This window comes from Streptomyces sp. NPDC051133 (assembly GCF_040682635.1).
Classification (GTDB): domain Bacteria; phylum Actinomycetota; class Actinomycetes; order Streptomycetales; family Streptomycetaceae; genus Streptomyces.
The window spans coordinates 114,499-172,169 of the sequence record NZ_JBFBBK010000013.1 but is presented as its reverse complement, the minus strand read 5'-3'; the positions used below and the strand labels follow the sequence as shown (position 1 = coordinate 172,169).

51 protein-coding genes and 1 pseudogene (2 of these 52 only partly in view) are annotated in these 57,671 nt (G+C 71.0%); 42 read left to right on the top strand and 10 right to left on the bottom strand.

Annotated features, from left to right (window positions below):
* The 3 genes from AB0N17_RS16205 to AB0N17_RS16195 all read left to right on the top strand — a co-directional run.
* On the top strand, positions 1 to 277 hold the final stretch of the coding sequence (locus AB0N17_RS16205) for a hypothetical protein (protein ID WP_366011954.1). It extends 971 nt beyond the left edge of the window; the window shows 277 of its 1,248 coding nt (coding positions 972-1,248); its start codon lies beyond the left edge, outside the window; it ends in the stop codon at positions 275 to 277.
* A gap of 120 nt (positions 278 to 397) precedes the next feature.
* Entirely contained in the window at positions 398 to 2,374 is a 1,977-nt protein-coding gene (gene thrS, locus AB0N17_RS16200) for a threonine--tRNA ligase (RefSeq protein ID WP_366011953.1), read from the top strand.
* A gap of 73 nt (positions 2,375 to 2,447) precedes the next feature.
* Positions 2,448 to 3,005, top strand: coding sequence for an HIT domain-containing protein (locus AB0N17_RS16195; RefSeq protein ID WP_366011952.1), 558 nt, complete (start codon positions 2,448 to 2,450; stop codon positions 3,003 to 3,005).
* Between the two features lie 36 nt (positions 3,006 to 3,041).
* Here the strand turns inward: AB0N17_RS16195 and AB0N17_RS16190 are convergent, their stop codons facing one another.
* Together AB0N17_RS16190 and AB0N17_RS16185 are read right to left on the bottom strand one after the other, a co-directional pair.
* Entirely contained in the window at positions 3,042 to 4,688 is a 1,647-nt protein-coding gene (locus AB0N17_RS16190) for a hypothetical protein (protein WP_366011951.1), read from the bottom strand.
* A 297-nt stretch (positions 4,689 to 4,985) separates the two neighbouring features.
* Positions 4,986 to 7,187 carry an elongation factor G-like protein EF-G2 gene (locus tag AB0N17_RS16185; protein ID WP_366011950.1) on the bottom strand — a complete coding sequence of 734 codons (2,202 nt, stop codon included), beginning with the start codon at positions 7,185 to 7,187 and terminating at the stop codon, positions 4,986 to 4,988.
* Between the two features lie 239 nt (positions 7,188 to 7,426).
* On the opposite strand from AB0N17_RS16185, the pseudogene pgsA reads away from it, so the two are divergent.
* The 15 genes and pseudogenes from pgsA to AB0N17_RS16110 all read left to right on the top strand — a co-directional run bounded on the left by pgsA (position 7,427) and on the right by AB0N17_RS16110 (position 23,537).
* Positions 7,427 to 8,147, top strand: a pseudogene (pgsA, locus tag AB0N17_RS16180) (phosphatidylinositol phosphate synthase).
* Positions 8,144 to 9,052, top strand: coding sequence for a phosphatidylinositol mannoside acyltransferase (locus AB0N17_RS16175; protein ID WP_366011949.1), 909 nt, complete (start codon positions 8,144 to 8,146; stop codon positions 9,050 to 9,052). The pseudogene pgsA and the gene AB0N17_RS16175 overlap by 4 nt, the downstream one beginning before the upstream one ends.
* Complete coding sequence (locus AB0N17_RS16170; RefSeq protein WP_366011948.1) at positions 9,049 to 10,212, top strand: glycosyltransferase family 4 protein; 1,164 nt, start codon at positions 9,049 to 9,051, stop codon at positions 10,210 to 10,212. The genes AB0N17_RS16175 and AB0N17_RS16170 overlap by 4 nt, the downstream gene beginning before the upstream one ends.
* Before the next feature lie 800 nt (positions 10,213 to 11,012).
* Positions 11,013 to 11,555, top strand: a complete 543-nt coding sequence (locus tag AB0N17_RS16165) for a hypothetical protein (RefSeq protein ID WP_366011947.1) — start codon at positions 11,013 to 11,015, stop codon at positions 11,553 to 11,555.
* Between the two features lie 113 nt (positions 11,556 to 11,668).
* The gene (pdxS, locus tag AB0N17_RS16160) at positions 11,669 to 12,574 is read left to right on the top strand and encodes a pyridoxal 5'-phosphate synthase lyase subunit PdxS (protein ID WP_201840303.1); all 906 of its coding nucleotides are present in this window, start codon (positions 11,669 to 11,671) and stop codon (positions 12,572 to 12,574) included.
* Positions 12,575 to 12,617: 43 nt separating this feature from the next.
* Positions 12,618 to 13,223, top strand: a complete 606-nt coding sequence (gene pdxT, locus AB0N17_RS16155) for a pyridoxal 5'-phosphate synthase glutaminase subunit PdxT (protein WP_366011946.1) — start codon at positions 12,618 to 12,620, stop codon at positions 13,221 to 13,223.
* 49 nt (positions 13,224 to 13,272) lie between these two features.
* On the top strand, positions 13,273 to 14,025 hold the full coding sequence (locus tag AB0N17_RS16150) for a YebC/PmpR family DNA-binding transcriptional regulator (protein ID WP_366011945.1): 753 nt from the start codon (positions 13,273 to 13,275) through the stop codon (positions 14,023 to 14,025).
* A gap of 163 nt (positions 14,026 to 14,188) precedes the next feature.
* Entirely contained in the window at positions 14,189 to 14,728 is a 540-nt protein-coding gene (ruvC, locus tag AB0N17_RS16145) for a crossover junction endodeoxyribonuclease RuvC (protein ID WP_366011944.1), read from the top strand.
* Positions 14,725 to 15,330, top strand: a complete 606-nt coding sequence (gene ruvA, locus AB0N17_RS16140; protein ID WP_366011943.1) for a Holliday junction branch migration protein RuvA — start codon at positions 14,725 to 14,727, stop codon at positions 15,328 to 15,330. The genes ruvC and ruvA overlap by 4 nt, the downstream gene beginning before the upstream one ends.
* Before the next feature lie 26 nt (positions 15,331 to 15,356).
* On the top strand, positions 15,357 to 16,427 hold the full coding sequence (gene ruvB / locus AB0N17_RS16135; RefSeq protein WP_366011942.1) for a Holliday junction branch migration DNA helicase RuvB: 1,071 nt from the start codon (positions 15,357 to 15,359) through the stop codon (positions 16,425 to 16,427).
* A gap of 199 nt (positions 16,428 to 16,626) precedes the next feature.
* Entirely contained in the window at positions 16,627 to 17,151 is a 525-nt protein-coding gene (yajC, locus tag AB0N17_RS16130) for a preprotein translocase subunit YajC (RefSeq protein ID WP_366011941.1), read from the top strand.
* Between the two features lie 142 nt (positions 17,152 to 17,293).
* The gene (gene secD, locus AB0N17_RS16125; protein ID WP_366011940.1) at positions 17,294 to 19,081 is read left to right on the top strand and encodes a protein translocase subunit SecD; all 1,788 of its coding nucleotides are present in this window, start codon (positions 17,294 to 17,296) and stop codon (positions 19,079 to 19,081) included.
* A gap of 3 nt (positions 19,082 to 19,084) precedes the next feature.
* Positions 19,085 to 20,191 (top strand): protein translocase subunit SecF, encoded by a 1,107-nt coding sequence (gene secF, locus AB0N17_RS16120; RefSeq protein ID WP_366011939.1) that lies wholly within the window; start codon positions 19,085 to 19,087, stop codon positions 20,189 to 20,191.
* A complete protein-coding gene (locus tag AB0N17_RS16115) occupies positions 20,188 to 20,727 on the top strand; it encodes an adenine phosphoribosyltransferase (protein ID WP_366011938.1) in 540 nt (179 codons plus the stop codon). The genes secF and AB0N17_RS16115 overlap by 4 nt, the downstream gene beginning before the upstream one ends.
* A 278-nt stretch (positions 20,728 to 21,005) precedes the next feature.
* Positions 21,006 to 23,537 carry a bifunctional (p)ppGpp synthetase/guanosine-3',5'-bis(diphosphate) 3'-pyrophosphohydrolase gene (locus AB0N17_RS16110; protein ID WP_366011937.1) on the top strand — a complete coding sequence of 844 codons (2,532 nt, stop codon included), beginning with the start codon at positions 21,006 to 21,008 and terminating at the stop codon, positions 23,535 to 23,537.
* 89 nt (positions 23,538 to 23,626) lie between these two features.
* On the opposite strand, the gene AB0N17_RS16105 is transcribed toward AB0N17_RS16110, so the two are convergent.
* Positions 23,627 to 24,856: a DUF349 domain-containing protein gene (locus tag AB0N17_RS16105; protein WP_366011936.1), complete on the bottom strand. Its 1,230-nt coding sequence runs from the start codon at positions 24,854 to 24,856 to the stop codon at positions 23,627 to 23,629.
* Positions 24,857 to 25,008: 152 nt separating this feature from the next.
* Positions 25,009 to 25,839: a peptidylprolyl isomerase gene (locus AB0N17_RS16100; RefSeq protein WP_366011935.1), complete on the bottom strand. Its 831-nt coding sequence runs from the start codon at positions 25,837 to 25,839 to the stop codon at positions 25,009 to 25,011.
* Between the two features lie 169 nt (positions 25,840 to 26,008).
* Here AB0N17_RS16100 and AB0N17_RS16095 point away from each other — a divergent pair, with 169 nt between their 5' ends.
* Both AB0N17_RS16095 and hisS read left to right on the top strand, forming a co-directional pair.
* On the top strand, positions 26,009 to 26,728 hold the full coding sequence (locus AB0N17_RS16095) for an MBL fold metallo-hydrolase (protein WP_366011934.1): 720 nt from the start codon (positions 26,009 to 26,011) through the stop codon (positions 26,726 to 26,728).
* A gap of 11 nt (positions 26,729 to 26,739) precedes the next feature.
* A complete protein-coding gene (gene hisS, locus AB0N17_RS16090) occupies positions 26,740 to 28,002 on the top strand; it encodes a histidine--tRNA ligase (RefSeq protein WP_366011933.1) in 1,263 nt (420 codons plus the stop codon).
* A gap of 262 nt (positions 28,003 to 28,264) precedes the next feature.
* On the opposite strand, the gene AB0N17_RS16085 is transcribed toward hisS, so the two are convergent.
* The 4 genes from AB0N17_RS16085 to AB0N17_RS16070 are packed head-to-tail and all read right to left on the bottom strand — an operon-like array spanning position 28,265 to position 31,834.
* Positions 28,265 to 28,894, bottom strand: coding sequence for a response regulator transcription factor (locus tag AB0N17_RS16085; protein WP_366011932.1), 630 nt, complete (start codon positions 28,892 to 28,894; stop codon positions 28,265 to 28,267).
* Entirely contained in the window at positions 28,891 to 30,129 is a 1,239-nt protein-coding gene (locus AB0N17_RS16080; RefSeq protein WP_366011931.1) for a sensor histidine kinase, read from the bottom strand. Before AB0N17_RS16080 ends, AB0N17_RS16085 begins: the two co-directional genes overlap by 4 nt.
* Positions 30,126 to 30,971, bottom strand: a complete 846-nt coding sequence (locus tag AB0N17_RS16075; RefSeq protein WP_366011930.1) for an ABC transporter permease — start codon at positions 30,969 to 30,971, stop codon at positions 30,126 to 30,128. Before AB0N17_RS16075 ends, AB0N17_RS16080 begins: the two co-directional genes overlap by 4 nt.
* Positions 30,968 to 31,834, bottom strand: coding sequence for an ABC transporter ATP-binding protein (locus tag AB0N17_RS16070; protein ID WP_366011929.1), 867 nt, complete (start codon positions 31,832 to 31,834; stop codon positions 30,968 to 30,970). The genes AB0N17_RS16075 and AB0N17_RS16070 overlap by 4 nt, the downstream gene beginning before the upstream one ends.
* A gap of 145 nt (positions 31,835 to 31,979) precedes the next feature.
* Between AB0N17_RS16070 and AB0N17_RS16065 the strand changes: the two genes are divergently transcribed.
* From AB0N17_RS16065 to rpsD, 3 genes are all read left to right on the top strand, one after another.
* Positions 31,980 to 32,636 (top strand): vitamin K epoxide reductase family protein, encoded by a 657-nt coding sequence (locus tag AB0N17_RS16065; RefSeq protein ID WP_366011928.1) that lies wholly within the window; start codon positions 31,980 to 31,982, stop codon positions 32,634 to 32,636.
* A gap of 47 nt (positions 32,637 to 32,683) precedes the next feature.
* Positions 32,684 to 34,039: a replication-associated recombination protein A gene (locus AB0N17_RS16060; RefSeq protein ID WP_366011927.1), complete on the top strand. Its 1,356-nt coding sequence runs from the start codon at positions 32,684 to 32,686 to the stop codon at positions 34,037 to 34,039.
* Between the two features lie 304 nt (positions 34,040 to 34,343).
* Positions 34,344 to 34,958 (top strand): 30S ribosomal protein S4, encoded by a 615-nt coding sequence (gene rpsD, locus AB0N17_RS16055; protein ID WP_031161776.1) that lies wholly within the window; start codon positions 34,344 to 34,346, stop codon positions 34,956 to 34,958.
* A 21-nt stretch (positions 34,959 to 34,979) separates the two neighbouring features.
* On the opposite strand, the gene AB0N17_RS16050 is transcribed toward rpsD, so the two are convergent.
* Complete coding sequence (locus AB0N17_RS16050) at positions 34,980 to 37,130, bottom strand: regulator (protein ID WP_366011926.1); 2,151 nt, start codon at positions 37,128 to 37,130, stop codon at positions 34,980 to 34,982.
* A 156-nt stretch (positions 37,131 to 37,286) separates the two neighbouring features.
* Between AB0N17_RS16050 and AB0N17_RS16045 the strand changes: the two genes are divergently transcribed.
* From AB0N17_RS16045 to nusB, 13 genes are all read left to right on the top strand, one after another.
* On the top strand, positions 37,287 to 37,721 hold the full coding sequence (locus tag AB0N17_RS16045; RefSeq protein ID WP_366011925.1) for a DUF948 domain-containing protein: 435 nt from the start codon (positions 37,287 to 37,289) through the stop codon (positions 37,719 to 37,721).
* A 16-nt stretch (positions 37,722 to 37,737) separates the two neighbouring features.
* On the top strand, positions 37,738 to 38,085 hold the full coding sequence (locus AB0N17_RS16040) for a hypothetical protein (protein ID WP_366011924.1): 348 nt from the start codon (positions 37,738 to 37,740) through the stop codon (positions 38,083 to 38,085).
* Complete coding sequence (gene alaS / locus AB0N17_RS16035) at positions 38,085 to 40,757, top strand: alanine--tRNA ligase (RefSeq protein ID WP_366011923.1); 2,673 nt, start codon at positions 38,085 to 38,087, stop codon at positions 40,755 to 40,757. Before AB0N17_RS16040 ends, alaS begins: the two co-directional genes overlap by 1 nt.
* Positions 40,758 to 40,794: 37 nt before the next feature.
* Positions 40,795 to 41,259, top strand: coding sequence for a Holliday junction resolvase RuvX (gene ruvX, locus AB0N17_RS16030; protein WP_366011922.1), 465 nt, complete (start codon positions 40,795 to 40,797; stop codon positions 41,257 to 41,259).
* 122 nt (positions 41,260 to 41,381) lie between these two features.
* Entirely contained in the window at positions 41,382 to 43,064 is a 1,683-nt protein-coding gene (gene mltG, locus AB0N17_RS16025; RefSeq protein ID WP_366011921.1) for an endolytic transglycosylase MltG, read from the top strand.
* Positions 43,045 to 43,884 carry a shikimate dehydrogenase gene (locus AB0N17_RS16020; RefSeq protein WP_366011920.1) on the top strand — a complete coding sequence of 280 codons (840 nt, stop codon included), beginning with the start codon at positions 43,045 to 43,047 and terminating at the stop codon, positions 43,882 to 43,884. Before mltG ends, AB0N17_RS16020 begins: the two co-directional genes overlap by 20 nt.
* A 198-nt stretch (positions 43,885 to 44,082) precedes the next feature.
* Positions 44,083 to 45,267: a chorismate synthase gene (gene aroC, locus AB0N17_RS16015; protein ID WP_366011919.1), complete on the top strand. Its 1,185-nt coding sequence runs from the start codon at positions 44,083 to 44,085 to the stop codon at positions 45,265 to 45,267.
* A 32-nt stretch (positions 45,268 to 45,299) separates the two neighbouring features.
* Positions 45,300 to 45,782: a shikimate kinase gene (locus tag AB0N17_RS16010; protein WP_366011972.1), complete on the top strand. Its 483-nt coding sequence runs from the start codon at positions 45,300 to 45,302 to the stop codon at positions 45,780 to 45,782.
* Positions 45,779 to 46,870, top strand: a complete 1,092-nt coding sequence (aroB, locus tag AB0N17_RS16005) for a 3-dehydroquinate synthase (protein WP_366011918.1) — start codon at positions 45,779 to 45,781, stop codon at positions 46,868 to 46,870. Before AB0N17_RS16010 ends, aroB begins: the two co-directional genes overlap by 4 nt.
* Before the next feature lie 203 nt (positions 46,871 to 47,073).
* Complete coding sequence (locus AB0N17_RS16000; RefSeq protein ID WP_366011917.1) at positions 47,074 to 47,934, top strand: Pro-rich N-terminal domain-containing protein; 861 nt, start codon at positions 47,074 to 47,076, stop codon at positions 47,932 to 47,934.
* 76 nt (positions 47,935 to 48,010) lie between these two features.
* A complete protein-coding gene (locus AB0N17_RS15995) occupies positions 48,011 to 49,117 on the top strand; it encodes an aminopeptidase P family protein (RefSeq protein WP_366011916.1) in 1,107 nt (368 codons plus the stop codon).
* A gap of 56 nt (positions 49,118 to 49,173) precedes the next feature.
* Complete coding sequence (gene efp, locus AB0N17_RS15990) at positions 49,174 to 49,740, top strand: elongation factor P (RefSeq protein WP_366011915.1); 567 nt, start codon at positions 49,174 to 49,176, stop codon at positions 49,738 to 49,740.
* A gap of 2 nt (positions 49,741 to 49,742) precedes the next feature.
* Positions 49,743 to 50,177 (top strand): transcription antitermination factor NusB, encoded by a 435-nt coding sequence (gene nusB / locus AB0N17_RS15985; protein ID WP_366011914.1) that lies wholly within the window; start codon positions 49,743 to 49,745, stop codon positions 50,175 to 50,177.
* A 153-nt stretch (positions 50,178 to 50,330) separates the two neighbouring features.
* On the opposite strand, the gene bldD is transcribed toward nusB, so the two are convergent.
* Positions 50,331 to 50,834 (bottom strand): transcriptional regulator BldD, encoded by a 504-nt coding sequence (gene bldD / locus AB0N17_RS15980; protein ID WP_014671524.1) that lies wholly within the window; start codon positions 50,832 to 50,834, stop codon positions 50,331 to 50,333.
* A gap of 252 nt (positions 50,835 to 51,086) precedes the next feature.
* Here bldD and pyrR point away from each other — a divergent pair, with 252 nt between their 5' ends.
* The 6 genes from pyrR to carB all read left to right on the top strand — a co-directional run.
* Positions 51,087 to 51,665 carry a bifunctional pyr operon transcriptional regulator/uracil phosphoribosyltransferase PyrR gene (pyrR, locus tag AB0N17_RS15975; RefSeq protein WP_366011913.1) on the top strand — a complete coding sequence of 193 codons (579 nt, stop codon included), beginning with the start codon at positions 51,087 to 51,089 and terminating at the stop codon, positions 51,663 to 51,665.
* 90 nt (positions 51,666 to 51,755) lie between these two features.
* Complete coding sequence (locus tag AB0N17_RS15970) at positions 51,756 to 52,733, top strand: aspartate carbamoyltransferase catalytic subunit (protein ID WP_366011912.1); 978 nt, start codon at positions 51,756 to 51,758, stop codon at positions 52,731 to 52,733.
* Positions 52,734 to 52,737: 4 nt separating this feature from the next.
* Complete coding sequence (locus tag AB0N17_RS15965; RefSeq protein WP_366011911.1) at positions 52,738 to 54,024, top strand: dihydroorotase; 1,287 nt, start codon at positions 52,738 to 52,740, stop codon at positions 54,022 to 54,024.
* Positions 54,021 to 54,581: a hypothetical protein gene (locus tag AB0N17_RS15960; RefSeq protein WP_366011910.1), complete on the top strand. Its 561-nt coding sequence runs from the start codon at positions 54,021 to 54,023 to the stop codon at positions 54,579 to 54,581. Before AB0N17_RS15965 ends, AB0N17_RS15960 begins: the two co-directional genes overlap by 4 nt.
* The gene (gene carA, locus AB0N17_RS15955) at positions 54,578 to 55,720 is read left to right on the top strand and encodes a glutamine-hydrolyzing carbamoyl-phosphate synthase small subunit (protein ID WP_366011909.1); all 1,143 of its coding nucleotides are present in this window, start codon (positions 54,578 to 54,580) and stop codon (positions 55,718 to 55,720) included. Before AB0N17_RS15960 ends, carA begins: the two co-directional genes overlap by 4 nt.
* On the top strand, positions 55,713 to 57,671 hold the 5' portion of the coding sequence (gene carB / locus AB0N17_RS15950) for a carbamoyl-phosphate synthase large subunit (protein ID WP_366011908.1). The gene runs 1,350 nt beyond the window's last position; only the first 1,959 of its 3,309 coding nucleotides appear in the window; its start codon is at positions 55,713 to 55,715; its stop codon lies beyond the right edge, outside the window. The genes carA and carB overlap by 8 nt, the downstream gene beginning before the upstream one ends.

Below are 57,671 nucleotides of genomic sequence, written 5' to 3'. Positions count from 1 at the left end.
CGCGGGCGCCGAGGTCCCGCACGTCCGCGTCACCCTGGACGAGGAGGACTACCGCATCGCCGGCCACGCCCACCTCGTCGGCCTCCCGGTGCGGGTGCACGGCCGACTGGAGCGCCGCGGCGGCTTCCGCAGGCTGACCGGCGCCTCCGGGGTCGTACCCGTGCAGGTGGACGAGGCGGAGCGGGACCGGCTGATGAAGGCGCTCCAGGAGAACCTCGACTTCTTCGAGGAGGCGTGCGGAGAGGGGGAGCCGGGAGCCTACGGGGACACGGACTGAGGTGTAGGGGTACGCGGACCGAGGGTGACCGTTTCGCGGTCGGCGCCGTCGGGTCGGTACGATCGCCTGTGCGCGCGCTCCTGGTATGGCGCCGCACCCACCTTCAGTCAGGAGAGACCGGTGTCAGACGTCCGTGTGATCATCCAACGCGATTCCGAGCGGGACGAACGCGTGGTGACGACGGGCACTACGGCCGCCGACCTCTTCGCGGGCGAGCGCTCGATCATCGCCGCGCGGGTGGGCGGGGAGCTGAAGGACCTCGCGTACGAGCTTGCCGACGGTGACGAGGTCGAGGGCGTCGAGATCGCCTCCGAGGACGGCCTGAACATCCTGCGCCACTCCACCGCGCACGTCATGGCGCAGGCCGTGCAGGAGCTGTTCCCCGAGGCCAAGCTGGGCATCGGCCCGCCCGTCAAGGACGGCTTCTACTACGACTTCGACGTCGAGAAGCCGTTCACGCCCGAGGATCTCAAGGCCATCGAGAAGAAGATGCAGGAGATCCAGAAGCGCGGGCAGAAGTTCGCCCGCCGTGTCGTCACCGACGACGCCGCCCGCGAGGAGCTGGCGGACGAGCCGTACAAGCTGGAGCTGATCGGCCTCAAGGGCTCCGCGTCGCACGACGACGGCGCGGACGTCGAGGTCGGCGCCGGCGAGCTGACGATCTACGACAACCTGGACGCCAAGACCGGCGAGCTGTGCTGGAAGGACCTCTGCCGCGGCCCCCACCTGCCCTCCACCCGCCTCATCCCGGCGTTCAAGCTGATGCGCAACGCGGCCGCCTACTGGCGCGGCAGCGAGAAGAACCCCATGCTCCAGCGCATCTACGGCACCGCCTGGCCCTCCAAGGACGAGCTGAAGGCCTACCTGGACTTCCTCGCCGAGGCCGAGAAGCGCGACCACCGCAAGCTGGGCAACGAGCTCGACCTGTTCTCCATCCCGGAGCAGATCGGCTCCGGCCTCGCCGTCTTCCACCCCAAGGGCGGCATCGTCCGACGGGTCATGGAGGACTACTCGCGCCGCCGCCACGAGGAAGAGGGCTACGAGTTCGTCTACACCCCGCACGCGACGAAGGGGAAGCTCTTCGAGACGTCCGGGCACCTGGACTGGTACGCCGAGGGCATGTACCCGCCCATGCAGCTCGACGAGGGCGTGGACTACTACCTCAAGCCCATGAACTGCCCGATGCACAACCTGATCTTCGACGCGCGCGGCCGCTCCTACCGTGAACTGCCGCTGCGCCTCTTCGAGTTCGGGACCGTGTACCGGTACGAGAAGTCGGGCGTCGTGCACGGCCTCACCCGTGCCCGCGGCTTCACGCAGGACGACGCGCACATCTACTGCACCCGTGAGCAGATGTCCGAGGAGCTGGACAAGACGCTCACCTTCGTCCTCGGCCTGCTGCGCGACTACGGCCTGACCGACTTCTACCTGGAGCTGTCCACCAAGGACCCGGAGAAGTTCGTCGGCTCCGACGAGGTCTGGGAGGAGGCGACCGAGACCCTGCGCCAGGTCGCCGAGAAGCAGGGCCTGCCCCTCGTGCCCGACCCGGGCGGCGCCGCCTTCTACGGCCCGAAGATCTCCGTCCAGGCCAAGGACGCGATCGGCCGCACCTGGCAGATGTCGACCATCCAGCTCGACTTCAACCTGCCCGAGCGGTTCAACCTGGAGTACACCGGCCCCGACGGCTCCAAGCAGCGCCCGGTGATGATCCACCGAGCCCTCTTCGGCTCGATCGAGCGGTTCTTCGCGGTGCTCCTGGAGCACTACGCGGGCGCCTTCCCGGCGTGGCTGGCCCCGGTCCAGGCGCTCGGCATCCCGATCGGCGACGCGCACGTCGAGTACCTGGAGAAGTTCGCGGCCGCGGCCAAGAAGAAGGGCCTGCGCGTCGACGTGGACTCCTCCTCGGACCGCATGCAGAAGAAGATCCGCAACGCCCAGAAGCAGAAGGTGCCCTTCATGGTCATCGCGGGCGACGAGGACATGTCCAACAACTCGGTGTCCTTCCGCTACCGCGACGGCTCGCAGGAGAACGGCATCCCGTTCGACGAGGCCATCGCGAAGATCGCGGAGGTCGTCGAGGCGCGGACCCAGGTCTGAGCGACCGCTGTGGCGGGGCCCCGGCGATTTCCTCTCGCCGGGGGCCCCGCCCTGTCCGGGGGCACCAAGCCATATGCTGCCTAGCATGACGAGTGAGCCGGAGCAGCAGATCGGAGTGGGGATCCAGGACGCGTTCCAGCGTCTGTGGACGCCCCACCGGATGGCCTACATCCAGGGTGAGAACAAGCCGAGCGGCCCCGGTGCCGACGACGGCTGTCCCTTCTGCTCGATCCCGGCCAAGTCCGACGAGGACGGGCTGATCGTCCGGCGCGGCGAGCACGTGTACGCCGTCCTCAACCTCTACCCGTACAACGGCGGCCACCTGATGACCGTGCCCTACCGGCACGTGGCCGACTACACCGAGCTGACCGGGCCGGAGACCGCCGAGCTGGCGGAGCTGACCAAGCAGGCGATGACCGCCCTGCGCACCGCCTCGGGCGCGCACGGCTTCAACATCGGCATGAACCAGGGCTCGGTCGCGGGCGCCGGCATCGCCGCGCACCTGCACCAGCACATCGTCCCGCGCTGGGGCGGCGACACGAACTTCATGCCGGTGGTGGGCCACACCAAGATCCTGCCGCAGCTCCTGGGTGACACCAGGAAGATGCTGGCGGAGGTGTGGCCCGCGTAACGGCGCCGTGGGGCGTCCCCTGGCCGGGGGTGCCCCTCACGCGTCGTACAGGTCGGCCTTCTTCGGCATCGGATCCTGCACCTGCCCGCTCAGGAACGACGAGCGGGCGCCGAACTTCTCCGTGTCCACGCCGTTCTCCTGCAGGACCTTGATCGCGGACGCGTGCACCACCCGCAGCACCGGCGTGGCCGCGCGCAGCGCGTCGTCGGCCATGAAGCGGTGCCGCCAGGGCTGGTCCGCCCAGGCGTGCCGCAGGCCGAACGGCTCGGGCAGGACGAGCGAACCGCCGAGCCAGTTGAGCAGCGGGGGGTACCAGCTCAGCGGGGCGCGGGCGGCGAGCCGTACCACCTCGTCGGTCGTGACCAGCGGCAGCATGACCTTGCGGGTCTCCCACGGCTTGAGGGACCTGGAGACCTCCTTGCTCGGTGGCTCCGGCTTGGTGGTGAACAGCGAGTTCACCGGACCCAGCGCATGCCCGGTCACCTCGATGCGCAGCGTCTGGTGCAGCACCGTCACCGTGATCAGCATGGTGATGATCAACTGCCCGTCCCACAGCGTCCACTGCACGCCCAGGTAGTGCCGGTCGCCGCTGCCGAACTGCTGCTTGTTGCAGATCTCCTGTATCGCGTGCGGCTTGACCTGGAAGGCCTCCACATCGGTGCCCTCGGGCCGGGACACCGCGGCGGCCTTCTCACCGATCGGGGTGACGATCCAGTGCCGTATCGACGGCTTGGGGAAGCCGCCCGTGTTCAGCGGGCCGCGCTCCAGCAGCGCGAGCTGGTCGTGGATCGCGCGTATGACGTCCCAGCTGCGGAAGGGGTGGATCTCCCGGGACGGGTCGGCGGGCAGCAGGTCCTCGGCGAGCTGCCAGGACCCCCAGCGGGTGCCCATGCCGAGTATGCCCTTGGGGCCGGCGTAGAAGACCGAGTTCGACTGCTGCTCGGCGGTCAGCCGGGCCAGCGACTGGCGCAGCTCCTCCGCCGCGGTCTGGCCGGGGCCGCGCGGCACGGCCTCGGGGACCTTGGCGCCGACGCTGGTGCCCGAGAGCAGGCCGTCCCAGCGGGCCCGCAGGTCCTTGGCGGTGCGCTCGCAGATCTGCTTGGCCAGGAACCAGCCCAGCACGGGCAGGAGGACGCACGCGCGTGCGTACCACGCCCAGAAGCCGGTGAACGGCATCTTGATCAGGAACAGCGCGGCGAGCAGGCCCACACCGAGGAGCAGCGCGGTGGCCAGCGTGCCGGCCCGCTTGTCGTCGCGCCCGGCGACGAACGTGCGCAGCTGGAAGACGAGCAGCCAGCCGATCAGACCGGGCAGGAACAGCACACCGCACAGGACCGTGACGGTCGTCAGGCGGTTGTCGCGCTCCCGGCGGATGTTGTTGGCCGCCAGGCAGTGCTCGACGACGAACTGGGGCTCGGAGCCGAAGGACTGGATGAGCGGCTTGCGACCGGGGGCGAGCATGCGGCCGACCACGGCCCGCGAGAACGCCTCACCGAGATTGGGCCTGAGCAGCTTGATCCGGCCGAGCTTGACGGTCGACTCGTGCCACTCGTTGTCCGCCTTCTTGATCTCCTCCATCGGGTTGTCCCGGTAGGCCGCAGAGGCCAGCGCGGAGGTCGCCGCCTGACCCTCGTCGCCCGAGACGGGCACCTGGGGTCCGTCCCACTCCGTTCCAAACGACATTCCCGCCCCCATCGCCGCCGGTGTCGCTCCTGCGGACTTCCCGACTTCCGTGCTCCGCACACCTGTTGCCAGGTCCGCGTTGTGATCAGCGTATCCGCCGCCACTGACACCCCGTGGGCGGACGGCCGAAGTCGCCCGCCCACGCGCCGGGTCGTGCGCCGGTCGACGAACCGGCGGACCGGTCCGCCGCCCCCGGCGCACGACATGACCGACCAGCCGTGGTGACCGACCAGCCGTGGTGACTGACCAGCCGTGGTGACTGACCAGCCGTGGTGACCGACCAGCCGTGGTGACCGACTAGTCGTGGTCGCCCGCCTGTTCGCGGATCCGTTCGGCGATCTGCGGCGGCATCGGCTCGTGCCGGGCGTAGCTCCGGTCGAAGCGGGCCGTGCCGTGCGACAGCGAGCGCAGGTCGACCGCGTACCGGCCGATCTCGAACTCGGGCACCTCGGCCCGGATCAGGGTCCGTCCGGAGCCCACCTGTTCGGTGCCGAGCAACCGGCCGCGCCGGCTCGACAGGTCGCTCATCACGGCGCCCACGTAGTCGTCACCGACCAGCACCGTCACCTCGGCCACCGGCTCCAGCAGGTGGATCCTGGTCTCGGCCGCCGCCTCGCGCAGCGCGAGCGCGCCCGCGGTCTGGAAGGCGGCGTCGGAGGAGTCCACCGAGTGCGCCTTGCCGTCGAGCAGCGTCACCCGCACGTCCACCAGCGGATACCCGGCGGCCACGCCCTTGGCGGCCTGCGCCCGCACGCCCTTCTCGACCGAGGGGATGAACTGGCGCGGTACGGCGCCGCCGACCACCTTGTCCACGAACTCGATGCCCGAGCCGCCCGGCAGCGGCTCCACCTCGATCTCGCAGATGGCGTACTGGCCGTGCCCACCGGACTGCTTCACGTGCCGGCCGCGCCCGGCGGCCTTGTGCGCGAACGTCTCCCGCAGGGAGACCTTGTGCGGGACGACGTCGACCTGGACGCCGTAGCGGCTGCGCAACCGTTCCAGGGCGACGTCCGCGTGCGCCTCGCCCAGGCACCACAGGACCACCTGGTGGGTGTCCTGGTTCTGCTCCAGGCGCATCGTCGGGTCCTCGGCGACCAGCCGGGACAGGCCCTGGGAGAGCTTGTCCTCGTCGGCCTTGCTGTGCGCCTGGATGGCGAGCGGCAGCAGCGGGTCGGGCATCTGCCAGGGCTCCATCAGGAGCGGGTCGTCCTTCGCCGAGAGCGTGTCACCGGTCTCGGCGCGGCCGAGCTTGGCCACGCAGACCAGATCGCCGGCGACGGCGTGCGTCACCGGCCGCTGCTGCTTGCCGAAGGGCATCGACAGGGCGCCGACCTTCTCGTCGACGTCGTGATCCTCGTGCCCCCGGTCGGTCAGACCGTGTCCGGAGACGTGCACCGTCCGGTCGGGGCGCAGCGTGCCGGAGAAGACGCGGACCAGGGAGATGCGCCCGACGTACGGGTCGGAGGCCGTCTTGACGACCTCGGCGACCAGCGGGCCGTCCGTGTCGCACGGCTTCAGCTCGCGCGGCTTGCCGTCGATCGTGGTGACCCCGGGCAGCGGGTGCTCGAACGGCGTCGGGAACCCGCCCGTGACCAGCTCCAGCAGCTCCACGGTGCCCAGCCCCTGCCGGGCGCCGTCGGCGGCGGGTGCGGCGGCCAGGACGGGGAAGAAACTGCCCCGGGCCACGGCCCGCTCCAGGTCCTGGATCAGCGTCTTGACGTCGACCTGCTCGCCGCCCAGATAGCGGTCCATGAGGGTCTCGTCCTCGCTCTCGGCGATGATCCCCTCGATGAGCCGGTTGCGGGCGTCCTCGATGTCCGGCAGTTGGTCCTCGCCGGGCTCGGACTCCTTGCGCTCCCCGGTCGAGTAGTCGAACAGCTTCTGCGACAGCAGCCCGATCAGACCGGTCACGGGCGCGTGCCCGTCCGGGCCCTCGGGGCCGCGCAGCGGCAGATACAGAGGCAACACAGCGTCGGGGTCGTCGCCGCCGAAGGCCTCCGCGCAGGTCCGGGTCATCTCCTCGAAGTTCGCGCGCGCGGCCTCCAGGTGCGTGATCACGATCGCGCGGGGCATGCCGACGGCCGCGCACTCCTCCCACACCATGCGGGTCGAGCCGTCCACCCCGTCGGAGGCCGAGACGACGAAGAGGGCCGCGTCCGCCGCCCGCAGACCGGCCCTGAGCTCCCCGACGAAGTCGGCGTATCCCGGGGTGTCGAGGATATTGATCTTGATGTCGTCCCATTCGACCGGCACCAGCGAGAGCTGCACCGAGCGCTGCTGCCGGTGCTCGATGTCGTCGTAGTCCGAGACGGTGCCGCCGTCCTCCACGCGGCCCGCCCGGTTCACCGCCCCCGCGGTCAGCGCGAGGGCCTCCACCAGAGTCGTCTTGCCCGAACCGGAGTGGCCGACCAGCACCACGTTCCGTACGGACGCGGGCCGGTCGGCCTCCAGAGCCCTGCCGGCGGCCCCAGGGTGGTGTGTCTGTGCCTTGTCGCCCATGATCCTGCCTCCCGTGCACGGTGAGGTCACTGTGGGCGCGGACACGCGGGACCCGCGTGACTGGCGGCTCCGGCGACGCCCGCGGTTATTCGAGCTTTCCACTCCCGTCACGCTGCGTCCATACGAACGACGGCCGCACGCCCCGATCGCGTCACGCACGCCCGCCGCGCGGGGGCGCGCACAGGTTCGCGCGCCGGCTGCGGGTGCCCGCCCGTCACGCACACGCGTGCGTGGCTACGATGGGCCAGCCGGTGGCCACCAGGGGCCGCGGCGACACCGACCCTCGGGAAGGCCATGCTGAACAAGTACGCGCGTGCATTCTTCACGCGTGTCCTCACACCGTTCGCCGCGTTTCTCATCCGCCGGGGCGTGAGCCCCGACACGGTCACGCTCATCGGCACGGCCGGTGTGGTCGCGGGAGCGCTGGTCTTCTACCCCCGGGGCGAGTTCTTCTGGGGCACGGTCGTGATCACCCTGTTCGTCTTCTCCGATCTGGTCGACGGCAACATGGCCCGCCAGCTGGGCCGCTCCAGCCGCTGGGGCGCCTTCCTGGACTCCACCCTCGACCGGGTCGCCGACGGCGCCATCTTCGGCGGCTTCGCGCTCTGGTACGCGGGCAACGGGAACGACAACGTCCTGTGCGCCGTCTCGATCTTCTGCCTCGCCAGCGGCCAGGTGGTGTCGTACACCAAGGCGCGCGGCGAGTCGATCGGGCTGCCGGTCGCCGTCAACGGGCTCGTCGAACGCGCCGAGCGGCTGGTGATCTCGCTGGTCGCGGCCGGTTTCGCGGGCCTGCACAAGTTCGGCGTGCCCGGCATCCAGTGGCTGCTGCCGATCGCCCTGTGGATCGTCGCCGTGGGCAGCCTCGTCACCCTGGTCCAGCGCGTCGTCACCGTGCGCCGCGAGTCCGCCGAGGCGGAGGCGGCGGGACGGCAGGGCGCCGGCGAGGTGGCGCAGTGAGCACCGCCGACCGGCTCACCGACGCGCTGTACGGGCTCGGCTGGGGCACCGTCAAGAAGCTCCCGGAACCCGTCGCGGTCCGGCTCGGCCGCACCATCGCCGACCTGACCTGGAAACAGCGCGGCAAGGGTGTCCAGCGCCTCGAGGCCAACTACGCGCGCGTGGTGCCCGGCGCCACGCCCGAGCGCCTCACCGAGTTGTCGCGCGCGGGCATGCGCTCGTACCTGCGCTACTGGATGGAGTCCTTCCGGCTGCCGGCCTGGAGCCGCGAGCGCGTCAGGACGGGCTTCGACCCCAAGGACATCCATTTCCTGACCGACGGGCTGGCCTCCGGCAAGGGCGTGATACTCGCCCTGCCGCACATGGCCAACTACGACCTGGCGGGCGCCTGGGTCACCACCAAACTGGAGACGCCGTTCACGACGGTCGCCGAGCGCCTGAAGCCCGAGACGCTGTACGACCGTTTCGTCGCCTACCGCGAGGGCCTCGGCATGGAGGTCCTGCCGCACAGCGGCGGCTCCGCCTTCGGCACCCTGGCCCGGCGGCTGCGCGACGGCGGCCTGGTATGTCTGGTCGCCGACCGGGACCTGTCCGCCTCCGGCGTCGAGGTCGACTTCTTCGGCGAGAAGACCCGGATGCCCGCGGGCCCCGCGCTGCTCGCCCAGCAGACGGGCGCGCTGCTGCTGCCCGTCACCCTCTGGTACGACGACTCGCCCGTCATGCAGGGCCAGGTGCATCCCGCGATCGAGGTGCCCGCGTCAGGTACCCGGCCCGAGAAGACGTCTGTCATGACACAGGCGCTGGCCGACGCCTTCGCCACCGGGATCGCCGACCATCCGGAGGACTGGCACATGCTCCAGCGGCTGTGGCTCGCCGACCTCGACCCCGCGAAGGGACCCTCGTGAGAATCGGGATCGTCTGCCCGTACTCCTGGGACGTGCCCGGCGGCGTCCAGTTCCACATCCGCGACCTCGCCGAGTACTTCATCCGGCTCGGCCACGAGGTCTCCGTGCTCGCCCCGGCCGACGACGACACCCCGCTGCCGCCGTACGTGGTCTCGGCCGGCCGCGCGGTGCCGGTGCCGTACAACGGCTCGGTGGCCCGCCTGAACTTCGGCTTCCTGTCGGCCGCTCGGGTACGGCGCTGGCTGCACGAGGGCGCCTTCGACGTGGTCCACATCCACGAGCCGACCTCGCCCTCGCTGGGCCTGCTGACCTGCTGGGCGGCCTCCGGTCCGATCGTGGCCACCTTCCACACCTCCAACCCGCGCTCGCGCGCCATGATCGCCGCGTACGCGATCCTCCAGGCGGCCCTGGAGAAGATCAGCGCGCGGATCGCGGTCAGCGAGTACGCCCGCCGCACGCTGGTCGAGCACCTGGGCGGGGACGCCGTGGTCATCCCCAACGGCGTCGACGTGGAGTTCTTCGCCAAGGCCGACCCGAACCCGGAGTGGCAGGGCGACACCATCGGCTTCATCGGCCGGATCGACGAGCCGCGCAAGGGCCTGCCCGTCCTCATGAAGGCCCTCCCGAAGATCCTGGCCGCCCGCCCGCGCACGCGCCTGCTGGTCGCGGGCCGCGGTGACGAGGAGGCTGCCGTCGAGGACCTGCCGAAGGAGCTACGCGCGCGCGTGGAGTTCCTCGGCATGATCAGCGACCAGGACAAGGCCCGCTTCCTGCGCAGCGTCGACCTGTACGTCGCGCCCAACACCGGCGGCGAGAGCTTCGGCATCATCCTGGTCGAGGCGATGTCGGCCGGCGCCCCCGTCCTCGCCTCCGACCTGGACGCCTTCGTGCAGGTGCTGGACCAGGGTGAGGCGGGTGAGGTCTTCGCCAACGAGAACGCGGACGCCCTCGCCGAGGCGGCCGTACGGCTGCTGGCGGACCCGGCCCGCCTGGCCGAGCTGCGCGAGCGCGGGAGCGCCCACGTGCGGCGGTTCGACTGGTCGACGGTGGGCGCGGACATCCTGTCCGTCTACGAGACGGTCACGGCGGGCGCGGCGGCGGTCGCGGCGGACGACCGCACGACGGGCCTCCGCGCCCGCTTCGGCCTGGCCCGCGACTGACCCGGGTCCGGGCCGGACCGCGCGGATGCCGGCAGGAGAGGCTATGTCGGCGCGGGGCTGCTGCTGGGGCGCCGGAGGCAGGGGCAGCGCCGGCGGCGTCCGGACCCCTGCTGCGGCGCCTGTGCGGGGAGGAGCCGGCTGCATCGCAGGGCCGTGACTGACACGGTCAGGGGCTCGGTCGGCGCGGGGCGGCGGCGGGCTGCCGGGGGGCGACGTGAGGCCGGCGGGCGGTGAGACGGGCGGTGCGCGGGCTCGTGTGAGGTCTGCGGGCGGGCCGTGGCGGGAGGGGGCTGCTGCGGCGAGGTGCTGCTGATGGGGCGCCGGAGACAGGGGCAGTGTCGGGGGCGTCCGGGCCTCCTGTGAGGAGGGGGCTCCGTCGGCGCGGGCCGCCGGGGGGCGACGTGAGGCCGGCGGGCGGTGAGACGGGCGGTGCGCGGGCTCGTGTGAGGTCTGCGGGCGGGCCGTGGCGGGAGGGGGCCGCTGATGGGGCGCCGGAAGCGGGCAGCGTCCGGTGTGTCCTTCGGCGCCTGTTGCCGGGCGGGCCGCAGGGCCGTGACTGGCACGGGGCACACCGCGCGGATGCCGGAAGGCGGGGCTCGGTCGGCGCGGGGTTTCTGGTGGGTCACCGGAGGGCCAGCGTCCGGGGCGCTCCTGCGGCGCCTGTTGCGCGGGAGGCCGTTGCGGCGCGGGGCCGTTGCCGAAGTGGCGCGCCCGGGGCTGGAGAAGGGCTGATCCGGCGTCGGGCCGGAGGCCCGGGATCGGCCGGAAGGGGGCTCGGCGGCAGCCGATAGCCTTCGGCCGTGACCGTAACCCTCATCTGGATCCTCGTCGCACTCGTCGCGATCGGCGTCTACCTGAGCTGGACGGCCGGGCGTCTGGACCGGCTGCACGTGCGGATGGACGCCGCCCGGGCCGCGCTCGACGCCCAGCTGCTGCGCCGGGCCTCCGTGGCGCAGGAGCTCGCCACGTCGGGCGTGCTGGACCCCGCCGCCTCGATCGTGCTGTACGAGGCCGCGCACGCGGCCCGGCAGGCCGAGGAGGAGCACCGGGAGGTCGCGGAGAGCGAGCTGAGCCAGGCCCTGCGCGCGGTGTTCGAGGATCCCGCCCAGGTGGAGGCCGTCAGAGAGGCCCCAGGGGGCGAGGAGGCGGCCCGTGAGCTGGCCGAGGCCGTCCGCAGGGTGCCGATGGCCCGCCGCTTCCACAACGACGCCGTGGGCGCCGCCCGCAGGCTCCGGGAGCACCGCAAGGTCCGCTGGTTCCGGCTGGCCGGCCACGCCCCCTTCCCGCTGGCCTTCGAGATGGACGACGAGCCGCCCACGGCCCTGGTGGAGAGGGCCGCCTGAACCTCAGGTGACCGAAAAGGATCCACCGGCTTGCCATTGGCCCTTGCTGTGGCCTGGTCCATTCGCGTTTCCTCGACGGTGCACAAACTCTCTTTCACTCAGTGAGGTCACCCGTGTCCACCATCGAGAACCAGGCTCCCGAGACCGGCACCGCCCGTGTGAAGCGCGGCATGGCCGAGCAGCTCAAGGGCGGCGTGATCATGGACGTCGTCACGCCGGAGCAGGCGAAGATCGCCGAGGACGCGGGCGCCGTCGCCGTCATGGCCCTCGAGCGGGTCCCGGCCGACATCCGCAAGGACGGCGGCGTGGCCCGTATGTCAGACCCGGACATGATCGAGGGCATCATCGACGCCGTCTCGATCCCGGTCATGGCCAAGTCCCGCATCGGCCACTTCGTCGAGGCCCAGGTCCTGCAGTCCCTCGGCGTGGACTACATCGACGAGTCCGAGGTCCTCACCCCCGCGGACGAGGTCAACCACTCCGACAAGTGGTCCTTCACCACCCCCTTCGTGTGTGGTGCCACCAACCTGGGCGAGGCCCTGCGCCGCATCGCCGAGGGCGCCGCGATGATCCGCTCCAAGGGCGAGGCCGGCACCGGCAACGTCGTGGAGGCCGTCCGCCACCTGCGCCAGATCAAGAACGAGATCGCCAAGCTGCGCGGCTTCGACAACCACGAGCTGTACGCCGCCGCCAAGGAGCTGCGCGCCCCGTACGAGCTGGTCAAGGAGGTCGCCGAGCTGGGCAAGCTCCCGGTGGTCCTCTTCTCCGCCGGTGGCGTCGCCACCCCGGCCGACGCGGCCCTGATGCGTCAGCTCGGCGCCGAGGGCGTGTTCGTCGGCTCCGGCATCTTCAAGTCCGGCGACCCGGCCAAGCGCGCCGCCGCCATCGTGAAGGCCACCACCTTCTACGACGACCCGAAGATCATCGCGGACGCGTCCCGCAACCTCGGCGAGGCCATGGTCGGCATCAACTGCGACACCCTCCCCGAGACCGAGCGCTACGCCAACCGCGGCTGGTAAGCACACGGGTACGGATCTTCACGGACCTCAGGTACTGAATCCCATGAACACTCCTGTCATAGGCGTCCTGGCCCTCCAGGGCGACGTACGGGAGCACCTCATCGCCCTGGCCGCGGCGGACGCCGTGGCCAGGCCGGTGCGGCGCCCCGAGGAACTCGCCGAGGTCGACGGCCTCGTCCTGCCCGGCGGCGAGTCCACCACCATCTCCAAGCTGGCCGTCCTGTTCGGCGTGATGGAGCCCCTCCGCGCGCGCGTGCGGGCCGGCCTGCCCGTCTACGGCACCTGCGCGGGCATGATCATGCTCGCCGACAAGATCCTCGACCCGCGCTCGGGTCAAGAGACGATCGGCGGCATCGACATGATCGTGCGCCGTAACGCCTTCGGCCGCCAGAACGAGTCGTTCGAGGCCGCGGTCGACGTGACGGGCGTACCGGGCGATCCTGTGGAGGGCGTCTTCATCCGCGCCCCCTGGGTGGAGTCCGTGGGCGCCGGGGCCGAGGTGCTCGCCGAGCACGACGGCCACATCGTCGCGGTCCGCCAGGGCAACGCGCTCGCCACGTCGTTCCACCCGGAACTGACCGGCGACCACCGCGTGCACTCCCTCTTCGTGGACATGGTGCGCGCCAACCGGACACCGGAGTCCTTGTAGGATCTCTGGAGTTCGTTGCAGAGATGGGTTACGCGAAGGAGACAGGCAGATGTCCGGCCACTCTAAATGGGCCACGACGAAGCACAAGAAGGCCGTGATCGACGCCAAGCGCGGCAAGCTCTTCGCGAAGCTGATCAAGAACATCGAGGTCGCTGCGCGCATGGGCGGTGTCGACCTCGACGGCAACCCGACGCTCTACGACGCTGTCCAGAAGGCCAAGAAGCAGTCGGTCCCGAACAAGAACATCGACTCCGCCATCAAGCGCGGTGGCGGTCTCGAGGCCGGTGGCGCCGACTACGAGACGATCATGTACGAGGGTTACGGCCCGAACGGTGTCGCCGTGCTCATCGAGTGCCTCACCGACAACCGCAACCGCGCCGCCTCCGACGTCCGCGTCGCCATGACCCGCAACGGCGGCAACATGGCCGACCCCGGCTCCGTGTCGTACATGTTCAGCCGCAAGGGCGTCGTCATCGTCCCCAAGGGCGAGCTGACCGAGGACGACGTCCTCGGCGCCGTCCTGGACGCCGGCGCCGAGGAGGTCAACGACCTCGGCGAGACCTTCGAGGTCATCAGCGAGGCCACCGACCTGGTGGCGGTCCGCACCGCGCTCCAGGCGGCAGGCGTCGACTACGACTCCGCCGAGTCCAGCTTCGTGCCGTCCGTCCAGGTCGAACTGGACGAGGAGGGCGCCAAGAAGATCTTCAAGCTGATCGACGCGCTCGAGGACAGCGACGACGTGCAGAACGTCTTCGCCAACTTCGACGTGAGCGACGAGATCATGGAGAAGGTCGACGCGTAACGCGCACGGCTGGCTGGCCGGGCCGACGGGACAACCCCGTCGGCCCGTCGCGTTGTCGGGCGCCGGTACGGGGCGCCGGTTCGGGGCGCCGGTACGAGGCGTTGTCAGTGGCACCCGATAGCCTGCGGAAACAGGCGAGCGAGCCGTCGATGGGAGGGGCACGGTGCGGGTACTGGGGGTGGACCCGGGTCTGACCCGGTGTGGTGTCGGTGTCGTCGAGGGGGTCGCGGGGCGCCCGCTGACCATGCTCGGCGTGGGGGTCGTCCGCACACCCGTGGACGCCGACCTCAGCCACCGCCTGCTCGCCGTCGAGCAGGGACTGGAGGAGTGGCTGGACGAGCACCGGCCCGAGTTCGTCGCCGTCGAGCGCGTCTTCAGCCAGCACAACGTGCGCACGGTGATGGGCACCGCCCAGGCCAGCGCCGTCGCGATGCTGTGTGCCGCCCGGCGCGGGATCCCCGTCGCGCTGCACACCCCCAGCGAGGTCAAGGCCGCCGTCACCGGCAGCGGCCGGGCCGACAAGGCCCAGGTCGGGGCCATGGTCACCCGGCTGCTCCGGCTCGCGGCACCGCCCAAGCCGGCCGACGCCGCCGACGCCCTCGCGCTCGCCATCTGCCACATCTGGCGCGCTCCCGCCCAGAACCGGCTCCAGCAGGCCGTCGCCCGGCAGGCGGGCCACGCAACGAAAGGACGAACGGCATGATCGCCTTCGTCAGCGGCACGGTCGCCGCGCTCGCCCCGGACGCCGCGGTCGTCGAGGTCGGCGGCGTCGGCATGGCCGTCCAGTGCACGCCGAACACCCTGTCGACGCTCCGCCTGGGCCAGGCCGCCAAGCTGCACACGTCCCTCGTTGTCCGCGAGGACTCCCTCACCCTGTACGGCTTCGCCGACGACGACGAACGCCAGGTCTTCGAGCTGCTGCAGACCGCGAGCGGCGTCGGCCCGCGCCTCGCCCAGGCCATGCTCGCCGTGCACACCCCGGACGTGCTGCGCCGCGCCGTCGCCACCGGTGACGAGAAGGCACTCACGGCCGTGCCCGGCATCGGCAAGAAGGGCGCCCAGAAACTGCTGCTGGAGCTGAAGGACCGCCTCGGCGAGCCCGTCGGCGCCCCCGCGATCGGCGCGCCCGTCACCCAGGGCTGGCGCGACCAGCTGCACGCGGCCCTGATCGGCCTCGGCTACGCCACCCGGGAGGCCGACGAGGCCGTCGCCGCCGTGGCCCCGCAGGCCGAGGAGGCGGGCGGCACCCCGCAGGTCGGGCAGCTGCTCAAGGCCGCCCTGCAGACCCTGAACCGCGCCCGCTGACCCCACCACGATCGAGGCACACGCATATGAACTGGGACGACACGACGGACACTCCCGGCGCGGAGCGGCTGGTGGGCTCTGTCGCCGACAGGGAGGACCAGGCCGTCGAGGCCGCCCTGCGCCCCAAGGACCTCGGCGAGTTCATCGGCCAGGAGAAGGTCCGCGAACAGCTCGACCTGGTCCTGCGGGCCGCCCGCGCGCGCGGAGCCACCGCCGACCACGTGCTGCTCTCCGGCGCGCCCGGTCTCGGCAAGACGACCCTGTCGATGATCATCGCGGCCGAGATGGGCGCCCCCATCCGCATCACCTCCGGCCCCGCCATCCAGCACGCCGGCGACCTCGCCGCGATCCTCTCCTCCCTCCAGGAGGGCGAGGTCCTCTTCCTCGACGAGATCCACCGCATGTCCCGGCCCGCCGAGGAGATGCTGTACATGGCGATGGAGGACTTCCGCGTCGACGTCATCGTCGGCAAGGGCCCCGGCGCCACCGCGATCCCCCTGGAACTGCCGCCCTTCACCCTCGTCGGCGCCACCACGCGCGCGGGGCTGCTGCCGCCCCCGCTGCGCGACCGCTTCGGCTTCACCGCGCACATGGAGTTCTACGAGCCGCACGAGCTGGAGCGGGTCGTACACCGTTCGGCGAACCTGCTGGACGTCGAGATCGATCCGGACGGCGCCGCCGAGATCGCCGGCCGCTCCCGCGGCACGCCCCGCATCGCCAACCGCCTGCTGCGCCGCGTCCGCGACTACGCCCAGGTCAAGGCGGACGGCCTGATCACCCGCGAGATCGCCGCGGCGGCCCTCGCCGTCTACGAGGTCGACGCGCGCGGCCTCGACCGCCTCGACCGCGCCGTCCTGCAGGCCCTGCTGAAACTCTTCGGCGGCGGCCCGGTCGGCCTGTCCACGCTCGCCGTCGCGGTGGGGGAGGAGCGGGAGACCGTCGAGGAGGTCGCCGAACCCTTCCTCGTCCGGGAGGGACTGCTCGCCCGCACCCCGCGCGGCCGGGTCGCCACGCCCGCCGCCTGGGCGCACCTCGGCCTGACCCCGCCCCGCTCGGCGACCGGGACGAACGGACAGCAGGACCTGTTCGGGACGTGAGGGCGGCGGGACGGCGTCCGCACGGCATGCCGACGGCGAGGGATTGGCCGGGCCAGGAACCCAGGTGCCATGCTGAGCGTTGTTCCATGCACGCGGACTCGCTTAGACTCCGCCGATGCCGCCTTTACCGGCGGCGCCCACCACACCCCCATCCCATAGGCCGCTCTCCGTCGCGGTCGCGCGAAGGAAATTCCGTCCCGTGAATGCCTTTACCCTTCTCCCCTTCATCGTGCTCATCGCGGCCATGTTCCTGATGACGCGCTCGGCCAAGAAGAAGCAGCAGCAGGCTGCCAACATGCGGAACGAGATGCAGCCCGGCTCCGGTGTCCGCACGATCGGGGGGATGTACGCGACGGTCAAGGAGGTCAACGAGGACACGGTCCTCCTCGACGCCGGCCCCGGCGTCGACCTCCTCTTCGCCAAGAACGCGATCGGCGCCGTCCTCACCGACGACGAGTACAACCGCATCGTCCACGGCATCGAGCACGACCTGAAGTCCGACGCGACCGTCGTCCCGGACGACGCCTCCTCCCTCACCGAGACCGACGAGACGGACGCGCCCGCTGCCGCCGCCTCCGACGAGAAGGCCGTCGACCTCGGCAAGAAGGACGCCGAGGAGCGGGGGGACGACGCGATCCAGGCCGCCGAGGACAAGGCGACCGCCGCCGAGGCCAAGGCGGAGGACGAGCCGAAGAAGACCGACGGCGACTCCGACGCGAAGTAGTCACGCCCCGGCGGTGCGCGAAGCGGCATAATCACGCCCCGCGCACCCCGGGCGCGTCTGTTTCCCGAACGGGAACCCGACACCATGTGATGGCCGACCGCGCCGACCGGGCGCGGGGCGGCCCGAGAGGGAGTACGAGAAGGTGGCAGCACCTAAGAAGGGCCGGAGCGCGAGCGCCCAGAGCAAACCAGGGCGCTCGCTGGCCCTCATCCTGATCGCCATCGTGGCGCTGACCGGAGGGATGTTCGCCTCCGGGCACAAGACTCCGCGTCTCGGCATCGACCTCGCCGGTGGCACGAGCATCACGCTCAAGGCGAAGGCCGACCAGGGGTCCGCGATCAACAAGGCCAACATGGACACCGCGGTCGACATCATGAACCGCCGTGTCAACGGCCTGGGTGTCTCCGAGGCGGAGGTGCAGACCCAGGGGAACGACAACATCATCGTCAACATCCCCAAGGGCACCAACTCCAAGGAGGCCCAGCAGCAGGTCGGCACCACCGCCAAGCTGTACTTCCGCCCGGTCCTGGCGGCCGCGCCGAGCGGCGCCGCCGCGCAGAGCCCCTCGCCGAGCGCCTCCCCCAGCGGCAGCTCCTCGCCGAACCCGAGCGCGAGCCCCTCCACCAGCGCCTCCTCGAACCAGAAGGCGTCCTCGCCCTCCTCCGGCTCCCCCTCGGCCTCGGCCACCTCCCAGGGCCGCCCCGTCACCGACGCGCTGAAGGCCGGCTCCACCCCCTCGCCGAGCGGCTCCGCGTCCGGCGGCACCAAGCCGTCGCCCACCCCCTCGGCCTCGTCCGGCAGCAGCGCGGCCGCGTCCAAGCTCCAGGCCCAGTACACCGCCCTGGACTGCACCAAGCCCGCCGAGCGCGCCAAGGCCGGCAACGGCGCCAAGCCCGGTGACACCATCGTGGCCTGCGGCCAGATCGGCAAGGCCTGGTACAAGTACGTGCTCGGCCCGGCCGGCGTCGACGGCACCGAGGTGAAGAAGGCGCAGGCCGTCTTCGACACCCAGGGTGCCGCCGGCTGGCAGGTGCAGATGACCTTCACCGGCAGCGGCGCCAAGAAGTTCGCGGACGTCACGGGCACGCTGGCCCAGAAGCAGGAGCCGCAGAACGAGTTCGGCATCGTCCTCGACGGCGAGGTCGTCTCCAGCCCCCGCGTGGACCAGGCCATCACCGGCGGCCAGGCGGAGATCTCCGGCAGCTTCACCCAGCAGGAGGCCCAGAGCCTCGCGAACATGCTGTCGTACGGCGCCCTGCCGCTCTCCTTCCAGGAGCAGTCCGTCACCACCGTCACCGCCGCGCTCGGCGGCGACCAGCTGCACGCCGGTCTGCTGGCCGGCGCGATCGGCCTCGCCCTGGTCGTGATCTACCTGGTGGTCTACTACCGCGGCCTGTCGATCGTGGCCATGGCCTCGCTGCTGGTCTCCGCGATCCTCACCTACCTGATCATGACGCTGCTCGGTCCGGCCATCCACTTCGCGCTGAACCTGCCGGCCGTCTGCGGTGCCATCGTCGCCATCGGTATCACCGCGGACTCGTTCATCGTGTACTTCGAACGCATCCGGGACGAGATCCGTGAGGGCCGTACGCTGCGCCCCGCCGTCGAGCGGGCCTGGCCGCGCGCCCGGCGCACCATCCTGGTCTCGGACTTCGTGTCGTTCCTCGCCGCCGCCGTCCTGTTCATCGTGACCGTCGGCAAGGTGCAGGGCTTCGCGTTCACGCTCGGTCTGACCACCGTGCTCGACGTCGTCGTCGTCTTCTTCTTCACCAAGCCGCTGATGACGCTGCTCGCCCGCCGCAAGTTCTTCGCGAACGGCCACAAGTGGTCCGGTCTCGACCCGAAGAGCCTGGGTGCCAAGCCGCCGCTGCGCCGCACCCGCCGTCCCGCCGGCCCCGTCTCCGGCCCTGCCGACCCGAAGGAGGCGTGAGCGATGTCGAAACTCGGCAACCTCGGCGCTCGACTGCACCGCGGCGAGATCGCGTACGACTTCGTCGGCAAGCGCAAGATCTGGTACGGCGTCTCCATCCTGATCACCATCACGGCCATCGTCGGCCTGGCGGTGCGCGGCCTGAACATGGGCATCGAGTTCAAGGGCGGCGCGGTCTTCACCACGCCGACCAAGATGAGCGCCTCGGTGTCCCAGGCGGAGACCTACGCCAAGGACGCCTCCGGTCATGACGCGATCGTGCAGAAGCTGGGCAACGGCAGCCTGCGCATCCAGATCGCGGGCATCGACACCGGCAAGTCCGACCAGATCAAGCAGACCCTGGCCAAGGACCTGAAGCTCAACCCGGAGAACCTCGCCGCCGACCTGGTCGGCCCGAGCTGGGGCCAGCAGATCGCCAACAAGGCCTGGGAGGGCCTCGGCATCTTCATGGTCCTCGTCGTGATCTACCTGGCGATCGCCTTCGAGTGGCGCATGGCCGTCGCCGCGCTGGTCGCGCTGATCCACGACATCACCATCACGACCGGTATCTACGCCCTGGTCGGCTTCGAGGTCACGCCGGGTACGGTCATCGGTCTGCTGACGATCCTCGGTTACTCGCTCTACGACACGGTCGTCGTCTTCGACAGCCTCAAGGAGCAGACCAAGGACATCACCAAGCAGACCCGCTTCACCTACAGCGACATCGCCAACCGGTCGATCAACGGCACCCTGGTCCGCTCGATCAACACCACGGTCGTCGCCCTGCTGCCGGTGGCCGGTCTGCTGTTCATCGGCGGTGGCTTCCTCGGCGCCGGCACGCTGAACGACATCTCGCTGTCGCTGTTCGTCGGCCTCGCGGCCGGTGCGTACTCGTCGATCTTCATCGCCACCCCGCTCGTCGCCGACCTCAAGGAGCGCGAGCCGGCGATGAAGGCCCTCACCAAGCGGGTCCTGGCCAAGCGCGCCCAGGCCGCCGACGAGGGAGACCTCGTGGCGGACCGCGCCCCCGCCGACGACTCGGACGACGCGGCGCCCGCCGTCGTGGGCCCGCGCAACCAGTCCGCGCCCCGCAGCCGGGGCCGCGGCCGACCCTCGGGGAAGCGCCGATGACCGGCATCAGGGAACTGCTGCTCAGCCGTATCCGGGACGTCGCGGACTACCCGGAGCCGGGCGTGATGTTCAAGGACATCACCCCGCTCCTGGCGGACCCGGCGGCCTTCACCGCCCTCACGGACGCGCTGGCCGAGATCGCCGCGAACACCGGTGCGACCAAGGTCGTCGGCCTGGAGGCGCGGGGCTTCATCCTCGGCGCCCCGGTGGCCGTCCGCGCCGGCCTGGGCTTCATCCCGGTCCGCAAGGCGGGCAAGCTGCCCGGAGCGACCCTGCGCCAGGCCTACGACCTGGAGTACGGCTCGGCGGAGATCGAGGTGCACGCGGAGGACCTGACCTCCGGTGACCGCGTCCTGATCGTGGACGACGTCCTGGCGACCGGTGGCACCGCCGAGGCGGCGATCCACCTCATCCAGCGCGCCGGTGCCGAGGTCTCGGGTCTGGCGGTGCTGATGGAGCTGGGCTTCCTGGGCGGCCGCGCCCGCCTGGAGCCCGCGCTCGACGGGGCGCAGCTGGAGGCGCTGCTCCAGGTCTGAGCGGGCGGTCCCGCACAAGCGGCCTCCGGCGACGCCGGAGGCCGCTTCGTGTTTCCCGCCCGGCGGCCACCGACGGCGAGCACGAGGACGCCGCAGCCGCCGCCGAGGTCACGCGCAGGACACCCCGGCGCCACCTCCCGGAATCCCGCGGAGCCCCCACGCGTTCCATGGGTACACGGTCCTCACAACGGCCTGAAGGCGATGACCAGCCGCAGGATCGCTACCATGGGGTCTCCGGAGCCTGACCGGGGGACCCGGATCGCGCACGAGGAGCCCTCTTGCCAGACGAGGCCCAGCACCTGACCGCCGCCAAGCCCGAGTCCGCCTCGGCCGCAGCGGCGAAGCCCGCGCCGAACGTGTCCGACGCGAAGAACGACACACGCGGCGCGATCGAGCACGCCCAGTCCGCGCCCGTCGAGAAGGCTGCTGAGGCCACGCGTCCCAAGCCGGCCCCGCCCGAGCGCCCGGCACAGCCCCCCGTGGTGCGCCAGCCCGCCCAAGCCCCCCGCAGCGGCTCCTCCAACCGCGTCCGCGCCCGCCTCGCCCGCCTCGGCGTGCAGCGTGCGAACCCGTACAACCCGGTCCTGGAGCCCCTGCTGCGCATAGTCCGCAGCAACGACCCCAAGATCGAGAACTCCACGCTCCGCCAGATCGAGCGCGCCTACCAGGTCGCCGAGCGCTGGCACCGCGGCCAGAAGCGCAAGAGCGGCGACCCGTACATCACGCATCCGCTCGCCGTCACCACCATCCTCGCCGAGCTGGGCATGGACCCGGCGACCCTGATGGCGGGCCTGCTGCACGACACCGTCGAGGACACCGAGTACGGCCTCGACCAGCTGCGCCGCGACTTCGGCGACACCGTCGCCCTGCTCGTGGACGGCGTCACCAAGCTGGACAAGGTCAAGTTCGGCGAGGCCGCGCAGGCCGAGACCGTGCGCAAGATGGTCGTCGCGATGGCCAAGGACCCGCGCGTCCTGGTCATCAAGCTCGCCGACCGCCTGCACAACATGCGCACCATGCGCTACCTCAAGCGCGAGAAGCAGGAGAAGAAGGCGCGCGAGACCCTGGAGATCTACGCGCCGCTCGCCCACCGCCTGGGCATGAACACCATCAAGTGGGAGCTGGAGGACCTCGCGTTCGCGATCCTCTACCCCAAGATGTACGACGAGATCGTGCGCCTGGTGGCCGAGCGGGCGCCCAAGCGCGACGAGTACCTCGCCATAGTGACCGACGAGGTCCAGGCCGACCTGCGCGCCGCCCGCATCAAGGCGACCGTGACCGGCCGCCCGAAGCACTACTACAGCGTCTACCAGAAGATGATCGTGCGGGGCCGCGACTTCGCCGAGATCTACGACCTGGTGGGCATCCGTGTCCTCGTCGACACGGTCCGCGACTGCTACGCCGCCCTCGGCACGGTGCACGCGCGATGGAACCCGGTCCCCGGCCGGTTCAAGGACTACATCGCGATGCCCAAGTTCAACATGTACCAGTCGCTGCACACGACGGTCATCGGGCCCAACGGCAAGCCGGTCGAGCTGCAGATCCGCACCTTCGACATGCACCGCCGCGCCGAGTACGGCATCGCCGCGCACTGGAAGTACAAGCAGGAGGCCGTCGCGGGCGCCTCCAAGATCCGTACCGACGTGCCCAAGGCCGGCAAGAAGGACGACCACCTCAACGACATGGCCTGGCTGCGGCAGTTGCTGGACTGGCAGAAGGAGACGGAGGACCCGGGCGAGTTCCTGGAGTCCCTGCGCTTCGACCTGTCCCGCAACGAGGTGTTCGTCTTCACCCCCAAGGGCGACGTCATCGCGCTGCCCGCGGGAGCCACTCCTGTCGACTTCGCGTACGCCGTCCACACCGAGGTCGGCCACCGCACCATAGGAGCACGGGTCAACGGCAGGCTCGTACCGCTCGAATCCACCCTGGACAACGGCGACTTGGTGGAGGTCTTCACCTCCAAGGCGCCCGGCGCCGGACCGTCCCGCGACTGGCTCGGCTTCGTCAAGTCGCCGCGGGCGCGCAACAAGATCCGGGCCTGGTTCTCCAAGGAGCGCCGCGACGAGGCGATCGAGCACGGCAAGGACGCCATCGTCCGCGCCATGCGCAAGCAGAACCTGCCGATCCAGCGCATCCTCACCGGCGACTCGCTCGTCACGCTCGCGCACGAGATGCGCTACTCGGACATCTCCGCGCTGTACGCGGCGATCGGCGAGGGCCATGTCTCCGCGCCGAACATCGTGCAGAAGCTGGTCCAGGCGCTCGGCGGCGAGGAGGCGGCCACCGAGGAGATCGACGAGAGCGTCCCGCCGTCGCGCGGCCGGAGCCGCAAGCGCCGCTCCAGCGCCGACCCGGGCGTCGTCGTCAAGGGCGTCGACGACGTGTGGGTCAAGCTGGCCCGTTGCTGCACGCCGGTACCGGGCGACCCGATCATCGGCTTCGTCACGCGCGGCAGCGGCGTATCGGTTCACCGCAGCGACTGCGTCAACGTCGAGTCGCTGTCCCGTGAGCCCGAGCGCATCCTCGACGTCGAGTGGGCGCCCACCCAGTCCTCGGTCTTCCTGGTCGCCATCCAGGTCGAGGCGCTGGACCGCTCCCGCCTGCTGTCGGACGTCACGCGAGTCCTGTCCGACCAGCACGTCAACATCCTGTCGGCGGCCGTCCAGACCTCCCGCGACCGTGTGGCCACCTCCCGGTTCACCTTCGAGATGGGCGACCCCAAGCACCTCGGCCACGTCCTGAAGGCCGTACGGGGCGTGGAGGGCGTGTACGACGTCTACCGCGTGACGTCGGGACGCACCCGCTCGTAGGTCCCCGGCATCACGGCACCCGCATCACGGGCACCGAAAGGGCCCCGTACGCGCGCGTACGGGGCCCTTTCACACACTTGGCGGGGGAATCAGCCGCCGAACTCCTGCAGACCCTTCAGAGCCTGGTCCAGAAGCGCCTGGCGGCCCTCCAGCTCCCGCTCCAGCTTGTCGGCCTTGGCGTTGTTGCCCTGGCCGCGCGCCTGCTCGATCTGCGTCCGCAGCTTGTCCACTGCGGCCTGCAGCTGACCGGTCAGACCCTCGGCACGCGCGCGTGCCTCCGGGTTCGTCCGGCGCCACTCGGCCTCCTCGGCCTCCTGGATCGCCCGCTCGACCGTGTGCATCCGGCCCTCGACCTTCGGGCGCGCGTCCCGCGGGACGTGGCCGATGGCCTCCCAGCGCTCGTTGATCGACCGGAAGGCGGCCCGGGCGGACTTCAGGTCACCGATCGGCAGGAGCTTCTCGGCCTCCCCGGCCAGCTCCTCCTTCAGCTTGAGGTTCTCCGACTGCTCCGCGTCCCGCTCGGCGAACACCGAGCTGCGGGCGGCGAAGAAGACGTCCTGGGCGCCGCGGAAGCGGTTCCACAGGTCGTCCTCGTGCTCGCGCTGGGCACGGCCGGCGGCCTTCCAGTCGGCCATCAGCTCGCGGTAGCGGGCCGCCGTCGGACCCCAGTCCGTGGAACCCGACAGCGCCTCGGCCTCGGCGACCAGCCGCTCCTTGGTCCTGCGGGCCTCCTCGCGCTGCGCGTCCAGCTGCGCGAAGTGCGCCTTGCGCCGCTTGGAGAACGCCGAGCGGGCGTGCGAGAAGCGGTGCCACAGCTCGTCGTCGGACTTGCGGTCCAGACGCGGCAGCCCCTTCCACGTGTCCACCAGCGCGCGCAGCCGCTCGCCGGCCGCCCGCCACTGGTCGGACTGCGCCAGCTGCTCGGCCTCGGTGACCAGGTCCTCCTTGGCCTGGCGGGCCTCGTCGGACTGCTTGGCCCGCTGCGCCTTGCGCTCCTCACGGCGCGCCTCGACCGTCTGCACCAGCTTGTCCAGCCGGGTACGCAGCGCGGCCAGGTCGCCGACCGCGTGGTGCGCCTCGACCTGCTCGCGCAGATGGTCGATCGCGGTCTGGGCGTCCTTCGCCGACAGGTCGGTGGTCTGCACTCGCTTCTCGAGGAGGCCGATCTCGACAACCAGGCCCTCGTACTTGCGCTCGAAGTAGGCCAGCGCCTCCTCAGGGGAGCCGGCCGCCCAGGATCCGACGACCTGCTCGCCGTCGGCCGTACGCACGTACACGGTCCCCGTCTCGTCGACGCGGCCCCACGGGTCGCTGCTCACAGCGCCTCCTCCACATGATGCCTGCGGGGCCTCAAGCCCCCGGGCATCGTCCACAGTTTCGTCACCGCCAACATAGGCGACCAGCGGGTTGCCTGTCCGCATCCAGCGCGACCGAAATTCCGCAGGCCCCCGTCCCGGGCTTCAGGACCGCGTCAGGACTTCGTCACCGTCGCTTTGTTGATCACCACGGTCGCGTTCGGCGCGGTGTTCTGCGTGGTCGGGTCGGCCGGCTGGGCACCGGCCGCGGCGATCTTCTGCAGCACCTTCATGCCCGCGCCCGAAATGGTGCCGAACGGAGCGTAGTTGGGCGGCAACGGGCTGTTCTTGTACACCAGGAAGAACTGGCTGCCGCCGGTGTGCTTCTGGCCGGTGTTGGCCATCGCCACCGTGCCCGCCGGGTACGTGTTGCCCTTCAGGCTCGCGTCCTTCAGGTTTTCGTCCGGAATGGTGTAGCCCGGCCCGCCCATCCCGGTGCCCTGCGGGTCACCGCACTGCAGCACGTAGATGCCGGTCGTGGTCAGGCGGTGGCACTTGGTGTGGTCGAAGAAGCCCTTGCCCGCGAGGAAGTTGAACGAGTTCACCGTGTGCGGGGCCGCCGCCGTCTTCAGGGCGATGTCGATGTCACCGCACGTCGTCGCCAGCTTCATCGTGTACGACGCCGACGTGTCGATCGACATCGCCGGCTCCTTCTTCCAGCTCAGCTTCTTCGCCGAGCCCGCCGCCGGCTTCGCGCACGGGTCCGGGGCCTTGCTGGTCGGCGAGGCGCTGGGCGTGGTCTCGGCGCTCGCGTTCGCCTTCTTGTCGTCCTTCTTGAACGCGTCGGTCGTGTACAGCACGACACTGCCGATCACGATCACGCCCAGTACCGACGCGATCACGGAGTTGCGCATGCGGGCCTTGCGCCGCGACTCGGTGCGCCGCTGCTGCTGCCGCAAGAACTTCTCCCGGGCGAGCTGACGCCGCCGCTGCTCCTGGCTGACCACCGGGTTCTCTCCTCATGCGTGTCGTGTGTCGGGCGGTACGCGTGCGTGCTCGTGATCCGACCACTGCGTGTAGCCCCGTACCGTATATGGGTTCGCTGAGGAAACGGCAGCGCCGGTAGGCTCTGACTGCGGCTGAAGCCGCCCATAGTCGACACAACGAAGGACGATCGTGCTCATTGCCGGGTTCCCCGCCGGGGCCTGGGGGACGAACTGCTATCTCGTCGCCCCCGCCGCCGGTGAGGAGTGCGTGATCATCGACCCCGGCCACCAGGCCGCCCAAGGTGTCGAGGAAACGCTGAAGAAGCATCGGCTCAAGCCCGTCGCCGTCGTCCTCACGCACGGCCACATCGATCACGTGGCCTCGGTCGTCCCGGTCTGCGGCGCACACGACGTACCGGCCTGGATCCACCCCGAGGACCGGTACATGATGAGCGACCCCGAGAAGGGGATCGGCCGGTCCATCGGCATGCCGCTGATGGGCGAGCTGACCGTGGGAGAGCCGGACGACGTCAGGGAGCTGACGAACGGCGCCGCCCTGGAGCTGGCGGGCCTGGAGTTCTCCGTCGCGCACGCGCCGGGCCATACCAAGGGGTCGGTGACCTTCCGGATGCCCGAGACCGCCGACATCCCGTCGGTGTTCTTCTCCGGGGATCTGCTGTTCGCCGGCTCCATCGGACGCACCGATCTGCCGGGCGGATCCATGGAGGACATGCTCGAGTCGCTGGCCCGCGTGTGCCTGCCGCTCGACGACTCCACCGTGGTGCTGTCCGGCCACGGCCCCCAGACGACCATCGGCCAGGAGCGCACCGCCAACCCGTATCTGCGGCAAGTCGCCGCGGGCCCCCAAGGTCACAGCGTGGATGCCGACGCTCCCCGACGAGGAATGTGACGAGAGATTCCGTGAGCACTTTCAAGGCCCCCAAGGGCACGTACGACCTGCTGCCGCCGGACAGCGCCAAGTTCCTGGCCGTCCGCGAGGCGATCGCCGCGCCCCTCAGGAGCTCCGGCTACGGCTACATCGAGACGCCCGGTTTCGAGAACGTGGAGCTGTTCGCGCGCGGCGTCGGTGAGTCCACCGACATCGTGACGAAGGAGATGTACGTCTTCGAGACCAAGGGCGGCGACAGGCTGGCCCTGCGTCCGGAGACGACCGCCCCCGTGCTGCGCGCGGTCCTGGAGGCGAACCTCCACAAGACGGGCAACCTCCCGGTGAAGGTCTGGTACTCGGGCTCGCAGTACCGCTACGAGCGCCCGCAGAAGGGCCGCTACCGGCACTTCTCCCAGGTCGGCGCCGAGGCGATCGGCGCCGAGGACCCGGCGCTCGACGCCGAGCTGATCATCCTGGCCGACCAGGCGTACCGCTCGCTGGGCCTCAGCGACTTCCGGATCCTGCTGAACAGCCTGGGCGACAAGGAGTGCCGGCCGGTGTACCGGGCCGCGCTGCAGGACTTCCTGCGCGGCCTGGACCTGGACGAGGACACGCTGCGCCGCTCGGAGATCAACCCGCTCCGCGTCCTCGACGACAAGCGCGAGTCGGTCCAGAAGCAGCTCACCGGTGTCCCGCTGCTGCGCGACTACCTGTGCGACGCCTGCAAGGCGTACCACGAGGAGGTCCGCGAGCTGATCACCGCGGCGGGCGTGAGCTTCGAGGACGACCCGAAGCTGGTGCGCGGCCTGGACTACTACACCCGCACCACCTTCGAGTTCGTGCACGACGGTCTGGGCTCGCAGTCCGCGGTGGGCGGCGGCGGCCGCTACGACGGCCTGTCCGAGATGATCGGCGGCCCCGCGCTGCCGTCGGTCGGCTGGGCCCTCGGTGTCGACCGCACCGTCCTCGCGCTGGAGGCGGAGGGCGTGGAGCTGGACATCCCGTCCACCACGTCGGTCTACGCCGTCCCGCTCGGCGAGGAGGCCCGCCGCGTGCTCTTCGCCAAGGTCACCGAGCTGCGCAAGGTCGGCATCTCGGCGGACTTCAGCTACGGCGGCAAGGGCCTGAAGGGCGCCATGAAGAACGCCAACCGCAGCGGCGCCCGCTACACGATCGTCGCCGGCGAGCGCGACCTCGCCGAGGGCGTCGTCCAGCTCAAGGACATGGACTCCGGCGAGCAGACGGCGATCGGCGTCAACGAGATCGTGGCCGAGCTGGAGTCCCGTCTCGGCTAGCAGGCACAGCTGAGAAGGGCGCCCGGACATCCCGGGCGCCCTTCTCATTGCTCCAGCAGCCCGTGTCGCATCGCGCTGGTCACTGCGGCCGTGCGGTCGTCCACGCCGAGTTTGGTGAAGATGCGCAGCAGGTGGGTCTTCACCGTCGACTCCCCGATGCTGTGTCGATATGCGGCTGCCGCCGCGTGGCCTGCGGCCTGTTCGGGGTGCGAGCGGTTCGTGCCACGTCGCGTCGGCCGCGGCGGGTGTCCGGTCGTGCCCGTCAGGAGTGCTCCAGCAGCCCGTGCCGCATCGCGCTGGTCACTGCGGCCGTGCGGTCGTCCACGCCGAGTTTGGTGAAGATGCGCAGCAGGTGGGTCTTCACCGTCGACTCCCCGATGAAGAGTCTCCGGCCGATCTCCGCGTTGGTGCAGCCCTCGGCCACCAGGCGCAGTACCGCCGTCTCGCGGGCGGACAGCCGGGGGCGTTCCGGCTTGGTGCGGAGCTGGTCCATCAGGCGGGTCGCCACCGACGGGGCCAGCACCGTCTCGCCGCGGGCGGCCGCCCGCACCGCGTCCGCGAGTTCCCGGCGGGGCAGGTCCTTCAGCAGATAGCCCGCCGCGCCCGCCTCCACCGCCCGCAGGATGTCCCGGTCCGTCTCGTACGTGGTCAGCACGACCACCCGGCACGGCAGCCCGGCCGCGGTCATCCGCACGATGGAGTCCACGCCCCCGCCGCCCGGCATCCGCAGGTCCATCAGCACGATGTGCGGGCGCAGTTCGGCCGCCATCGCCTCCGCCTGCGGCCCACTGGCCGCGTCGCCGACCACCTCCAGGTCCTCCTCGGCGCTCAGCATCGCGCGCAGTCCCTCCCGTACGACGGGGTGGTCGTCGGCGAGGACGATCCGGATCACGGGCTCTCACTCCTCACGGCGCAGGCCACGGCGGAAAGCGGGGCGGATGCCGCGGCGGCGGGGACGGGCAGGCGCACGGTCACCGTCGTACCGTCGCCGGGTCCGCTGCGGACGGCCACGCTGCCGCCCACCTCGGCGGCCCGCGCGCGCAGCCCCGCGAGACCGTATCCACTCGACTCGGCGGCCGGGTCGAAACCGCAGCCGTCGTCGTGGACACAGAGGGTCAGCATGTCGCCGGCGTAGCCGAGGTGAACCCCGATCCGCGTCGAACTCCCGGCATGCTTACGGGCGTTGGTCAGCGCCTCCTGGCAGGCGCGCAGGGCCACCACCTCCACGCCCGCCGGGAGCGTGCGCACCGGGCCGGTCACCTCCAGTGCCGCGCCCTGCCGTGCGGTCAGCCGGTCCAGCGCGTCCGGGAGGCTGGCGCCCGCCAGGTCGGCGGGTGCACCGCCGGCGACCAGGGCGCGCGCCTCGGCGAGGTTGCGGCGAGCGGTGTCCTCCATCAGTGCCAGGTGGCGGCGGGCCTCGGCGGGATCGGCGTCCAGTTCCGCGTCCACGGCCTGGACGAGCATCAGCAGGCTGGTGAAGCCCTGCGCGAGGGTGTCGTGGATCTCCCGTGCCAGCCGCTCGCGTTCGGTGAGCGCCCCGTGCGCGGCCGACAGCCGTGCGACCTCGTGCCGGCTGGTGTCCAACTCGGCGATCAGTTCGGCCCGTTCCGTGCTCTGCTCGATGATCCGGATGATCCAGGCGCCGACCACCCCGGAGAACACCAGACAGACCACGGCGAACAGGGCGTCGGCGAACAGGTCCTCGGCTCCCGGCCGCCACAGCAGCGCCCAGCCGGCGACCGGCACCAGGTTGATCAGGGCCACGGCCACCAGCGCGCCCCGCATGCGCAGGGTCATGAAGCACTGCGGGACCAGCGCGAACGAGACCAGCCGGGTCTCGCCCGCCAGGACCGCCGACGGCAGGAACAGCGCCAGTGTTCCGGCCAGGTACCACAGGGCCCGGCGTCCGCCCGGGGGGTCCTCCGCGAGCACCCGGCGGCCGAACGCCGTGTACCAGGGCACCAGCGGCACGAGCAGCCCGGCCGCCACCGCGCGCACCGGCCACGGCGGATGCTCCGCGCCGAGGACGAGGGCCAGCGTGGCCGCCCACGCGACGGCGAAGTACACGTCCCAGAGCCGGATCGTGCGGTCCCAGGCGTCGACGCCCCGGGCGCGGCCGCTCGTCATCCGTCGCGCCGGTTCTTCCACCGGAAGGTCAGCAAGCACAGCACCAATCCTCCGACGCACCACGCGCCCAGCACCATCGCGATCCGCCCGAACTCCCAGGCGTGCGCCTGCTCCAGGACTTTCGCCGAGTCCGGCAGGAACACGCCCCGCAGGCCCTGACACAGCCACTTCAGCGGGAACAGGGCGCCGATGTCGAGCATCCAGCCGGGAACGGCGTCGATGGCGATGTACACACCGGAGACGAACTGGAGCAGCAGGAAGGGCAGGACGACGACGCTGCCGGCGCTCTTCGCCGACCTGGGCACCGAGCTGATCGCGATGCCCAGCAACGCGCAGGCGGTCAGGCCCAGCACGAAGATCCACGCGAAGTCGAACCAGCGGCCGGGGTCGGACGGCAGGTGCACGCCGTAGAACGCCGTGCCGACGGCCAGCAGGATCGCGGTCTCCAGCACACCGGTGAACAGAACCAGCCAGATCTTGCCCAGGAAGTAGGCCGCAGGTGGCATGGGGGTGCCCCGCAGCCGGCGCAGCGCCTTCTCGTCCCGCTCGACGGCGATGGAGATGCCGAGCGACTGGAAACTCGTCGACATGATCCCGGAGGCCGTCATCGCGGGCACGTACAGCTGGGAGGCGGTGATCCCGGTGCCGCGGACGCCGCCGCGGAAGATCGACGCGAACAGGAACAGGAACACCACGGGGAAGGCGAAGGTGAACACCACCTGCTCGCGCTGCCGGAAGAATTGCCTGATCTCCATGCCGCCCCGCAGCAGCCCCAGCGACCAGGCGCCGGGGAGGGCCGCGGCGGACGGCCGGGCGGTGGCGCGCACGGCGGTCGTGGTCATCGCACGGCCTCCTGTCCGGTCAGGCGGAGGTAGACGTCCTCCAGGGTGGGACGGGTCACGGTCAGTCCGGGTATCTCGCCGTCGAAGCGGCTCATCAGCGCGCCGACGGTGCGGGTCGGCGTGGCGGTGCGCTCCGCGCGCGGGGAGCCGTCGGGCTCGGTCCAGGAGACGGTGGCCTCACCGCCGTGCCGCAGGCGCAGGCCGGCGGGGCTGCCCTCGGCGACGACCCGCCCCTGGGCGACGACCGCGAGCCGGCCCGCGAGCGCCTCGGCCTCCTCCAGGTAGTGGGTGGTCAGCAGGATCGTGGTGCCCTCGTCGGCGAGCAGCCGGATCAGGTCCCAGAACCGGTGCCGGGCGGCCGGGTCGAAGCCGGTGGTGGGTTCGTCGAGGAGCAGCAGGTCGGGGTCGCCGATCACGCCGAGCGCCACGTCCAGGCGGCGCCGCTGGCCGCCGGACAGGCCCTTGATCCTGCTGTCCGCCTTCGCCTGCAGACCGACCAGCCGGATGACCTCCTCCGGGTCGCGCGGGCGGGGGTAGTAGCGGGCGAAGTGCCGTACCGTCTCGCGGACCGTCAACTCGGCGGGTGCCGATTCGTCCTGCCAGACGATCCCCACACGGGATCTCCACGCGCGCGTGGCGGTCGCCGGATCCGCGCCGAGGACGGACACCTCACCCCCGTCCCGGGACCGGTTGCCCTGGAGGATCTCCACCGTGGTGCTCTTGCCCGCGCCGTTGGGTCCGAGCAGGCCGAACACCTCACCCCGCCGGATTCCGAGGTCGAGGCCGTCCACCGCGGTCACGTCCCCGTAGCGCTTGCACAGCCCCCGGACGTCCACCGCGAGGTCGTTCGCGTGTGTTGTCATGCCCTTGAGCATCGGCCGGAACCGAACGATCCGTGACCACCGTGCGTACCTCCTTATGTCCTCCGAACGGTGGACACACGGGTGCGTGCGGCACAATGAGGCGTGCCCGAAGATGGTCCAACTCTCAAGTGACGGAATCGGCGTGATGAGCAAGACGACAGTCAACGACGTCTCCACGGAGTCCGATCCCGAGCGTGCCGTCGGCGCCCCGCGCCTGGTGGGCGGGAGCCGTGCCTTCGCCCTGCTGCTGGTGATCACCGGCGCCGCCGGACTGCTGGCCGCCTGGGTCATCACGCTCGACAAGAACAAGATCCTCGAAGCGAAGATCGCCGGCAAGACGTTCACACCGGGATGCAGCGTCAACCCGATCGTGTCCTGCGGCAGCGTGATGGAGAGCAAGCAGGCGACGGCCTTCGGCTTCCCGAACCCCTGGCTCGGCCTGGTCTGCTACGGCATCGTCATCTGCGTCGGCATGAGCCTGCTGGCCCGCGCCCGCTTCCCGCGCTGGTACTGGCTGACCTTCAACTTCGGCACGCTCTTCGGCGTCGCCTTCGTCACCTGGCTGCAGTTCCAGTCCCTGTACCGGATCAACGCGCTGTGCCTGTGGTGCTCGCTGGCCTGGGTCGCCACGATCACCATGTTCTGGTACGTGACCTCGTCCAACATCCGCAACGACTTCCTGCCCGCGCCGGGCTGGCTCAAGCGGTTCCTCGCCGAGTTCACCTGGGTCGTCCCGGTCACCCACTGCGGCGTCATCGCCATGCTGATCCTGACCCGCTGGGGCAGCCAGCTCTGGGCCTGAGCCCGGGCCCGGCCGGATTGTCAGTGCGGTGATTTAAGGTTTTGGACGTGGAACCCGACCTGTTCACCGCCGCAGCAGAAGAACGCCAGGAGAAGGACCCGGCAGCGAGTCCCCTGGCGGTGCGGATGCGCCCGCGCACCCTGGACGAGGTGGTGGGCCAGCAGCATCTGCTGGGCCCCGGCTCCCCGCTGCGCCGGCTGGTCGGCGAGGGCGCCGCGGGTCCCGCCGGCCCGTCCTCGGTGATCCTCTGGGGCCCGCCCGGCACCGGCAAGACCACCCTGGCCTACGTGGTCTCCAAGGCGACGAACAAGCGGTTCGTGGAGCTGTCCGCGATCACGGCGGGCGTCAAGGAGGTCCGCGCGGTCATCGACGGCGCCCGCCGCGCCACCGGCGGCTTCGGCAAGGAGACCGTCCTCTTCCTGGACGAGATCCACCGCTTCAGCAAGGCCCAGCAGGACTCCCTGCTCCCCGCCGTCGAGAACCGCTGGGTCACCCTGATCGCGGCCACGACGGAGAACCCGTACTTCTCGGTGATCTCCCCGCTGCTCTCCCGCTCCCTCCTGCTCACCCTCGAACCGCTCACCGGCGACGACATCCGGGGCCTGCTGAAGCGGGCGCTCACCGACGAGCGCGGCCTGAAGGACGCCGTCACCCTCCCCGAGGACACCGAGGAGCACCTGCTGCGCATCGCCGGCGGTGACGCCCGACGCGCCCTCACCGCCCTCGAGGCCGCCGCCGGAGCCGCCCTCGACAAGGGCGAGAGCGCAATCGGCCTGGAGACCCTGGAGCAGACCGTCGACCGGGCCGCGGTGAAGTACGACCGCGACGGCGACCAGCACTACGACGTGGCCAGCGCCCTGATCAAGTCCATCCGCGGCTCCGACGTGGACGCCGCCCTGCACTACCTGGCCCGCATGATCGAGGCCGGCGAGGACCCGCGCTTCATCGCCCGCCGCCTGATGATCTCCGCCAGCGAGGACATCGGGCTGGCCGACCCGGGCGCCCTGCCGATCGCGGTCGCCGCCGCGCAGGCCGTCGCCATGATCGGCTTCCCCGAGGCCGCCCTCACCCTCAGCCACGCCACGATCGCCCTGGCCCTCGCCCCCAAGTCCAACTCGGCCACGACCGCGATCGGGGCCGCGCGGGAGGACGTGCGCAAGGGCCTGGCCGGACCGGTCCCGCCCCATCTGCGCGACGGGCACTACCAGGGCGCGGCCGCACTCGGCCACGCGCAGGGGTACGTGTACCCGCACGACCTGCCCGAGGGCATCGCCGAGCAGCAGTACGCCCCGGACGCCCTGAAGGACCGCGAGTACTACACGCCGGGCCGGCACGGTGCCGAGGCCCGCTACGCCGACGCGGTCGAGTGGACCAGGAAGCACCTCGGTCGCAAGCGCTCCTGAGCACCCTGTAGACTGCCCCGAAGTGCTGAGTCCCGTGCTGTCAGAGCGGGACAGCCAGCCGGAGACCCGATCCCCCGGGATCGGCTCCAGGAGCGTCGCGCACCGTCGAACGGTGTCGCGGGCAGCCCACCACCACCCGGAGTTCCGGGAGCGGTCGGTGGGCCACTCGCGTGCTGCACGTATGTGCCCAGACCAGGGAAGCGGCTGCCCGGCAGGTCCCCAGTGGACCGGCGGGTTTTCCCGGCTGCGGATGCGACCTCCCACAACACTGACGAGCCGAACCCTACGAAAGAGATCAGAGACAGTGGCGAACCAGTCCCGCCCCAAGGTCAAGAAGTCGCGTGCCCTCGGCATCGCGCTGACCCCGAAGGCCGTCAAGTACTTCGAGGCCCGCCCCTACCCGCCGGGTGAGCACGGCCGCGGCCGCAAGCAGAACTCGGACTACAAGGTCCGTCTGCTGGAGAAGCAGCGCCTGCGCGCTCAGTACGACATCTCCGAGCGCCAGCTGGTCCGCGCCTACGAGCGTGCGTCCAAGGTTCAGGGCAAGACCGGTGAGGCCCTGATCGTGGAGCTCGAGCGCCGTCTCGACGCCCTGGTCCTGCGTTCGGGCATCGCCCGCACCATCTACCAGGCCCGTCAGATGGTCGTCCACGGCCACATCCAGGTCAACGGCCAGAAGGTCGACAAGCCGTCCTTCCGCGTCCGCCCGGACGACGTCGTGCAGGTCCGCGACCGCTCCAAGGAGAAGACGCTCTTCACGATCGCCCGCGAGGGTGGCTTCGCCCCCGAGGGTGAGACCCCGCGCTACCTGCAGGTGAACCTCAAGGCCCTGGCGTTCCGCCTGGACCGCGAGCCGAACCGCAAGGAGATCCCGGTGATCTGCGACGAGCAGCTCGTCGTCGAGTACTACGCCCGCTGATCCCAGCCCCGGCGCAGCCACTCAGCCCGCCGTCTCCCCGCCCTTCCGGGTGGGCGAGGCGGCGGGTTCGCGCTTTCCGGGCCGGGCGGGCCGCCCCGGCCCACGTGGCGCCGGCAGCGCCGAGAGCGTACGCACGTCGTTGCCGAGGGCCCGGGCCACCGCCGCCTCCCGGTCCAGCCGCGCCCCCTCCCGCGCGCACTCCTCGTACCGCCCGTCGCCCAGCGCCTCCCGCGCCGTCGCCTCGCACAGCTCGTGCGGCGCGTTGTAGTAGGCCGAGCCGAACAGCGGCAGCCCCACCGACGGCCACAGCCGGCCCGCCGCGCCCTGCAGCAGCGCCGCCTCGGCCGGGTCCCCCTGGGTGGCCGTCACCAGCGCCAGCAGCTCGATCGACAGCACCGTGCCGAGCAGGTCGCTGAAGGCGTGCGCGTTGTCGAGACAGTCCGCGAGCAGCTCCCGCGCGCCCGCCGGGTCCCCGTCCCGCCAGGCCGCGTACGCCAGCACGTACAGCGCGTACGACCGGGCCCAGCGCTCCCCGTGGTCCTCGCACACCTGGCGCACGTCCTCGCACAGCCGCACCGCGTCGGGCAGGTCCCCCTGGAAGGCCCTCGTCATCGCCAGCTCGACCTGCCCCATCAGCACATTGCTGTTGAGCTCGCCGATCTCCCGGTAACGGTCCAGCGCCGAACGCAGCAGCGTTTCCGCACGGGCCATGTCATCGGTGACCAGGGCCAGACAGCCGGCGCGGTGCTCCGCGTAGGCCACCGCCGTCGCGTCCGCGGCCCGCTCCGCCTGCTCCCGGCACTCCCGCAGCGCGACCAGCGCCGGCACGGTGTCGCCCTGCAGGATCGCCACGTAGCCGAGCACCCACAGCGCCTTCAGCCGCGACTGCTCGTACTCCGACTCCAGTTCCACGCTGCGCTCCAGCCAGCGCCGCCCCTCCGCCAGCCGCCCGCAGCCCACCCAGCAGAACCACAGCGAACCCGCCAGGTACTGGCCGAGATGCGCCTCGTCCGGCTCGGTCAGACAGAACTCCAGCGCGTCCCGCAGATTCGGCAGCTCGGCCTCCACACGCCGGGCCACCTCGCGCTGCCGGGGCGAGAACCAGTCCAGCTCGCACAGGGTGGCCAGCCCCAGGTACCAGTCCCGGTGCCGTCGGTGCAGGCGGTCCGCGTCCCCGGTCGCCTCCAGCCAGTCCGCGCCGTAGGCCCGGACGGTGTCCAGCATCCGGTAGCGGGGCCCCGTCGCGGACTCCTCGCGGGAGACGACCGACTGGGCGAGCAGCTCCGACAGCACGTCCAGCACGTCCTCCGCCGGCAGCCCCTCCCCGCTGCACACGTACTCGGCCGCCTCCAGGTCGAAGGTCTGCGCGAACACCGAAAGACGCGACCACAGCAGCCGCTCGGCGGGCGTGCACAGCTCGTGGCTCCAGCCGATCGCCGTACGCAGCGTCTGGTGCCGGGGCAGGGCGTCCCGGCCGCCGCCGGTCAGCAGCCGGAAGCGGTCGTCGAGCCGCTGCGCGAGCTGGGCGGGCGACAGGGCCCGCAGCCGCCCGGCCGCCAGCTCCACCGCCAGCGGAATCCCCTCCAGCCGGCCGCACAGCTCCCGCACCTCCGGGCCGTCGGACACCTCCAGGCCCTGCTCCCGTGCCCGGTCGGTGAACAGCTCCACCGCCTCGTCCTCGCCGAGCGGCGCCAGCGGGAACAGCCGCTCGCCCGCGAGCCCCAGCGGACGCCGGCCCACCGCCAGCACCCGCAACCGCGGCAGCTTGCGCAGCAGCTCCGCGGTCAGTTCGGCACACGCCTCCACCAGGTGCTCGAACCCGTCCAGCACCAGCAGCACCCGGCGGCCGGCGAGATGCTCCAGCAGCAACTCGCGGGGCCCGCGGGTGGTGTGGTCCGTCAGCCCGAGCGCCTCCATGACCGCGTACTCCACGAACTGCGGATCGCGCACCGGCGCCAGCTCCACCAGCCCGCGGGAGGCACCCGGTCCCGCGGCGACCCGCGCGGCCAGCCGGGACTTGCCGACCCCGCCGACTCCGGTCACGGTCACCAGCCGGGCCCGGCCGAGCGCCGCCGTCAGCCCGGCCAGTTCGGCCGAGCGCCCGACGAAGGTGGTGAGTTCCAGGGGCGGATCGCCGCCGGGGGAGGGGTCTGGGCGCTGAGGACCTCGCATGGGACACGGAGCGTACTGAAGCGTGTTCAATCCGTACAATCGCTTCCCGCAACTCCACCGCTGACGCCCGCTAATCCGGTACGGAGCCTCCGCCCCGGCGCGATAGGCTCGGTGCACGACTTTTTCGATGTTCTTCAGGCACGTTTCAGGGAGCGGGTGCGCACAGTGTCCGGTGGAGAGGTGGCCGGGATCCTGGTGGCCGTCTTCTGGGCGATCCTGGTCTCCTTCCTCGCCGTCGCCCTGGTGAGGCTGGCCCAGACGCTCAAGGCGACCACCAAACTCGTGGCGGACGTGACCGACCAGGCCGTCCCGTTGCTGGCCGACGCCTCGCAGGCGGTGCGCTCCGCGCAGACCCAGATCGACCGGGTCGACGCGATCGCCTCCGACGTCCAGGAGGTCACGTCGAACGCCTCGGCGCTGTCGACGACCGTCGCCTCCACCTTCGGCGGCCCGCTGGTCAAGGTCGCGGCCTTCGGCTACGGCGTCCGCCGGGCGCTCGGCGGCCGCAAGGAGGACGTGCCTGCCAAGTCGCCCCGGCGTACCGTGATCGTGGGCCGCACGGTCCCCGCCGCACGACGCAAGCGGAAGTAAGGACTGAGACCGAGCGATGTTCCGCCGTACGTTCTGGTTCAGCACCGGCGTCGCCGCCGGGGTGTGGGCCACCGCCAAGGTCAACCGCAAGCTCAGGCAACTGACCCCGGAGAGCCTCGCCGCGACCGCGGCCAACAAGGCCCTGGAGACCGGTCAGCGGCTGAAGGACCGCGCGGTGGGCTTCGCGCTCGACGTCCGCGACAACATGGCGCAGCGGGAGGCCGAGCTGGGGGAGGCCCTCGGCATCCACGAGGACCCGGAACTCCCCGCACCCCGGCGGTACGCCGTCATCGAGAACAACCGCAGCAACCCGAAGTACATCGAGAACACGACGTACTCGTACAACCGGAATGAGGACCACTGATGGAGTCGGCCGAGATTCGCCGCCGCTGGCTGAGCTTCTACGAGGAGCGCGGGCACACCGTCGTGCCTTCGGCGTCGCTCATCGCGGACGACCCGACTCTGCTCCTCGTCCCCGCCGGCATGGTGCCCTTCAAGCCCTACTTCCTGGGTGAGGTCAAGCCTCCGTTCCAGCGCGCCACCAGCGTGCAGAAGTGCGTGCGCACGCCCGACATCGAAGAGGTCGGCAAGACCACGCGCCACGGCACGTTCTTCCAGATGTGCGGCAACTTCTCCTTCGGCGACTACTTCAAGGAAGGCGCCATCAAGTACGCCTGGGAGCTGCTCACCACGCCCCAGGACAAGGGCGGTTACGGCCTGGATCCCGAGCGCCTGTGGATCACCGTCTACAAGGACGACGACGAGGCCGAGCGCATCTGGCACGAGGTCGTCGGCGTGCCGAAGGAGCGCATCCAGCGCCTCGGCATGAAGGACAACTACTGGTCCATGGGCGTCCCCGGCCCCTGTGGCCCCTGCTCCGAGATCAACTACGACCGCGGCCCCGAGTTCGGCGTCGAGGGCGGCCCCGCCGTCAACGACGAGCGGTACGTGGAGATCTGGAACCTCGTCTTCATGCAGTACGAGCGGGGCGAGGGCATCGGCAAGGACAACTTCGAGATCCTCGGCGAGCTGCCGAGCAAGAACATCGACACGGGCCTCGGCCTGGAGCGCCTCGCCATGATTCTGCAGGGCGTGCAGAACATGTTCGAGGTCGACACCTCCATGGCCGTCATCAAGAAGGCCACCGAGCTGACCGGCGTGGCCTACGGCGACGCCCACGACTCGGACGTCTCCCTGCGCGTGGTCACCGACCACATGCGCACCTCCGTCATGCTCATCGGCGACGGCGTCACCCCCGGCAACGAGGGCCGCGGCTACGTCCTGCGCCGCATCATGCGCCGCGCCATCCGCAACATGCGCCTGCTCGGCGCCACCGGTCCGGTCGTCAAGGACCTGATCGACACCGTCATCGGCATGATGGGCCAGCAGTACCCCGAGCTGATCACCGACCGCGAGCGCATCGAGAAGGTCGCCCTGGCCGAGGAGAACGCCTTCCTCAAGACGCTGAAGGCCGGCACCAACATCCTCGACACCGCCGTCACCGAGACCAAGCAGTCCGGCGGCACGGTCCTCTCCGGCGACAAGGCGTTCCTGCTCCACGACACCTGGGGCTTCCCGATCGACCTCACCCTCGAGATGGCCGCCGAGCAGGGCCTGGCCGTGGACGAGGACGGCTTCCGCCGCCTGATGCGGGAGCAGCGGGAGCGCGCCAAGGCCGACGCCCAGGCCAAGAAGACCGGCCACGCCGACATGGGCGCCTACCGGGAGATCGCCGACAGCGCCGGCGAGACCGACTTCATCGGCTACAGCGACACCGAGGGCGAGTCGACCATCGTCGGCATCCTCGTCGACGGCGCCTCCTCCCCGGCCGCCACCGAGGGCGACGAGGTCGAGATCGTCCTTGACCGCACCCCGTTCTACGCCGAGGGCGGCGGCCAGATCGGCGACACCGGCCGGATCAAGGTCGACTCCGGTGCCGTCATCGAGATCCGCGACTGCCAGAAGCCGGTCCCGGGCGTGTACGTCCACAAGGGCGTCGTCCAGGTCGGCGAGGTGACCGTCGGTGCCAAGGCGCACGCCTCGATCGACGCCCGCCGCCGCCACGCCATCGCCCGCGCCCACTCGGCCACGCACCTGACCCACCAGGCGCTGCGCGACGCCCTCGGCCCGACGGCCGCCCAGGCCGGTTCCGAGAACCAGCCCGGCCGCTTCCGCTTCGACTTCGGCTCCCCGTCCGCCGTCCCGACGGCCGTGATGACCGATGTCGAGCAGAAGATCAACGAGGTGCTCGCCCGCGACCTCGACGTGCACGCCGAGGTCATGGGCATCGACGAGGCCAAGAAGCAGGGCGCCATCGCCGAGTTCGGCGAGAAGTACGGCGAGCGCGTCCGCGTCGTGACCATCGGCGACTTCTCCAAGGAGCTGTGCGGCGGCACGCACGTGCACAACACCGCCCAGCTGGGTCTGGTGAAGCTGCTCGGCGAGTCCTCCATCGGCTCGGGCGTCCGCCGTATCGAGGCCCTCGTCGGGATGGACGCCTACAACTTCCTCGCCCGCGAGCACACGGTCGTCAACCAGCTGACCGAGCTGCTCAAGGGCCGTTCCGAGGAGCTGCCGGAGAAGGTCTCCGCCATGCTCGGCAAGCTGAAGGACGCCGAGAAGGAGATCGAGAAGTTCCGCGCCGAGAAGGTGCTGCAGGCCGCCGCCGGTCTCGCCGAGTCCGCCAAGGACGTCCGCGGTGTCGCCCTGGTCACCGGCCAGGTCCCGGACGGCACCACCCCGGACGACCTGCGCAAGCTGGTCCTCGACGTGCGTGGCCGCATCCAGGGCGGCCGGGCCGTCGTGGTCGCGCTGTTCACGGTCAGCAACGGCAAGCCGCTCACGGTCATCGCCACCAACGAGGCCGCCCGCGAGCGTGGCCTGAAGGCCGGTGACCTGGTCCGTACCGCCGCCAAGACCCTCGGCGGCGGCGGTGGCGGCAAGCCGGACGTCGCCCAGGGCGGCGGCCAGAACCCGGCCGCCGTCGGCGAGGCCGTCGACGCGGTCGAGCGTCTCGTCGCCGACACGGCCAAGTGACCGCGAAGCCGACGGCTAGGTAAGGAAACGGTCGGAGATGCGCAGAGGACGTCGGCTCGCGATCGACGTCGGGGACGCCCGGATCGGGGTCGCCTCGTGCGACCCCGACGGGATCCTCGCCACCCCGGTGGAGACGGTCCCGGGCCGGGACCTCCCCGCCGCCCACCGCCGCTTGCGGCAACTGGTGGAGGAGTACGAACCGATCGAGGTCGTCGTCGGTCTCCCTCGCTCCCTCAAGGGGGGCGAGGGCCCGGCCGCGGTCAAGGTCCGCGCCTTCGCCCAGGAGTTGGCAGGGGGCATCAGGCCGGTGCCGGTCCGTCTCGTCGACGAGCGGATGACGACCGTGACGGCCAGTCAGGGACTGCGCGCCTCGGGCGTGAAGTCCAAGAAGGGCCGGGCGGTCATCGACCAGGCCGCGGCCGTCATCATCCTGCAGCAGGCCCTGGAATCCGAACGGGTGTCAGGCAATGCACCCGGCGAGGGCGTCGAAGTGGTCATCTGATCGCGATACGGTAACGTTCCGCGCGATGCGCCGGTGTTCGAACAGCCGGGGCACAGCAAGAGGCGGAACGGAAGCCGGCCCACCGGCCGCGTGACCGTCGGCCTCGCGGCTCTAGGGGATCGATGACTGAGTATGGCCGGGGCCCAGGCTCCGAACCGTGGCATCCGCAGGACCCGTTGTACGGGGACGGCGGATGGGAAGGGCAGCAGGCACACGTCGGCCATCAGCCTGCCTACGGCGGCCAGCAGCAGCACTACCCGCAGCAGCCGCAGCAGCCGCAGTACGGCGAATGGAGCCAGGAGCAGCAGCCCGGGTACGGCGGGCAGCCCCACCAGTACTACGACGAGCACGGCCATCCCCGGTACGACCAGACGTACGCCGGTCAGACCCAGCAGCAGTACCCCCAGCAGGGAGGCTGGGACGCGACCGGCACCCACGGCCACGTGCCGTACGCCGCCGACCCCGGCGACCCGTACGGCCAGCAGCCCGCCGCCTACGGCGGGGAGCAGCCCGACTTCTACGGCACCGAGGACGCCTACCCGCCCCCGGTGCCGCCCGGCCGCAGGCGCCCCGAGGCGGAGCCGGCGCCCGAGCCGGAGGCCGCGCCCGACGAGGAGGAGCACGCCTTCTTCGCCGGCGGCGGCGATGCCGACGACGAGGAACACGAGCGGCAGAACCGGCGCGACCGGCGCGGCGGCGGCAAGAAGCCCGTCAAGAAGGGCAAGAAGAAACGCACCGGCTGCGCCTGCATGGTCGTCGTCCTGGTGTTCGGCGGCGGCCTCGGCGGGGTCGGATACTTCGGCTGGAAGTTCTACCAAAATCGTTTCGCCCCGGCTCCGGACTACGCGGGCGACGGCACCAGCGCGGCGGTGACCGTCGAGATCCCCAAGGGTGCGGGCGGCTACGACATCGGCCGGAAGCTGAAGGAAGCCGGTGTCGTCAAGTCCGTCGACGCCTTCGTGCACGCGCAGGCGCAGAACCCGGAGGGCGACCGCATCCAGGCCGGCGCCTATCTCCTGCACAAGGAGATGTCCGCCGCCAGCGCCGTGAAGCTGATGCTGGACCCGCGCAGTCAGAGCAACGTGCTCGTCAAACCGGGCGAGCGCAATTCCGAGGTCTACCGGGCCATCGACAAACAGCTCGACGTCGCCGCCGGCACCACCCAGAAGGTCGCCACGACGTCCTACAAGACCCTCGGCCTGCCGGGCTGGGCGCAGAGCACCGGCCAGGTCAAGGACCCGCTGGAGGGCTTCCTCTTCCCGGGCACCTACCCTGCCGCCAAGAGCATGAAGCCGGACGCGATCCTGAAGCAGATGGTCGCCCAGGCCAAGCAGCGGTACGCCGCCTACGGACTCACCGACAAGGCGAAGGCGCTGGGCCTGAACAACGCGTTCCAGCTCGTCACGGTCGCGAGCCTGGTCCAGGCCGAGGGCAAGACGCACGAGGACTTCCGCAAGATGTCGGAGGTGGTCTACAACCGCCTCAAGCCCACCAACACCGAGACGAACCAGCTGCTGCAGTTCGACTCGACGTACAACTACCTCAAGGGCACGAGCAACATCCACATCTCCGAGAAGGAGATCAACAGCAACACCAGCCCGTACAACACGTACACCCACAAGGGACTGCCGCCCGGCCCGATCGGCAACCCCAGCGAGGACGCCATCAAGGCGGCACTGAATCCGACCCACGACGGCTGGATCTATTTCGTGGCGACCGACGGTACGACCAATACCGAATTCGCCAAGACGTACGAAGAATTCAAGCAGCTCAAGGACAAGTTCAATGCCACCTCGGGCAACTGACGCCCGCCGTGCCGCCGTGCTCGGTAAGCCCATCGCCCACTCCCTCTCCCCGGTGCTGCACCGGGCCGCATACGACGAGCTCGGGCTCGGCGACTGGTCGTACGACCGCTTCGAGACCGACGAGGCCGGGCTGCCCGGCTTCTTCGAGCGGCTCGGGCCGGAGTGGGCGGGGCTGTCGCTGACCATGCCGCTCAAGCGGGCGGTCATCCCGCTGCTGGACGAGATCAGTGAGACGGCCGCCTCCGTCGACGCGGTCAACACGGTCGTCCTCACGGAGGACGGCCGCCGGATCGGCGACAACACCGACATCCCGGGCATGGTGGCCGCCCTGCGCGAGCACGGCATCGAACAGGTCGACTCCGCCGCCGTCCTCGGCGCCGGCGCCACGGCGTCCTCCGCGCTCGCCGCGCTGGCCCGGATCTGCACCGGCGAGGTCGTCGCCTACGTGCGCAGCGAGGCCCGGGCCGCCGAGATGCGGCACTGGGGCGAACGGCTCGACGTCGAGGTCCGTACGGCCGACTGGGCGCAGGCCGCCGAGGCCCTGCGCGCCCCGCTGGTGATCGCCACGACGCCCGCGGGCACCACCGACGCCCTCGCCGCCGCCGTACCCGAACGCCCGGCCACCCTCTTCGACGTGCTCTACGACCCCTGGCCCACCGGGCTGGCGGCCCGCTGGTCCATGTTCGGCGGCGCCGTCGTCAGCGGCCTGGACCTGCTCGTCCACCAGGCCGTCCTCCAGGTCGAGCAGATGACCGGCCGCTCCCCGGCACCGCTGGAGGCCATGCGACACGCCGGTGAGAAGGCGCTCGCCGCCCGCTGAGCCGCCGTCCCTGCGCCCCGCCTGCGCCCCGCCCGCGCCCCGGCTCCGTCCCGCTTGCTGGACCGGCGGCCGGACACGTCACCGGACGTGGGAGGATCGGAGGTGGCGTACCGGGGTCGCGCACCCGGCCGCGCCGTCGCCGTACGCGAGCACGCGCGTACGCAGGGCAGTACCGGGCGCGAGCACTGAGGAGCACCGTTGAGCAGGCTGCGTTGGCTGACCGCGGGGGAGTCCCACGGTCCCGCACTTGTCGCGACGCTGGAGGGGCTTCCCGCCGGCGTGCCGATCACCACGGAGATGGTGGCGGATCACCTCGCGCGGCGGCGGCTCGGCTATGGCCGCGGTGCGCGCATGAAGTTCGAGCGGGACGAGGTCACCTTCCTGGGTGGCGTCCGGCACGGCCTGACGCTGGGCTCCCCGGTGGCGATCATGGTGGGCAACACCGAGTGGCCCAAGTGGGAGCAGGTCATGGCCGCCGACCCGGTCGACCGTGAGATCCTCGACGGCCTCGCCCGGAACGCGCCCCTGACCCGCCCGCGCCCCGGCCACGCCGACCTCGCCGGCATGCAGAAGTACGGCTTCGACGAGGCCCGCCCGATCCTGGAGCGCGCCTCCGCCCGCGAGACCGCCGCCCGGGTGGCGCTCGGCGCGGTCGCCCGCTCCTACCTGAAGGAGACGGCCGGCATCGAGATCGTCTCGCACGTCGTCGAGCTGTGCTCCGTGAAGGCTCCGCAGGGCGTGTACCCCACCCCGGCCGACGTCGAGAAGCTGGACGCCGACCCGCTGCGCTGCCTGGACGCGGACGCCTCGAAGGCGATGGTCGCGGAGGTCGACCAGGCCCACAAGGACGGCGACACCCTCGGTGGCGTGGTCGAGGTCCTGGCCTACGGCGTCCCGGTCGGCCTGGGTTCGCACGTGCACTGGGACCGCAAGCTGGACGCCCGTCTGGCGGGGGCCCTGATGGGCATCCAGGCGATCAAGGGCGTCGAGATCGGCGACGGCTTCGAGCTGGCGCGGGTGCCGGGCTCCAAGGCGCACGACGAGATCGTGGGCACGCCCGAGGGCATCCGGCGCGTCTCCGGCCGGGCCGGCGGCACCGAGGGCGGCCTGAGCACCGGCGAGCTGCTGCGCGTGCGGGCCGCGATGAAGCCGATCGCGACCGTGCCCCGCGCCCTGCGGACCGTGGACGTCGCCACCGGTGAGGAGGCCCAGGCGCACCACCAGCGCTCGGACGTCTCCGCGGTGCCGGCCGCCGGCATCGTCGCCGAGGCCATGGTGGCGCTCGTCCTCGCCGACGCGGTGGCCGAGAAGTTCGGCGGCGACTCCGTGGCGGAGACCCGCCGTAACGTGCGGTCCTTCCTCGACAACCTGCAGATCCGGTGAGCGCCGTGCCTGCGGTCGTCCTGGTCGGCCCGATGGGGGTGGGCAAGTCCACCGTCGGGCAGCTGCTCGCCGAGCGGCTCGGGGTCGGTTACCGGGACACCGACGACGACATCGTCGCCGCCGAGGGCCGCACCATCGCCGAGATCTTCGTGGACGAGGGCGAGCCGGTCTTCCGGGCGATCGAGAAGCGGGCGGTGCACGCGGCGCTGGCCGCGCACGAGGGCGTCCTCGCGCTCGGCGGCGGCGCGATCCTCGACGCGGACACGCGCGCGCTGCTGGCCGGGCAGCGGGTGGTCTACCTCTCCATGGACGTGGAGGAGGCGGTCAGGCGGACCGGCCTGAACGCGGCCCGGCCGCTGCTCGCGGTCAACCCGCGCAAGCAGTGGCGGGAGCTGATGGAGGCACGCCGTCACCTCTACGAGGAGGTGGCCACCGCCGTCGTGGCCACCGACGGCCGCACCCCCGAAGAGGTCACCCGAGCAGCCCTGGACGCTTTGGAGTTGAAGGAAGCATGAGCGAGGCAGTCACCCGGATCCAGGTCGCAGGCACCGCGGGCACCGACCCGTACGAGGTGCTGGTCGGCCGGCAACTCCTGGGCGAGCTGGCCGGGTTGATCGGGCAGAAGGCCCAGCGGGTCGCGGTGATCCACCCCGAGGCGCTGGCCGAGACCGGGGACGCGCTCCGCGCCGACCTGGCCGAGCAGGGCTACGAGGCCGTCGCGATCCAGGTGCCGAACGCCGAGGAGGCCAAGACCGTCGAGGTCGCCGCCTACTGCTGGAAGGCGCTCGGTCAGTCCGGCTTCACCCGCACCGACGTCATCGTGGGCGTCGGCGGCGGTGCGACGACCGACCTCGCCGGCTTCGTCGCCGCGACCTGGCTGCGCGGGGTCCGCTGGATCGCCGTCCCGACCACCGTGCTCGCCATGGTGGACGCGGCGGTCGGCGGCAAGACCGGCATCAACACCGCCGAGGGCAAGAACCTCGTCGGCGCCTTCCACCCGCCGGCCGGCGTCCTGTGCGACCTGGCCGCGCTGGACTCCCTCGCGGTGAACGACTACGTCTCCGGGCTCGCCGAGGTGATCAAGGCCGGCTTCATCGCCGACCCGGTGATCCTCGAACTGATCGAGTCCGACCCGGAGGCCGCCCGGACGCCCGCGGGTCCGCACACCGCCGAGCTGATCGAGCGCTCCATCCGGGTGAAGGCCGAGGTCGTGTCGAGCGACCTGAAGGAGTCGGGTCTCAGGGAGATCCTCAACTACGGCCACACCCTCGGCCACGCCATCGAGAAGAACGAGCGCTACAAGTGGCGGCACGGCGCCGCGGTCGCCGTCGGCATGCACTTCGCCGCCGAACTCGGCCGCCTCGCCGGGCGGTTGGACGACGCGACGGCGGACAGGCACCGCACGATCCTCGAGTCCGTCGGCCTCCCGCTGCACTACCGCTACGACCAGTGGCCCAAGCTGCTGGAGACGATGAAGGTCGACAAGAAGTCCCGCGGGGACCTGCTGCGCTTCATCGTCCTGGACGGCCTCGCCAAGCCGACCGTCCTGGAGGGCCCGGACCCGGCGGTGCTGCTCGCCGCCTACGGAGAAGTGGGCCAGTAGGTCCGGTACATCCGTTTCGTCGCGTCCGATTCCCTTTGCGTACCGGGCACTTCGGACCGCCCCCGGCCGTTCACCAAAGGACGGCCGGGGACGGTACCGTTCGGTAGCGAGCGGGGCTCGCCCCCGCTGCCAGCACGAACAGCCTTCGACTCGGGCGCCCCGGAGGCGAACGAGCCGAAGACGACGAGACGGAGTGGCAACGGATGCAGCACGCAGTGGGGTCTCCGCTGCCGCCGCCCCATCAGCCGGGGCAGGGGCCGCACGCCGGCTGGGCGTCGGCCGCCCATCACCCGGGTCCGCACCCGGGAGCCGCCCAGGGTCCCGCCCCCGTGCCACCGCCGCCACCGGCGCCGGGTTTCCCGGCCCCGTCCGGCCCCGTGCCGCCGGCCCCCGCGCACCACGTGCCCGGTCCGCCGGCCCCTGACGCCACCGGTCATGTGCCCCTGCCTCCGGGCGGCCCGGTCGGGGTGCCCGCGGCGGCCCCGGCGGCGTTGCCCGATCCGACGACCACCACGCTGGCCGTGCTGCTGATCGGTCCGGCGGGTGCGGGCAAGACCAGCGTCGCCAAGTACTGGGCGGACCACCGCCGGGTGCCCACCGCCCACATCAGCCTCGACGACGTCCGCGAATGGGTCCGCTCGGGCTTCGCCGACCCCCAGTCCGGCTGGAACGACAACTCGGAGGCGCAGTACCGCCTGGCCCGCCGCACCTGCGGTTTCGCCGCCCGCAACTTCCTGGCGAACGGGATCAGCTGCATCCTGGACGACGCCGTCTTCCCGGACCGCCCGGTCGTCGGCCTCGGTGGCTGGAAGCGGCACGTCGGCCCGGGCCTGCTCCCGGTCGTTCTCCTCCCGGGCCTGGACATCGTCCTGGAGCGCAACGCCGAGCGCAGCGGCAACCGCCGCCTCACCGACGAGGAGGTGGCCCGCATCCACGGCCGCATGGCGGGCTGGTACGGCTCGGGCCTCCCGATCATCGACAACTCCCAGCTGGACGTCCCGGCCACGGCCCGCGTCCTGGACGAGGTACTGGCCCGAGCGATAGCGAGTCCGCCGAGCTGGTGAGCCAGGGGTGGCCGCTCCCACCCCACTCGGCCCTCGCCGAACGGCACAAACCGCACAAAACTCCTACGCTCATCTCATGTCAGAGGTGTACGCGAACCGCCGATCCCGGCTGAGGGACCACTTCACCGCGGCCGGCACCGCGGCAGCCCTCGTCACCCGCCCCGCCAACGTGCGCTACCTCGCGGCAGCGGCCCCCCAGGGCTCCGTGCTGCTGCTGGGCAGGCGCGAGGACCTCCTCGTCTGCACGGGTCCGCCCGAGGACCGGCCCTACGAGGGCCGCCCGGACGAGAGCCTGCGGCTGCACGTCCTGCCCGCGCCCGGCGGTGACGCCGCGGTCGCGGCAGCCGACCTCGCCACCGCCCAGGACGCCGACAGCCTCGCCGTCGAGGAACACCACCTCACGGTCAGCCGGCACCGGGGCCTCGCCTCGGTCGCCCCCGCACTCCGCCTCACCGACCTCGGCGGTGCGGTGGAACAGCTCAGGGTCGTCAAGGACGAGGAGGAGATCTCCTGCCTCCGCATCGGCGCCGAGATCGCCGACCAGGCCCTCGGCGAGCTGCTGGAGTCCATCCTGGTCGGCCGCACCGAGCGGCATCTCGCGCTGGAGCTGGAGCGCCGTCTGGTCGACCACGGGGCCGACGGCCCGGCCTTCCCCACTTCGGTTGCCACCGGCCCGCACTCGGGCCGCCGCGGTCACCGCCCCACCGACCGGCGGGTGGAGGAGGGCGACTTCCTCTCCGTCTGCCTGGGCGCCACCTACCGTGGCTACCGCTGCGAGATCGGCCGTACCTTCGTCATCGGCACCTCGCCCGCCGACTGGCAGATCCAGCTCTACGACCTGGTCTTCGCCGCCCAGCGCGCCGGACGCGAGGCCCTCGCGCCGGGTGCGGCCTACCGTGACGTGGACCGGGCGGCGCGTCAGGTGCTGGACTCCGCCGGCTATGCGGAAGCACTGCCACCGCTCACCGGACACGGCGTCGGACTCGAAATCGACGAGGACCCGCAGCTGGCCCCCGCAGCCATGGGTAAACTGGACGCTTGCGTGCCGGTCACCGTCGAACCGGGGGTCCACCTCCCGGGCCGGGGCGGTGTCCGGATCGATGACACGCTCGTCGTGCGCCCCGAGGCGGACGGCGGACCCGAGCTACTCACCATCACGACCAAGGAGCTGCTCGCGCTCTAGCCTCGCGCTGTGCGCGTGATCCGGGGTCGTACGTCAGTCCAGGAGATTCCGCAACCGTGGCTTCCACGAACGACCTCAAGAACGGCCTGGTGCTCAAGCTCGAAGGCGGCCAGCTCTGGTCCGTCGTCGAGTTCCAGCACGTCAAGCCCGGCAAGGGCCCGGCCTTCGTGCGCACCAAGCTCAAGAACGTGCTGTCCGGCAAGGTGGTCGACAAGACCTTCAACGCCGGCGTCAAGGTCGAGACCGCCACTGTCGACAAGCGCGACATGCAGTTCTCGTACATGGACGGCGACTACTTCGTCTTCATGGACATGGAGACCTACGACCAGCTGATGGTCGACCGCAAGGCCGTCGGCGACGCCGCCAACTTCCTGATCGAGGGCTTCACCGCCACCGTCGCCCAGCACGAGGGCGAGGTGCTCTTCATCGAGCTGCCGGCCGCCGTCGAGCTGGTCGTGCAGGAGACCGAGCCCGGCGTCCAGGGCGACCGCTCCACCGGTGGCACCAAGCCCGCCACCCTGGAGACCGGCCACCAGATCCAGGTCCCGCTCTTCATCACCACCGGCGAGAAGATCAAGGTCGACACCCGCACCAGCGACTACCTCGGCCGGGTGAACAGCTAACCGTGGCTGCCCGCAACACGGCCCGCAAGCGCGCCTTCCAGATCCTCTTCGAGGGAGATCAGCGTGGCGCCGACGTCCTGACGGTCCTCGCCGACTGGATCCGGCTCTCCCGGTCCGACACCCGGCAGCCGCCGGTCAGCGAGTACACGATGCAGCTGGTCGAGGGCTACGCGGCACACGCGAAGCGCATCGACGAGCTGATCGCCCAGTACGCGGTCGGCTGGACGCTGGACCGGATGCCGGTCGTCGACCGCAACATCCTGCGGCTGGGCGCGTACGAGCTGATCTGGGTCGACGAGACCCCGGACGCCGTCGTCCTGGACGAGATGGTGCAGCTGGCGAAGGAGTTCTCCACGGACGAGTCGCCCTCGTTCGTGAACGGCCTGCTGGGCAGGCTGAAGGAGCTCAAGTCGTCCCTGCGCCGGGACGAGGCCTAGAGCCCCGTACGGCAACGCCGGAGGGCCCGCAGCATGCTCGTGCTGCGGGCCCTCCGGCGTTCTTCGGATGAGCGGGAAAACGCCGCCGGGGCGGCCGGAACCGCAAAGTTCCGGCCACCCCGGCGGCACGTTTCTGCGCTGGTGTCCTGCGGCTCAGGCCTCTTCGTGCGTGGCCACCGCGCGGCGCGCGTCCGCGTCCAGGACGCCCCAGCTGATCAGCTGCTCGGTGAGGACCGAGGGGGACTGGTCGTAGATGACGGCGAGTGTGCGCAGGTCGTCCTGGCGGATGGAGAGCACCTTGCCGTTGTAGTCACCGCGCTGGGACTGGATCGTGGCCGCGTAGCGCTGCAGCGGGCCGGCCTTCTCGGCCGGCACGGTGGCCAGCCGCTCCAGGTCCAGGACCAGCTTCGGCGGCGGCTCGGCGGCGCCACCCGGCGTGGTGCCCGGCAGGAGCTCCTGCACCGGGACGCCATAGAAATCGGCCAGCTCGGCGAGGCGCTGCACGGTCACCGCACGGTCGCCACGCTCGTAGGAACCGACCACCACGGCCTTCCAGCGCCCCTGGGACTTCTCCTCGACACCGTGAAGGGAAAGGCCCTGCTGGGTGCGGATGGCCCGGAGCTTGGCCCCGAGCTGTTTGGCGTATTCGCTGGACATATAGCTCCCCGGACACTGTGTCGACGCGGCCGGCTGTTTTCCCGCCGCGCGGCTGGTAACTCACTGTGAGGTTACGCAGCGTGACTCTCATGCGTCAAGCCGAATGGTCCACCCCGACTCTTCCGTGGTAGTGGTGGCCCGTTACGCCGGGCGGGTGATCGGGGGGCTCCCGGAGACCTGCTACGGTGGATGGCGCAAATCCGACGTCCTTTAAGATCCGTCCCGTGAGGCGGAGAAGGGGGTCCGTTTCGTATGGACAAGCACGACTCGTCTGCGTCCGCGCAGGCAACCGATGCCCGGCCCGTTCTCGAAGGCCCTGACATCGCGCGGGTACTGACCCGCATCGCCCACGAGATCGTCGAGCGCGCCAAGGGCGCCGACGACGTGGTGCTCCTCGGCATCCCCACCCGGGGTGTCTTCCTCGCCCAGCGGCTCGCCGCCAAGCTGGAGCAGATCACCGACCGCAAGGTGCCCGTCGGTTCGCTCGACATCACCATGTACCGCGACGACCTGCGCATGCACCCGCCGCGTGCGCTGGCCCGCACCGAGATCCCCGGTGACGGCATCGACGGCAAGCTGGTCGTCCTCGTCGACGACGTGCTCTTCTCCGGCCGCACCATCCGCGCCGCCCTCGACGCCCTGAACGACATCGGGCGCCCGCGCGCGGTGCAGCTCGCGGTCCTGGTCGACCGCGGCCACCGGGAACTGCCGATCCGCGCCGACTACGTCGGCAAGAACCTCCCCACGTCGCTGCGGGAGACGGTCAAGGTCCAGCTCGCCGAGGAGGACGGTCGCGACACCGTGCTGCTCGGTGTGAAGACCGGCCAGTAGCAACTCGGGCGCAGGGCCGCTTCGGCGTGCCCGCACACGCGCCGGTTTGCCCCCAATCTCCTGAATGAACTGCCTTACGGAGCCTGACAGATGCAGCGTCATCTCATCTCGGCCGCCGACCTCACCCGCGACGACGCCGTCCTGATCCTCGACACCGCCGAGGAGATGGCCCGGGTCGCCGACCGGCCGATCAAGAAGTTGCCGACCCTGCGCGGCCGCACGATCGTCAACCTCTTCTTCGAGGACTCCACGCGCACGCGTATCTCCTTCGAGGCCGCCGAGAAGCGCCTGTCCGCCGACGTCATCAACTTCACCGCCAAGGGATCGAGCGTCTCCAAGGGCGAGTCCCTCAAGGACACCGCGCAGACCCTGGAGGCCATGGGCGTCGACGCCGTGGTCATCCGGCACGGCGCCTCCGGAGCCCCGTACCGCCTCGCGAACTCCGGCTGGATCGACGCCGCCGTCATCAACGCGGGCGACGGCACCCACCAGCACCCCACCCAGGCCCTGCTGGACGCCTTCACCATGCGCCGCCGGCTGATCGGCCGCGACACCGGCCTCGGCCAGGACCTGTCCGGCAGGCGGATCACCGTCGTCGGCGACATCCTGCACAGCCGGGTCGCCCGCTCCAACGTCGACCTGCTGCACACCCTCGGCGCCGAGGTCACCCTGGTCGCCCCGCCCACCCTGCTCCCGGTCGGCATCGAGTCCTGGCCGTGCGCGGTGTCGTACGACCTCGACAGCACGCTGCCCAAGTGCGACGCGGTGATGATGCTGCGCGTCCAGCGCGAGCGGATGAACGCCGCCTTCTTCCCGACCGAGCGCGAGTACTCCCGCCGCTACGGCCTCGACGGCGACCGCATGGCCAAGCTGCCCGAGCACGCCATCGTGATGCACCCCGGCCCGATGGTCCGCGGCATGGAGATCACCGCCGAGGTCGCCGACTCCGACCGCTGCACCGCGATCGAGCAGGTCGCCAACGGCGTCTCCATCCGGATGGCCGTCCTGTACCTGCTGCTCGGCGGCAACGAGCCCGCCGTCACCCACTCTCGTACCGAGGAGAAGTAAGACCATGAGCAAGATCCTGATCCGCGGTGCGAGGGTGCTCGGCGGCGAGCCGCAGGACGTGCTGATCGACGGCGAGACCATCGCCGAGGTGGGTACCGGTCTGAGTGCCGAGGGCGCCGAGGTCGTCGAGGCCGGCGGCAAGGTGCTGCTCCCGGGCCTGGTCGACCTGCACACCCACCTGCGCGAGCCGGGCCGCGAGGACTCCGAGACGGTGCTGACCGGCACGCGCGCGGCGGCGAGCGGCGGCTACACCGCCGTGTTCGCCATGGCCAACACCTTCCCGGTCGCCGACACCGCCGGCGTCGTCGAGCAGGTCTGGCGGCTCGGCAGGGAGCACGGCTACTGCGACGTCCAGCCCATCGGTGCCGTCACCGTCGGGCTGGAGGGCAAGAAGCTCGCCGAGCTGGGCGCCATGCACGAGTCCGCCGCCGGCGTCACCGTCTTCTCCGACGACGGCAAGTGCGTCGACGACGCGGTGATCATGCGCCGCGCCCTGGAGTACGTGAAGGCCTTCGGCGGTGTCGTCGCCCAGCACGCGCAGGAGCCGCGCCTGACCGAGGGCGCCCAGATGAACGAGGGCGTCGTCTCCGCCGAGCTGGGCCTGGGCGGCTGGCCGGCCGTCGCCGAGGAGTCGGTCATCGCGCGGGACGTGCTGCTCGCCGAGCACGTCGGCTCCCGCGTCCACATCTGCCACCTGTCGACCGCCGGCTCCGTGGAGATCGTCCGCTGGGCCAAGTCCCGCGGCATCCAGGTGACCGCCGAGGTCACCCCGCACCACCTCCTCCTCACGGATGAGCTGGTGCGCACCTACAACCCCGTCTACAAGGTCAACCCGCCGCTGCGCACCGAGCGCGACGTGCTCGCCCTGCGCGAGGCCCTGGCCGACGGCACGATCGACATCGTCGCCACCGACCACGCCCCGCACCCGCACGAGGACAAGGACTGCGAGTGGGCCGCCGCCGCCATGGGCATGGTGGGCCTGGAGACCGCGTTGTCGGTGGTCCAGGAGACCATGGTCGACACGGGCCTGCTGGACTGGGCCGGCGTCGCCGACCGCATGTCCGCCAAGCCCGCGCAGATCGGACAGGCCACCGGGCACGGCCGTCCCGTCTCGGCTGGTGAGCCCGCCAACCTCACCCTCGTCGACACGGCATACCGTGGCCAGGTGGACCCCGCGGGCTTCGCCTCGCGCAGCCGCAACACCCCCTACCAGGGGCGCGAGCTGCCGGGCCGTGTGACGCACACGTGGCTGCGGGGCAAGGCCACGCTCGTCGACGGGAAGCTCACGTGACACCTGTAATCCTGCTGGCGGAGGCCAAGAAGTCGGCCGACGTCACCGACTGGCCGGCCCGCATCGGCTGGCTGGTCGGACTCCTGCTCTTCATCGCGCTCGTCTACTGGCTGATGCGCGAGGGCTGGAAGTGGCGCGGCACGCTGCAGAGCGACCTGCCCGCGCTGCCCAGCGCGCCGGACGAGACCGGTCCGGTGAAACTGAGCATGGAAGGCCGCTACCACGGCTCCACCACCGCCGGACAGTGGCTGGACCGCATCGTGGCCCATGGCCTGGGCACCCGCAGCCGGGCCGAGCTGACCCTGACGGAGCAGGGCCTGGAGGTCGAGCGCCCCGGAGCGAGCGACTTCTTCGTCCCCACCTCCGCGCTGCGCGGGGCCCGGCTCGACAAGGGCATCGCCGGCAAGGTCCTCACCGAGGGCGGCCTGCTGGTGGTGACCTGGGCGCTCGGCGAGAAGCTGATCGACTCCGGCTTCCGCTCCGACCACGGGGCCGAGCACGCCGAGTGGGTCGACACCCTGAACCACATGATCAACGACACGGAAGGCGCACGATGACGACCTCCACAAGGGGAGCTGCCAGGGTTCCCGCCGTACTCGTCCTGGAGGACGGCCGCATCTTCCGCGGTCGCGCCTACGGGGCCGTGGGGGAGACCTTCGGCGAGGCCGTGTTCTCCACCGGTATGACCGGCTACCAGGAAACCCTCACCGACCCGTCGTACGACCGCCAGATCGTCGTCGCGACCGCCCCGCAGATCGGCAACACGGGCTGGAACGACGAGGACGACGAGTCGGGGCGCATCTGGGTCTCCGGGTACGTCGTGCGCGACCCCGCGCGCGTGCCGTCCAACTGGCGGGCCAAGCGCTCGCTGGACGACGAGCTGGAGCGCCAGGGCGTCGTCGGCATCTCCGGCATCGACACCCGGGCCCTCACCCGCCACCTGCGCGAACGCGGCTCGATGCGCGCCGGCATCTTCTCCGGCGAGGGCGTGGCCCCCGAGGCCGAGCTGCTGCAGCGCGTGCAGGCCCAGCCGCACATGAAGGGCGCGAGCCTCTACGAGGAGGTCGCGACCAAGGAGGCGTACGTCGTCCCCGCGGTCGGCGAGAAGCGCTTCACCGTCGCCGCCATCGACCTCGGCATCAAGGGCATGACCCCGCACCGGATGGCCGAGCGCGGCATCGAGGTGCACGTCCTGCCCGCCACCGCCACGGCCGACGAGATCTACGCGGTCGACCCGGACGGCGTCTTCTTCTCCAACGGCCCCGGCGACCCGGCCACGGCCGAGGGCCCGGTCGCGCTGATGAGCGCCGTCCTGGAGCGCAAGACCCCGCTGTTCGGCATCTGCTTCGGCAACCAGATCCTCGGCCGCGCCCTCGGCTTCGGCACCTACAAGCTGAAGTACGGCCACCGGGGCATCAACCAGCCGGTCCAGGACCGTACGACCGGCAAGGTCGAGGTCACCGCGCACAACCACGGCTTCGCCGTGGACGCGCCGCTCGACAAGGTCAGCGAGACGAAGTTCGGCCGCGCCGAGGTCTCGCACGTCTGCCTGAACGACAACGTCGTGGAGGGGCTGCAGCTGCTCGACCAGCCGGCCTTCTCCGTCCAGTACCACCCCGAAGCGGCAGCGGGCCCGCACGACGCCGCCTACCTGTTCGACCGCTTCGTTTCCCTGATGGAGGGCCAGCGTGCCTAAGCGCACCGATATCCAGTCCGTCCTGGTCATCGGCTCCGGCCCGATCGTCATCGGCCAGGCCGCCGAGTTCGACTACTCCGGCACCCAGGCGTGCCGGGTGCTCAAGGCCGAGGGCCTGCGCGTGGTCCTCGTCAACTCCAACCCGGCGACGATCATGACCGACCCGGAGATCGCCGACGCCACCTACGTCGAGCCGATCACCCCGGAGTTCGTCGAGAAGATCATCGCCAAGGAGCGCCCCGACGCCCTGCTGCCCACCCTGGGCGGCCAGACGGCGCTGAACACCGCCATCTCGCTGCACGAGAACGGTGTCCTGGAGAAGTACGGCGTCGAGCTGATCGGCGCCAAGCCCGAGGCGATCCACAAGGGCGAGGACCGCGACCTGTTCAAGGACGTCGTGGAGGAGGTCCGCAGGAAGATCGGGCACGGCGAGTCCGCCCGCTCGGTCATCTGCCACTCCATGGACGACGTCCTCAAGGGCGTCGAGACCCTCGGCGGCTACCCGGTCGTCGTCCGCCCGTCCTTCACCATGGGCGGCGCCGGCTCCGGCTTCGCGCACGACGAGGAGGAGCTGCGCCGCATCGCCGGGCAGGGCCTCACGCTCTCCCCGACCACCGAGGTGCTCCTGGAGGAGTCCATCCTCGGCTGGAAGGAGTACGAGCTGGAGCTGATGCGCGACAAGCACGACAACGTCGTGGTCGTCTGCTCCATCGAGAACTTCGACCCCATGGGCGTGCACACCGGTGACTCGATCACCGTCGCGCCCGCGATGACGCTGACCGACCGCGAGTACCAGGTGCTGCGCGACGTCGGCATCGCGATCATCCGCGAGGTCGGCGTCGACACCGGTGGCTGCAACATCCAGTTCGCGGTGAACCCCGAGGACGGCCGCGTGATCGTCATCGAGATGAACCCGCGCGTGTCGCGTTCCTCGGCGCTCGCCTCCAAGGCGACCGGCTTCCCGATCGCCAAGATCGCCGCCAAGCTGGCCGTCGGCTACACGCTGGACGAGATCCCGAACGACATCACGCAGGAGACCCCGGCCTCCTTCGAGCCCACGCTCGACTACGTGGTCGTCAAGGCCCCGCGGTTCGCCTTCGAGAAGTTCCCGCAGGCCGACTCCACGCTGACCACGACCATGAAGTCGGTCGGCGAGGCCATGGCCATCGGCCGCAACTTCCCCGAGGCCTTCCAGAAGGCGCTGCGCTCGCTGGAGAAGAAGGGCAGCCAGTTCACCTTCGTCGGCGAGACGGGGGACAAGGAAGCCCTGCTCCGCCAGGCCGTGCGCCCGACCGACGGCCGCATCAACACCGTCATGCAGGCCATCCGCGCGGGCGCCACGCCGGAAGAGGTCTTCGAGTACACGAAGATCGACCCGTGGTTCGTGGACCAGCTGTTCCTGATCAAGGAGATCGCGGACGAGCTGGCCGAGGCGCCCGAGCTGACCGCCGACCTGCTCGCCGAGGCCAAGCGGCACGGCTTCTCCGACCAGCAGATCGGTGAGATCCGCGGCCTGCGCGAGGACGTCGTCCGCGAGGTCCGGCACGCCCTCGGTATCCGCCCGGTCTACAAGACGGTCGACACCTGCGCCGCCGAGTTCGCCGCGAGGACGCCGTACTTCTACTCCGCGTACGACGAGGAGTCCGAGGTCGCGGCCCGCGAGAAGCCGGCCGTCATCATCCTCGGCTCCGGCCCGAACCGCATCGGCCAGGGCATCGAGTTCGACTACTCCTGCGTCCACGCCTCCTTCGCGCTGTCCGACGCCGGGTACGAGACCGTGATGGTCAACTGCAATCCGGAGACCGTCTCCACCGACTACGACACCTCCGACCGGCTGTACTTCGAGCCGCTCACGCTGGAGGACGTGCTGGAGATCGTCCACGCCGAGCAGCAGGCCGGCCCGGTCGCGGGCGTGATCGTGCAGCTGGGCGGCCAGACCCCGCTCGGCCTG

What these genes read in the sequence shown, in the direction of transcription:
- AB0N17_RS16195 (WP_366011952.1), top strand. Translation starts at nt 2,448, where the DNA reads ATGCTGCCTAGCATGACGAGTGAGCCGGAGCAGCAGATCGGAGTGGGG.
- AB0N17_RS16190 (WP_366011951.1), bottom strand. Translation starts at nt 4,688, where the DNA reads ATGTCGTTTGGAACGGAGTGGGACGGACCCCAGGTGCCCGTCTCGGGC.
- AB0N17_RS16185 (WP_366011950.1), bottom strand. Translation starts at nt 7,187, where the DNA reads ATGGGCGACAAGGCACAGACACACCACCCTGGGGCCGCCGGCAGGGCT.
- pdxT (WP_366011946.1), top strand. Translation starts at nt 12,618, where the DNA reads ATGAACACTCCTGTCATAGGCGTCCTGGCCCTCCAGGGCGACGTACGG.
- AB0N17_RS16150 (WP_366011945.1), top strand. Translation starts at nt 13,273, where the DNA reads ATGTCCGGCCACTCTAAATGGGCCACGACGAAGCACAAGAAGGCCGTG.
- ruvA (WP_366011943.1), top strand. Translation starts at nt 14,725, where the DNA reads ATGATCGCCTTCGTCAGCGGCACGGTCGCCGCGCTCGCCCCGGACGCC.
- ruvB (WP_366011942.1), top strand. Translation starts at nt 15,357, where the DNA reads ATGAACTGGGACGACACGACGGACACTCCCGGCGCGGAGCGGCTGGTG.
- secF (WP_366011939.1), top strand. Translation starts at nt 19,085, where the DNA reads ATGTCGAAACTCGGCAACCTCGGCGCTCGACTGCACCGCGGCGAGATC.
- AB0N17_RS16115 (WP_366011938.1), top strand. Translation starts at nt 20,188, where the DNA reads ATGACCGGCATCAGGGAACTGCTGCTCAGCCGTATCCGGGACGTCGCG.
- AB0N17_RS16080 (WP_366011931.1), bottom strand. Translation starts at nt 30,129, where the DNA reads ATGACGAGCGGCCGCGCCCGGGGCGTCGACGCCTGGGACCGCACGATC.
- AB0N17_RS16075 (WP_366011930.1), bottom strand. Translation starts at nt 30,971, where the DNA reads ATGACCACGACCGCCGTGCGCGCCACCGCCCGGCCGTCCGCCGCGGCC.
- AB0N17_RS16070 (WP_366011929.1), bottom strand. Translation starts at nt 31,834, where the DNA reads ATGACAACACACGCGAACGACCTCGCGGTGGACGTCCGGGGGCTGTGC.
- AB0N17_RS16065 (WP_366011928.1), top strand. Translation starts at nt 31,980, where the DNA reads ATGAGCAAGACGACAGTCAACGACGTCTCCACGGAGTCCGATCCCGAG.
- AB0N17_RS16050 (WP_366011926.1), bottom strand. Translation starts at nt 37,130, where the DNA reads ATGCGAGGTCCTCAGCGCCCAGACCCCTCCCCCGGCGGCGATCCGCCC.
- AB0N17_RS16040 (WP_366011924.1), top strand. Translation starts at nt 37,738, where the DNA reads ATGTTCCGCCGTACGTTCTGGTTCAGCACCGGCGTCGCCGCCGGGGTG.
- alaS (WP_366011923.1), top strand. Translation starts at nt 38,085, where the DNA reads ATGGAGTCGGCCGAGATTCGCCGCCGCTGGCTGAGCTTCTACGAGGAG.
- ruvX (WP_366011922.1), top strand. Translation starts at nt 40,795, where the DNA reads ATGCGCAGAGGACGTCGGCTCGCGATCGACGTCGGGGACGCCCGGATC.
- mltG (WP_366011921.1), top strand. Translation starts at nt 41,382, where the DNA reads ATGACTGAGTATGGCCGGGGCCCAGGCTCCGAACCGTGGCATCCGCAG.
- AB0N17_RS16020 (WP_366011920.1), top strand. Translation starts at nt 43,045, where the DNA reads ATGCCACCTCGGGCAACTGACGCCCGCCGTGCCGCCGTGCTCGGTAAG.
- AB0N17_RS16010 (WP_366011972.1), top strand. Translation starts at nt 45,300, where the DNA reads ATGGGGGTGGGCAAGTCCACCGTCGGGCAGCTGCTCGCCGAGCGGCTC.
- aroB (WP_366011918.1), top strand. Translation starts at nt 45,779, where the DNA reads ATGAGCGAGGCAGTCACCCGGATCCAGGTCGCAGGCACCGCGGGCACC.
- AB0N17_RS16000 (WP_366011917.1), top strand. Translation starts at nt 47,074, where the DNA reads ATGCAGCACGCAGTGGGGTCTCCGCTGCCGCCGCCCCATCAGCCGGGG.
- AB0N17_RS15995 (WP_366011916.1), top strand. Translation starts at nt 48,011, where the DNA reads ATGTCAGAGGTGTACGCGAACCGCCGATCCCGGCTGAGGGACCACTTC.
- bldD (WP_014671524.1), bottom strand. Translation starts at nt 50,834, where the DNA reads ATGTCCAGCGAATACGCCAAACAGCTCGGGGCCAAGCTCCGGGCCATC.
- pyrR (WP_366011913.1), top strand. Translation starts at nt 51,087, where the DNA reads ATGGACAAGCACGACTCGTCTGCGTCCGCGCAGGCAACCGATGCCCGG.
- AB0N17_RS15970 (WP_366011912.1), top strand. Translation starts at nt 51,756, where the DNA reads ATGCAGCGTCATCTCATCTCGGCCGCCGACCTCACCCGCGACGACGCC.
- AB0N17_RS15965 (WP_366011911.1), top strand. Translation starts at nt 52,738, where the DNA reads ATGAGCAAGATCCTGATCCGCGGTGCGAGGGTGCTCGGCGGCGAGCCG.
- carA (WP_366011909.1), top strand. Translation starts at nt 54,578, where the DNA reads ATGACGACCTCCACAAGGGGAGCTGCCAGGGTTCCCGCCGTACTCGTC.